The 54,993-nt window shown below is 43.5% G+C and carries 64 protein-coding genes, 1 tRNA gene, 2 pseudogenes and 2 riboswitches (1 of these 69 only partly in view); of the genes and pseudogenes, 26 read left to right on the top strand and 41 right to left on the bottom strand.

The features are described from left to right. A protein-coding gene (locus RAC86_RS01120; RefSeq protein WP_061187254.1) for a uroporphyrinogen-III synthase crosses the window boundary here: on the bottom strand, window positions 1–21 show its beginning. Its footprint begins 792 nt before the window's first position; only the first 21 of its 813 coding nucleotides appear in the window; its start codon is at window positions 19–21; the stop codon falls past the left edge of the window. 173 nt (window positions 22–194) lie between these two features. Between RAC86_RS01120 and RAC86_RS01115 the strand changes: the two genes are divergently transcribed. Beyond that, window positions 195–383, top strand: a complete 189-nt coding sequence (locus RAC86_RS01115) for a DUF8096 family protein (protein WP_014113438.1) — start codon at window positions 195–197, stop codon at window positions 381–383. Between the two features lie 41 nt (window positions 384–424). Here the strand turns inward: RAC86_RS01115 and RAC86_RS01110 are convergent, their stop codons facing one another. Beyond that, a complete protein-coding gene (locus RAC86_RS01110; RefSeq protein ID WP_014113437.1) occupies window positions 425–1,603 on the bottom strand; it encodes a glycosyltransferase in 1,179 nt (392 codons plus the stop codon). A gap of 22 nt (window positions 1,604–1,625) precedes the next feature. Then, window positions 1,626–2,816, bottom strand: a complete 1,191-nt coding sequence (gene yjiB / locus RAC86_RS01105) for a monooxygenase YjiB (RefSeq protein ID WP_014113436.1) — start codon at window positions 2,814–2,816, stop codon at window positions 1,626–1,628. Window positions 2,817–3,208: 392 nt separating this feature from the next. On the opposite strand from yjiB, the gene RAC86_RS01100 reads away from it, so the two are divergent. Next, window positions 3,209–3,487: a hypothetical protein gene (locus RAC86_RS01100; RefSeq protein WP_061187251.1), complete on the top strand. Its 279-nt coding sequence runs from the start codon at window positions 3,209–3,211 to the stop codon at window positions 3,485–3,487. Between the two features lie 32 nt (window positions 3,488–3,519). Here the strand turns inward: RAC86_RS01100 and RAC86_RS01095 are convergent, their stop codons facing one another. The 4 genes from RAC86_RS01095 to fdhF form a co-directional block, all read right to left on the bottom strand. Continuing rightward, complete coding sequence (locus tag RAC86_RS01095) at window positions 3,520–4,137, bottom strand: NUDIX hydrolase (protein WP_072182425.1); 618 nt, start codon at window positions 4,135–4,137, stop codon at window positions 3,520–3,522. A gap of 93 nt (window positions 4,138–4,230) precedes the next feature. Beyond that, window positions 4,231–4,818, bottom strand: a complete 588-nt coding sequence (locus tag RAC86_RS01090; protein WP_072566122.1) for a DUF4352 domain-containing protein — start codon at window positions 4,816–4,818, stop codon at window positions 4,231–4,233. 290 nt (window positions 4,819–5,108) lie between these two features. After that, complete coding sequence (locus RAC86_RS01085) at window positions 5,109–5,669, bottom strand: helical membrane plugin domain-containing protein (RefSeq protein ID WP_014113432.1); 561 nt, start codon at window positions 5,667–5,669, stop codon at window positions 5,109–5,111. Further along, window positions 5,662–8,619: a formate dehydrogenase subunit alpha gene (gene fdhF, locus RAC86_RS01080; protein WP_072566121.1), complete on the bottom strand. Its 2,958-nt coding sequence runs from the start codon at window positions 8,617–8,619 to the stop codon at window positions 5,662–5,664. Before fdhF ends, RAC86_RS01085 begins: the two co-directional genes overlap by 8 nt. Before the next feature lie 149 nt (window positions 8,620–8,768). Between fdhF and RAC86_RS01075 the strand changes: the two genes are divergently transcribed. After that, window positions 8,769–9,344, top strand: coding sequence for a YjgB family protein (locus tag RAC86_RS01075; protein WP_072566120.1), 576 nt, complete (start codon window positions 8,769–8,771; stop codon window positions 9,342–9,344). Window positions 9,345–9,445: 101 nt separating this feature from the next. After that, the gene (locus RAC86_RS01070; protein ID WP_072566833.1) at window positions 9,446–9,844 is read left to right on the top strand and encodes a ribosomal maturation YjgA family protein; all 399 of its coding nucleotides are present in this window, start codon (window positions 9,446–9,448) and stop codon (window positions 9,842–9,844) included. 8 nt (window positions 9,845–9,852) lie between these two features. Here the strand turns inward: RAC86_RS01070 and RAC86_RS01065 are convergent, their stop codons facing one another. Further along, on the bottom strand, window positions 9,853–10,752 hold the full coding sequence (locus RAC86_RS01065) for a DUF2268 domain-containing putative Zn-dependent protease (RefSeq protein ID WP_072566119.1): 900 nt from the start codon (window positions 10,750–10,752) through the stop codon (window positions 9,853–9,855). Window positions 10,753–10,878: 126 nt separating this feature from the next. Between RAC86_RS01065 and RAC86_RS01060 the strand changes: the two genes are divergently transcribed. Together RAC86_RS01060 and RAC86_RS01055 are read left to right on the top strand one after the other, a co-directional pair. Continuing rightward, window positions 10,879–11,046 carry a YjfB family protein gene (locus RAC86_RS01060; RefSeq protein ID WP_014113427.1) on the top strand — a complete coding sequence of 56 codons (168 nt, stop codon included), beginning with the start codon at window positions 10,879–10,881 and terminating at the stop codon, window positions 11,044–11,046. 129 nt (window positions 11,047–11,175) lie between these two features. Beyond that, entirely contained in the window at window positions 11,176–11,649 is a 474-nt protein-coding gene (locus RAC86_RS01055) for a YjfA family protein (protein WP_014113426.1), read from the top strand. A gap of 46 nt (window positions 11,650–11,695) precedes the next feature. Here RAC86_RS01055 and pdaC read toward each other — a convergent pair whose 3' ends face one another. After that, entirely contained in the window at window positions 11,696–13,096 is a 1,401-nt protein-coding gene (gene pdaC, locus RAC86_RS01050) for a peptidoglycan-N-acetylmuramic acid deacetylase PdaC (protein ID WP_061187247.1), read from the bottom strand. 252 nt (window positions 13,097–13,348) lie between these two features. On the opposite strand from pdaC, the gene cotT reads away from it, so the two are divergent. From cotT to RAC86_RS01035, 3 genes are all read left to right on the top strand, one after another. Beyond that, entirely contained in the window at window positions 13,349–13,588 is a 240-nt protein-coding gene (gene cotT / locus RAC86_RS01045) for a spore coat protein CotT (RefSeq protein WP_061187246.1), read from the top strand. Window positions 13,589–13,711: 123 nt separating this feature from the next. Next, on the top strand, window positions 13,712–14,701 hold the full coding sequence (gene cyoE, locus RAC86_RS01040; protein ID WP_072566118.1) for a heme o synthase: 990 nt from the start codon (window positions 13,712–13,714) through the stop codon (window positions 14,699–14,701). Between the two features lie 1,006 nt (window positions 14,702–15,707). Beyond that, entirely contained in the window at window positions 15,708–15,902 is a 195-nt protein-coding gene (locus RAC86_RS01035; RefSeq protein WP_014113421.1) for a DUF4177 domain-containing protein, read from the top strand. Window positions 15,903–15,946: 44 nt separating this feature from the next. Here RAC86_RS01035 and ybaK read toward each other — a convergent pair whose 3' ends face one another. Beyond that, window positions 15,947–16,429: a Cys-tRNA(Pro) deacylase gene (gene ybaK, locus RAC86_RS01030; protein WP_072566116.1), complete on the bottom strand. Its 483-nt coding sequence runs from the start codon at window positions 16,427–16,429 to the stop codon at window positions 15,947–15,949. 201 nt (window positions 16,430–16,630) lie between these two features. Here ybaK and RAC86_RS01025 point away from each other — a divergent pair, with 201 nt between their 5' ends. Together RAC86_RS01025 and RAC86_RS01020 are read left to right on the top strand one after the other, a co-directional pair. Continuing rightward, on the top strand, window positions 16,631–17,026 hold the full coding sequence (locus tag RAC86_RS01025; protein WP_072182415.1) for a hypothetical protein: 396 nt from the start codon (window positions 16,631–16,633) through the stop codon (window positions 17,024–17,026). 264 nt (window positions 17,027–17,290) lie between these two features. After that, the gene (locus tag RAC86_RS01020; protein ID WP_014113418.1) at window positions 17,291–17,794 is read left to right on the top strand and encodes a GNAT family N-acetyltransferase; all 504 of its coding nucleotides are present in this window, start codon (window positions 17,291–17,293) and stop codon (window positions 17,792–17,794) included. Between the two features lie 77 nt (window positions 17,795–17,871). On the opposite strand, the gene RAC86_RS01015 is transcribed toward RAC86_RS01020, so the two are convergent. The 9 genes and pseudogenes from RAC86_RS01015 to RAC86_RS00975 all read right to left on the bottom strand — a co-directional run bounded on the left by RAC86_RS01015 (window position 17,872) and on the right by RAC86_RS00975 (window position 27,523). Next, entirely contained in the window at window positions 17,872–18,156 is a 285-nt protein-coding gene (locus RAC86_RS01015) for a hypothetical protein (protein ID WP_014113417.1), read from the bottom strand. Between the two features lie 473 nt (window positions 18,157–18,629). Beyond that, complete coding sequence (manA, locus tag RAC86_RS01010; protein WP_072566115.1) at window positions 18,630–19,577, bottom strand: mannose-6-phosphate isomerase, class I; 948 nt, start codon at window positions 19,575–19,577, stop codon at window positions 18,630–18,632. Window positions 19,578–19,592: 15 nt separating this feature from the next. Further along, window positions 19,593–21,545: a PTS mannose transporter subunit IIABC gene (gene manP, locus RAC86_RS01005; protein WP_072566114.1), complete on the bottom strand. Its 1,953-nt coding sequence runs from the start codon at window positions 21,543–21,545 to the stop codon at window positions 19,593–19,595. A 150-nt stretch (window positions 21,546–21,695) separates the two neighbouring features. Next, complete coding sequence (manR, locus tag RAC86_RS01000) at window positions 21,696–23,642, bottom strand: mannose transport/utilization transcriptional regulator ManR (RefSeq protein ID WP_072566113.1); 1,947 nt, start codon at window positions 23,640–23,642, stop codon at window positions 21,696–21,698. A 527-nt stretch (window positions 23,643–24,169) separates the two neighbouring features. Continuing rightward, window positions 24,170–24,451, bottom strand: coding sequence for a putative quinol monooxygenase (locus RAC86_RS00995; protein ID WP_014113413.1), 282 nt, complete (start codon window positions 24,449–24,451; stop codon window positions 24,170–24,172). Window positions 24,452–24,829: 378 nt separating this feature from the next. Beyond that, window positions 24,830–25,365: pseudogene (locus RAC86_RS00990) on the bottom strand (SMI1/KNR4 family protein). Window positions 25,366–25,379: 14 nt separating this feature from the next. After that, on the bottom strand, window positions 25,380–25,568 hold the full coding sequence (locus RAC86_RS00985) for an HNH endonuclease signature motif containing protein (RefSeq protein ID WP_072566112.1): 189 nt from the start codon (window positions 25,566–25,568) through the stop codon (window positions 25,380–25,382). A 1,386-nt stretch (window positions 25,569–26,954) separates the two neighbouring features. Next, on the bottom strand, window positions 26,955–27,242 hold the full coding sequence (locus tag RAC86_RS00980; RefSeq protein WP_236827484.1) for a hypothetical protein: 288 nt from the start codon (window positions 27,240–27,242) through the stop codon (window positions 26,955–26,957). Then, window positions 27,239–27,523: a hypothetical protein gene (locus RAC86_RS00975; RefSeq protein WP_236827482.1), complete on the bottom strand. Its 285-nt coding sequence runs from the start codon at window positions 27,521–27,523 to the stop codon at window positions 27,239–27,241. The genes RAC86_RS00980 and RAC86_RS00975 overlap by 4 nt, the downstream gene beginning before the upstream one ends. A 307-nt stretch (window positions 27,524–27,830) precedes the next feature. On the opposite strand from RAC86_RS00975, the gene RAC86_RS00970 reads away from it, so the two are divergent. The 3 genes and pseudogenes from RAC86_RS00970 (at window position 27,831) to RAC86_RS00960 (ending at window position 28,798) form a co-directional block, all read left to right on the top strand. Continuing rightward, window positions 27,831–28,022: an EndoU domain-containing protein gene (locus RAC86_RS00970; RefSeq protein WP_377885336.1), complete on the top strand. Its 192-nt coding sequence runs from the start codon at window positions 27,831–27,833 to the stop codon at window positions 28,020–28,022. Window positions 28,023–28,137: 115 nt separating this feature from the next. Continuing rightward, window positions 28,138–28,446 (top strand): hypothetical protein, encoded by a 309-nt coding sequence (locus tag RAC86_RS00965; RefSeq protein WP_072566109.1) that lies wholly within the window; start codon window positions 28,138–28,140, stop codon window positions 28,444–28,446. Between the two features lie 53 nt (window positions 28,447–28,499). Beyond that, window positions 28,500–28,798, top strand: a pseudogene (locus tag RAC86_RS00960) (contact-dependent growth inhibition system immunity protein). Between the two features lie 158 nt (window positions 28,799–28,956). On the opposite strand, the gene RAC86_RS00955 reads toward RAC86_RS00960, so the two are convergent. After that, window positions 28,957–29,029 (bottom strand) — tRNA-Val (locus RAC86_RS00955). Between the two features lie 173 nt (window positions 29,030–29,202). Here RAC86_RS00955 and RAC86_RS00950 point away from each other — a divergent pair. Together RAC86_RS00950 and RAC86_RS00945 are read left to right on the top strand one after the other, a co-directional pair. Further along, complete coding sequence (locus tag RAC86_RS00950) at window positions 29,203–30,393, top strand: DUF819 family protein (protein WP_072566108.1); 1,191 nt, start codon at window positions 29,203–29,205, stop codon at window positions 30,391–30,393. Window positions 30,394–30,463: 70 nt separating this feature from the next. Further along, window positions 30,464–31,009 carry a GNAT family N-acetyltransferase gene (locus RAC86_RS00945; protein ID WP_072566107.1) on the top strand — a complete coding sequence of 182 codons (546 nt, stop codon included), beginning with the start codon at window positions 30,464–30,466 and terminating at the stop codon, window positions 31,007–31,009. A 29-nt stretch (window positions 31,010–31,038) separates the two neighbouring features. On the opposite strand, the gene metC is transcribed toward RAC86_RS00945, so the two are convergent. Together metC and metI are read right to left on the bottom strand one after the other, a co-directional pair. Next, window positions 31,039–32,211, bottom strand: coding sequence for a cystathionine beta-lyase (metC, locus tag RAC86_RS00940; RefSeq protein WP_061188379.1), 1,173 nt, complete (start codon window positions 32,209–32,211; stop codon window positions 31,039–31,041). Continuing rightward, window positions 32,204–33,325: a cystathionine gamma-synthase/O-acetylhomoserine thiolyase gene (gene metI / locus RAC86_RS00935; protein WP_072566832.1), complete on the bottom strand. Its 1,122-nt coding sequence runs from the start codon at window positions 33,323–33,325 to the stop codon at window positions 32,204–32,206. The genes metC and metI overlap by 8 nt, the downstream gene beginning before the upstream one ends. 68 nt (window positions 33,326–33,393) lie before the next feature. Further along, a riboswitch (SAM riboswitch) is annotated at window positions 33,394–33,517 on the bottom strand. Between the two features lie 167 nt (window positions 33,518–33,684). On the opposite strand from metI, the gene RAC86_RS00930 reads away from it, so the two are divergent. The 3 genes from RAC86_RS00930 to RAC86_RS00920 are packed head-to-tail and all read left to right on the top strand — an operon-like array spanning window position 33,685 to window position 35,386. Continuing rightward, the gene (locus RAC86_RS00930; RefSeq protein WP_014113408.1) at window positions 33,685–34,407 is read left to right on the top strand and encodes an esterase family protein; all 723 of its coding nucleotides are present in this window, start codon (window positions 33,685–33,687) and stop codon (window positions 34,405–34,407) included. A gap of 36 nt (window positions 34,408–34,443) precedes the next feature. Continuing rightward, a complete protein-coding gene (locus tag RAC86_RS00925; protein ID WP_014113407.1) occupies window positions 34,444–34,959 on the top strand; it encodes a YjcG family protein in 516 nt (171 codons plus the stop codon). A gap of 4 nt (window positions 34,960–34,963) precedes the next feature. After that, window positions 34,964–35,386: a GNAT family N-acetyltransferase gene (locus tag RAC86_RS00920; protein WP_072566106.1), complete on the top strand. Its 423-nt coding sequence runs from the start codon at window positions 34,964–34,966 to the stop codon at window positions 35,384–35,386. A gap of 73 nt (window positions 35,387–35,459) precedes the next feature. On the opposite strand, the gene RAC86_RS00915 is transcribed toward RAC86_RS00920, so the two are convergent. Continuing rightward, complete coding sequence (locus tag RAC86_RS00915) at window positions 35,460–35,714, bottom strand: hypothetical protein (protein WP_003224670.1); 255 nt, start codon at window positions 35,712–35,714, stop codon at window positions 35,460–35,462. 119 nt (window positions 35,715–35,833) lie between these two features. Here RAC86_RS00915 and RAC86_RS00910 point away from each other — a divergent pair, with 119 nt between their 5' ends. Then, window positions 35,834–38,113 (top strand): ATP-dependent helicase, encoded by a 2,280-nt coding sequence (locus RAC86_RS00910; protein ID WP_152024361.1) that lies wholly within the window; start codon window positions 35,834–35,836, stop codon window positions 38,111–38,113. 72 nt (window positions 38,114–38,185) lie between these two features. Here RAC86_RS00910 and spoVIF read toward each other — a convergent pair whose 3' ends face one another. From spoVIF to yjcA, 4 genes are all read right to left on the bottom strand, one after another. Continuing rightward, window positions 38,186–38,440, bottom strand: coding sequence for a sporulation-specific transcription regulator SpoVIF (spoVIF, locus tag RAC86_RS00905; RefSeq protein WP_014113403.1), 255 nt, complete (start codon window positions 38,438–38,440; stop codon window positions 38,186–38,188). A 132-nt stretch (window positions 38,441–38,572) separates the two neighbouring features. Further along, window positions 38,573–38,731, bottom strand: coding sequence for a YjcZ family sporulation protein (locus tag RAC86_RS00900; protein ID WP_014113402.1), 159 nt, complete (start codon window positions 38,729–38,731; stop codon window positions 38,573–38,575). Between the two features lie 81 nt (window positions 38,732–38,812). Beyond that, window positions 38,813–39,019: a hypothetical protein gene (locus RAC86_RS00895; protein ID WP_072566105.1), complete on the bottom strand. Its 207-nt coding sequence runs from the start codon at window positions 39,017–39,019 to the stop codon at window positions 38,813–38,815. 279 nt (window positions 39,020–39,298) lie between these two features. Next, window positions 39,299–39,655 (bottom strand): sporulation protein YjcA, encoded by a 357-nt coding sequence (gene yjcA, locus RAC86_RS00890; RefSeq protein WP_061188377.1) that lies wholly within the window; start codon window positions 39,653–39,655, stop codon window positions 39,299–39,301. 155 nt (window positions 39,656–39,810) lie between these two features. Between yjcA and cotV the strand changes: the two genes are divergently transcribed. The 5 genes from cotV (at window position 39,811) to cotZ (ending at window position 42,389) form a co-directional block, all read left to right on the top strand. Next, on the top strand, window positions 39,811–40,197 hold the full coding sequence (gene cotV / locus RAC86_RS00885) for a spore coat protein CotV (protein WP_014113398.1): 387 nt from the start codon (window positions 39,811–39,813) through the stop codon (window positions 40,195–40,197). Window positions 40,198–40,238: 41 nt separating this feature from the next. Further along, entirely contained in the window at window positions 40,239–40,559 is a 321-nt protein-coding gene (gene cotW, locus RAC86_RS00880) for a spore coat protein CotW (protein WP_014113397.1), read from the top strand. Between the two features lie 94 nt (window positions 40,560–40,653). Then, window positions 40,654–41,172, top strand: coding sequence for a spore coat protein CotX (cotX, locus tag RAC86_RS00875; protein WP_014113396.1), 519 nt, complete (start codon window positions 40,654–40,656; stop codon window positions 41,170–41,172). A gap of 151 nt (window positions 41,173–41,323) precedes the next feature. Next, entirely contained in the window at window positions 41,324–41,812 is a 489-nt protein-coding gene (gene cotY, locus RAC86_RS00870) for a spore coat protein CotY (protein ID WP_014113395.1), read from the top strand. A gap of 127 nt (window positions 41,813–41,939) precedes the next feature. After that, window positions 41,940–42,389, top strand: a complete 450-nt coding sequence (gene cotZ / locus RAC86_RS00865; protein ID WP_014113394.1) for a spore coat protein CotZ — start codon at window positions 41,940–41,942, stop codon at window positions 42,387–42,389. A 91-nt stretch (window positions 42,390–42,480) separates the two neighbouring features. Here cotZ and cotO read toward each other — a convergent pair whose 3' ends face one another. The 10 genes from cotO to RAC86_RS00815 form a co-directional block, all read right to left on the bottom strand. Next, window positions 42,481–43,161 (bottom strand): spore coat protein CotO, encoded by a 681-nt coding sequence (gene cotO / locus RAC86_RS00860; protein WP_072566104.1) that lies wholly within the window; start codon window positions 43,159–43,161, stop codon window positions 42,481–42,483. Window positions 43,162–43,261: 100 nt separating this feature from the next. After that, window positions 43,262–44,038, bottom strand: coding sequence for an enoyl-ACP reductase FabI (fabI, locus tag RAC86_RS00855; protein ID WP_014113392.1), 777 nt, complete (start codon window positions 44,036–44,038; stop codon window positions 43,262–43,264). Window positions 44,039–44,174: 136 nt separating this feature from the next. After that, window positions 44,175–44,990, bottom strand: coding sequence for a bifunctional hydroxymethylpyrimidine kinase/phosphomethylpyrimidine kinase (thiD, locus tag RAC86_RS00850; protein ID WP_061188372.1), 816 nt, complete (start codon window positions 44,988–44,990; stop codon window positions 44,175–44,177). 17 nt (window positions 44,991–45,007) lie between these two features. Continuing rightward, a complete protein-coding gene (gene thiF, locus RAC86_RS00845) occupies window positions 45,008–46,018 on the bottom strand; it encodes a thiazole biosynthesis adenylyltransferase ThiF (protein WP_072566103.1) in 1,011 nt (336 codons plus the stop codon). Then, window positions 46,015–46,785 (bottom strand): thiazole synthase, encoded by a 771-nt coding sequence (gene thiG / locus RAC86_RS00840; protein ID WP_072566102.1) that lies wholly within the window; start codon window positions 46,783–46,785, stop codon window positions 46,015–46,017. The genes thiF and thiG overlap by 4 nt, the downstream gene beginning before the upstream one ends. After that, the gene (thiS, locus tag RAC86_RS00835; RefSeq protein WP_072182824.1) at window positions 46,782–46,982 is read right to left on the bottom strand and encodes a sulfur carrier protein ThiS; all 201 of its coding nucleotides are present in this window, start codon (window positions 46,980–46,982) and stop codon (window positions 46,782–46,784) included. Before thiS ends, thiG begins: the two co-directional genes overlap by 4 nt. Beyond that, on the bottom strand, window positions 46,982–48,091 hold the full coding sequence (thiO, locus tag RAC86_RS00830) for a glycine oxidase ThiO (protein ID WP_072566101.1): 1,110 nt from the start codon (window positions 48,089–48,091) through the stop codon (window positions 46,982–46,984). The genes thiS and thiO overlap by 1 nt, the downstream gene beginning before the upstream one ends. Beyond that, window positions 48,075–48,692 carry a thiazole tautomerase TenI gene (gene tenI, locus RAC86_RS00825; protein ID WP_072182825.1) on the bottom strand — a complete coding sequence of 206 codons (618 nt, stop codon included), beginning with the start codon at window positions 48,690–48,692 and terminating at the stop codon, window positions 48,075–48,077. The genes thiO and tenI overlap by 17 nt, the downstream gene beginning before the upstream one ends. After that, window positions 48,670–49,377: a thiaminase II gene (gene tenA, locus RAC86_RS00820; RefSeq protein ID WP_019713986.1), complete on the bottom strand. Its 708-nt coding sequence runs from the start codon at window positions 49,375–49,377 to the stop codon at window positions 48,670–48,672. The genes tenI and tenA overlap by 23 nt, the downstream gene beginning before the upstream one ends. 81 nt (window positions 49,378–49,458) lie before the next feature. Continuing rightward, window positions 49,459–49,567: riboswitch (TPP riboswitch) on the bottom strand. Between the two features lie 61 nt (window positions 49,568–49,628). Next, window positions 49,629–51,473, bottom strand: a complete 1,845-nt coding sequence (locus RAC86_RS00815) for a monovalent cation:proton antiporter family protein (RefSeq protein WP_014113385.1) — start codon at window positions 51,471–51,473, stop codon at window positions 49,629–49,631. Window positions 51,474–51,706: 233 nt separating this feature from the next. On the opposite strand from RAC86_RS00815, the gene prpE reads away from it, so the two are divergent. Further along, window positions 51,707–52,441 carry a bis(5'-nucleosyl)-tetraphosphatase PrpE gene (gene prpE, locus RAC86_RS00810; RefSeq protein ID WP_072566100.1) on the top strand — a complete coding sequence of 245 codons (735 nt, stop codon included), beginning with the start codon at window positions 51,707–51,709 and terminating at the stop codon, window positions 52,439–52,441. Between the two features lie 12 nt (window positions 52,442–52,453). On the opposite strand, the gene RAC86_RS00805 is transcribed toward prpE, so the two are convergent. The 4 genes from RAC86_RS00805 to RAC86_RS00790 all read right to left on the bottom strand — a co-directional run. Next, a complete protein-coding gene (locus RAC86_RS00805; RefSeq protein ID WP_193427793.1) occupies window positions 52,454–53,353 on the bottom strand; it encodes an RluA family pseudouridine synthase in 900 nt (299 codons plus the stop codon). 14 nt (window positions 53,354–53,367) lie between these two features. Then, window positions 53,368–54,168 (bottom strand): NAD kinase, encoded by an 801-nt coding sequence (locus RAC86_RS00800; protein WP_003224622.1) that lies wholly within the window; start codon window positions 54,166–54,168, stop codon window positions 53,368–53,370. 18 nt (window positions 54,169–54,186) lie between these two features. Further along, on the bottom strand, window positions 54,187–54,822 hold the full coding sequence (gene yjbM, locus RAC86_RS00795) for a GTP diphosphokinase (protein ID WP_019713982.1): 636 nt from the start codon (window positions 54,820–54,822) through the stop codon (window positions 54,187–54,189). A 28-nt stretch (window positions 54,823–54,850) separates the two neighbouring features. Continuing rightward, window positions 54,851–54,993 (bottom strand): UPF0738 family protein (locus tag RAC86_RS00790; RefSeq protein ID WP_483861758.1); only part of this gene is annotated, 143 nt, incomplete at its 5' end.

Raw genomic sequence — 54,993 nt, 5'->3', positions numbered from 1 at the left:
TCCATGTAACCCTTTTCCCATACCCGTTTCTCTCCTCTTTGCATAGGCTTTTTATGTATACAAGTTTAATAAAGCTATTGTGGCGCAAACCAAGGGAGAAATCAAGATAAACCCAAGCCTCTAAAATCCATTTGAATACACCTGAAGCTTGCTGTAATATAGACAGCAGATACGTTTGCTAACGGGGGATCGCCATGGAAACAAAAAAAGAAGAATATGAAACAAAAGGCTACGATACATCGATCGTTTACGAATTCAATGAATATCCGGACGTCCGCAGCGGGCGCTGCGATAACTGTGATTACACACTGTTCAAAAGCTCTGTAAAAGGCGGAAAATTTCTTAGAGAATGCCGGAGATGCGGGATGAAAAAAAATATTTAACAAAAAACCGAAATCTAATTTTTGATTTCGGTTTTTGTGATTTATTGCGGTACAGCGGATTTTTTCATAAACGCTTCAATCTCAGCTGCTGCACGCTCCGCTCCGCCTGCTTCTTTTACATCCTTTTGCATATTCTTGACGCGGCTGAGCACCTCTTGATCATTGGATACGGCCTGCACTGCTTCCTGTAGCTTGGAAACACTAACGTCCTCTTTCGGCAAATAAACACCAAGGCCTAATTCATCGACACGCTTAGCAGTGAGCTCCTGCTCATACATTTGCGGAATGACGACAAGCGGCACACCGGCATTCATCGCTTCCATCGTACTGTTCATTCCGCCATGAGAAATAAACAAATCGGCTTTCGCCAATACCTCAAGCTGGGGCACACTTTGGCGAATGGTAAAGTTAGCAGGGATATCATCCAAGCCTTCAGGATCAATCGTTTTCCCGACGGACATGATCACTTGCCATGAAGAACCTCGAAATGCCTCGATGCACATCTTGTAAAATTCCGGCCAGGCGTTAAACGCCGTTCCCAATGAAATCAGCATAAGCGGGTGATCACCCTTTTCAATTTTCAAACTATCTTGTTCCGTTCGTTTTCCAAGGGAAGGGCCGACAAAACAGAAACGGTCATCGAACGTCTCATGCTGAATCTGAAAGGATTTCGGCATAAAGACAATATTTAATGCTTCCGGCACAGCTAATTGTTCAAATGAAACAGCCGGCAATTGCTCTTGCTCCAAGTAAGCTTTAAATTCAGCCTCTGCTTCTCTTATTTTTTTCAGCATGTCTTCATTTCCGAGCTGAAAGGATTCATTTTGGGCATATGACGAACAGAGCTTAATGACCGGCACATTAAGCTTGTCAGCAAACAATTTTCCAGCCAGCGCGACAAAATCATAAATGATCAGATCAGGCTGATCATCCTTATATAAATCCTCAAGCTGCGGCAGAATGCTGAGTGATTCTTTCAAAAGACTGAGCGTCGCGTCATTCTTTTCCATCATCTCCCTGATTTGCTTAGGATCAATATTCAAGGATGTATGATAGATCAATGCTTCTCCACCGGCTTGCTGAACAGCGGGCGCAAACTCCTCAGTCGTCGCATACGTGACACGATGCCCTTTCTCACAAAGCTTTTCCACTAATGCAAGCGTAGGATTGACATGCCCGTACGCCGGGATATTGATCATCGAAATATGGTGCTTTTTCATGAATCTCCAGTCTCCTTATCTATTAAATTTTCACACGGAAGCTCTTTAATCCGTATATCACGCTGTTTTCAATCGGAGTGATACTGACGCTTTCCATATGAGGAAAAGCAGAAATCAAAGACGTTAACGCGATCTTTGCTTCAAGACGGGCAAGCGGTGCCCCAAGACAAAAATGGATGCCGTGTCCAAACGCGATATGCGGATTAGGATGGCGGTGAATATCAAACAGGTGTGCCCTGTCAAACTTCGTTTCATCACGATTTGCAGATGCCACAAAAGCCAGAACCATATCACCTTCTTTAATGAGGTGTCCCCCGATCTCCGTATCCCGTTTGGCAATTCGCCTCAAAACCGGTGCAGGCGCCCTGAAACGCAGGGCCTCCTCAACAGCCTGAGGCACTAGTTCAGGATGGCTGCGAAGTTCATCATACACATCCGGAGTTTCTAATATGCTGTACATCGCATTTGAAATCAGGTTTGTCGTGGTTTCATTCCCAGCCACCAGCAGCAGCGTGCAAAACGGAACCAGCTCTTCTCCGGACAGCTTCTCGCCTGTTTCTTCCGCTTCCACTAAAATTGAAATGATGTCCTGTGCCGGTTTGTTCCGCTTTTCTTCAATGATGTTGGCAAAAAACACGGCCAGTTCTTCCTCGCACTTGTTTCGTTCTTCTAAAAAAGCTTTTTCAGCTTCTTCACTTTTATCCTTCGGCGTGCTGACCAGAAGATCAGACCATGTTTTAAACTGATCCATATGCTCCGAAGGCACTCCGAGCAGCTCAGATATCACGATAACCGGTAACGGATATGAAAAATCGTGAACAATGTCAAACTCCCTTCGCCCCTGAAATTTTTGAATCAGTTCATCTGTGATTTCCTGAATTCTCGGTTCCCATTGTTTCATCACACGCGGCGTGAAGGCTTTATTCACTACAGAACGGATTTGCGTATGCCTCGGTGGGTCCATGTTAATGATGGAATTTCCAATAGAACTCGACTGCTGCGGCATATAACTGGAAAACAGCTCTTTATCCCCAATGACTTTTTTGACATCATCATAAAGAAAAACGCTCCACACTTGGTTTTCTTCATCAAAGGAAACAGGCGCATCCTTTCTCATCGATTCGTACCATGGAAACGGATGATAAGCATCCTGTTTGTTTTTTCCATTGAGCAACGCTCGCTGCAAGGCTTGCCGGCGGTTTAACACATTCATGCATTGTCACTCCCCTTGAAAGAATTCAGCAATTGACGGTTCCATTTCACCTCCCGCTTTCGAAAAAGAGAGGGACTACCAAATATAATCAAATTGATAACAGCAGGCAGGCGATCACGATGTTCGATGCAGGCATCATATATTCCCCCTCGAATTTCGTTCATCTTACCATAATCTTTCAATTTTTTTCTATTCTGCACTGCTGTTTTGGCTCACAACGTGACCTTAGGCATAAGCACGCAAATCCAATATGCATTCAATTGCACCGCTCCAATCAGAAAATACCCCTATTTCCAACCAATAGCACTAACCTAAAAAAATGACTTTTCCATTATATAAAGCAAGCTGATTCTATGATTAAATAAAAGGTAAAAGGTGAAGGAGAGAACAACATGGCAGCACAGACTGATTTCAAAAAACAAGTTGTCGGCATCCTACTTTCACTTGCATTTGTATTGTTTGTGTTCTCTTTTTCTGAGAGACATGAAAAACCGCTTGTTGAGGGAAAAAAGCAGGAAAACTGGCATACTGTCGTTGACAAAGCCTCTGTCGAGATTTACGGCAGCCGATTAGTTGAAGAAAACAAATTAAAGCAAAAACTCGGCCATAAACAAGCCGATTCTATTTTGACCCTTCTGAAACTCGCCAATGAAAAACATATTGCGCTATAAAAAAGAAAGAGCCTTCCGGGCTCTTTCTTTGTTTAGTCACATATCGTATTCTTTTCTGGATGGCGCAAAAAGTCAAACAGCATGCTGAGCTGTGAAGGTGTGTTTCGTTTTGGAGAAAGCGGCGGGAGCCTGTCTTCCGGAAAAAAAGCGGTATGGTTCGTCTCAATTCCTGTTTCCCCCTGCCCGCCTGTTATGCTGCATTCAATGAATATCTTATAGTAATGATATGGCTGAGGCGGATGAGGGTGCTTATGGCTGTCTAGCACGGCCAGCAATCGGGACGGTTCAGTATCGTAACCCGACTCTTCTTTGATTTCTTTGATCACGTTTTCAGCCGGTGATAAACCAATCTCGCAAAACCCGCCCGGCAGTGACCACAGCTCATCATGCTTCTCCCGAACAAGCAAAATCTGATTCTCTCGAAATACTGCTCCGCGAACATCCGCTTTCGGTGTCGGATAGCCTATCTCGCCCTTCCATAAATCAGTGATAACTTCAATTTCCGTCTGAGAGTAATCCGCCATCATCTCTACGCTGAGCTTCATCAGCTCTTCGTACCTTTCCCTGTCATACACATCCTTGGAAAAAGCCAGCCCCGCTTGTGCGATTGCCCGAATCCGCTGTGCACGTTCTAGCCATTTGGTTTGCATAATTGATCACCTCACTACCATTTTATACTATCAATCTCTTTTAAAATAAAAGAAGCATGCTCCGATTTTCCGGTGACATGCTCAAAAGATACCTTAATTCAGTTTTACAAAATATGTAATATCCTCTGTTTCAAAATTTAAAAATGATGGATTATATGACAGATTAAGGTTTTTTTCTCCTTTTGGAATCACGAAACTGACTGTGCCTGTTACCTTTTTACCCGAGGCTAACTTTCCTGATTTAAGGCTTGTTTTCAGGTCAGCAGTAGATACTATGTTGGCTCTGATCGATTGATCTTTGCTGTCTTTCAATTCAAAACCGCCACTCGTATAATTGAAAGACTTGTCGCTTGTATTTTCGATCGTTACCTCAGCTATTAAAAATTCTTCATTATTATTTATTGTTTTTTCTTTGTCGCCAATTTTTGTCTTATACTCGCCTTGTTCTGCCGTCGTATATACTTTATTGACCGAGAAATTTGTGCTGGAAGCTTTAAAAGTTTCGCCTACTTTATGCACTTTTTCATCCGTTTTGATTTCTTTTTCCTCTGTTTTCTTTTCCATTGCTGTTGCTTCTTTCTTTTCTGTCTTTTGCTCAGCTGACGCATCACTGGACTGGCTGCACGCAGAAAGCGCAAATCCAATCGTTAGCACAAACAAAATGAATAATGCTTTTTTCATTGCTGTTCCTCCATCTAAAGTAATCGTTTTCTATTATAATCACGCTTTTCCTTTTCTTAACAGGGAACAAAGTAACAAATTACTCTATCATATCCATTCATAGTATAGGTCAGCCAATGACATAGATATTTATCCTTTACTGGAAAAAATACTGGACAGGCCGGTGATGGCATATCATTTTCCAAAACAAAAGCTTCTTTGTCTAGTTTCTAATTTGGGTATTTATACCCGGTTCACGAGGCTCATCTCACAAAAAACCCGAGCTGGCAGCAGCCGGCTCGGGCAGGTGATCAATCTCGCTTATTCATTTCCCTTTTCTCTCGGGGTTCCTGATGATGTTTTTGGTGCTCGGGAGGCTGAGTCGTGCGTTCCAGCTCCTTTGTATCTTGTCCCATTCCTTTTAAAAAGGAGAAAAGCAGTGTAACTGCTTTGTTGATTTCCGGGTCTTTGAGCGAGCGGATGATATCAAAATAACCTGTTTTCTCTTCGCTGTCCTTCTGTTCCACCGCGTTTGCCACACCCGCATTCACTTTCAAAATGAGGGGCTCCAGCTGTTTCACATCCAGCATGCCTAGCGTTCCAAACAGAAGAAGCAAATTTTTCAACGTATTGGCTGTTTCCTCTGTATCTGCCTTTTTCACTAAGATGTCAAGGACTTTATCTCCTTGGCCAAAAAGGCCGCGGAGTAATGGCAAAACACCACGCTCGTTCATGTGGCCAATCATATGCAGCGTTTCAAGAATGGCTTCCTTATTCTCGACTAATGCATCTTCAATTTCTTTCATATCACGCTTTCTCTGATCCTCTTCGGTTATCTCGATTTTCTGAATTCGTTTAATCGCTTTAGCCATTATGCCCAATCCCCCTTTTCACAGCGTCGCCAGGGAAAATATAATCCTTCCGCGCCCATTTCTTTTGTACCTGCACACCGATTTGCGGCTGCGGATTGCCGTTGCGGTGATTGATCTTAGGCAGCGGATTGCTTCCGTCGTACTTCAAAATTTCCATCTTGGCTGATGTTTCTTTATAAGCAGGCGTATCGGTATCCTTATCGGCATGGCTGCCTGTTAACAGGTTGATCGCTGCTTCCCCTGAATCGTTCATTGGCAGGTATACTTCCTTCCCTTTGACACGATCAGTGATCAAGCACTTCACTTTGACATTTCCGAAAGGCGATGTGAGTCTGACAAGGGTTCCGTCCTGAATCCCCCGTTCTGCCGCGAGTTCAGGAGAAATTTCTAAGAACACTTCCGGTGTTTTCTTCGAAATGCCTTTTGATTTGTAGGTCAGGTTCCCTTCGTGGAAATGCTCCAAGAGCCGCCCATTGTTGACGTGGATATCATATTCCTCACCGAACTCTTCAGGTTCTGTCCACTGAACAGGATAGAGAATGGCTTTGCCGTCTGGGAAAGGGAAGCGCTCAGTAAAAAGTAAAGGCGAATCCTTTCCATCAGCGCTTACAGGCCATTGCAGGGAGTTGTAGCCTTCAAGGCGCTCATAGGTAACGCCGGCATAAATCGGCGACAGCATGGCTGCTTCCTCCATAATGTCTCCAGGGTGCTCATAGTGCCAGTCAGCACCGAGCTTATTGGCAACCTCCATAATAATCTGCCAGTCAGGCTTTGATTCGCCCAGCGGTTCAAACACCTGATACAGCCGCTGAATACGGCGTTCAGTGTTTGTAAAGGTTCCCTCTTTTTCAAGGCTTGGGCTCGCAGGAAGAACAACATCAGCAAACTCGGCTGTACGTGAAAGGAAAATATCCTGCACCACAAAGAAATCAAGCTTTTCATATGCAGCATGTACATGATTGATATTGGAATCGACCAGACCCATTTCTTCACCTTTTACATACATCGCTTTCAGCTGACCGGAATGGATTTTTTCGATCATCTCGTGGTTGGTCATGCCCGGCTCCTTCGGCAGCGGTACACCCCACGCCTGCTCGTATTTTTGGCGGACTTGTTCGTCCGTCACTTTTTCATACCCCGGCATTCTGTCAGGCATGCTTCCGAAGTCACTTGCTCCCTGCACGTTGTTATGGCCGCGCAGTGGGTAAGAGCCTGCTCCCGGTTTTCCGTAGTTTCCTGTCACAAGCAGCAGATTTGAGATTGCCGTGCTTGTGTCACTTCCGCCAATATGCTGTGTCACGCCCATTGCCCACAAGGCGCACACACTGTCAGCCTGACCAATCATCTCTGCCATTTGGATGAGGGTTTCTTGATCAATTCCGGTTTTCTCCTCGGCATATTCAAGGGTATACGGTGCCAGGCTTTTCACATATTCATCCCGTCCGTTCACTCTTTCCTGTAAAAAGCGTTCATCGGCCTTGCCGTTTTCAATCAAAAATTTGGCGATGGCATTCAGCCAGACGATATCTGATCCGGCACGCGGCTGGACAAATAAATCTGAACGCTCTGCCATTTCGTGTTTTCTGATATCCGCTACGATCACTTTCTGCCCTCTCAGCTTATGAGCCCGTTTAATGCGAGTGGACAAGACCGGATGCGACTCAGACGTGTTCGAACCGATAATCAACACAAGGTCCGCTTGCGCGATATCTGTAATCGACCCTGAGTCACCGCCATAGCCGACTGTCCGGAACAGGCCGGCAGTCGCAGGAGATTGGCAATAGCGCGAGCAGTTGTCCACATTATTTGTGCCAATGATCCCTCTCGCCAGCTTTTGCATGAGGTAGGATTCTTCGTTTGTACATTTAGATGATGTAATAAAGGCAAGTGAATCCGGGCCAAACTCTTCTTTTAAATCCGTGAACTTGCTGGCGATCAGTGATAACGCCTCCTCCCACTCCGCTTCACGGAAATGGTCGCCTTCGCGGATCAGCGGCTTTGTCAGGCGTTCCTCACTATTCACGAAATCCCAGCCGAACTTTCCTTTCACACAAGTAGAAATGCCGTTGGCCGGCGCTTCCTCCTGCGGCTCTACTTTTAGAATGTCTCTTCCCTTTGTCCAGACATCAAAGCTGCAGCCGACACCGCAATAGGTGCAGACGGTTTTCGTTTTTTTGATTCGCTCATCACGCATGGCGGATTCCATATCAGAAATGGCGAGAATCGAGCCGTAACCTGTCTCTACGCCTTTCGTGATCTCAATCATCGGACGCAGTGTTTTGTCATTGATGCCTGTTAAATACCCGGTTTCCCCTTCCATTCCTTTTTCCATCATCGCGTTACACGGACAGACGGTAGAACAGTGGCCGCATGATACACAAGATGACTCATTGATCGGCACATCATTATCCCAAATGACGCGGGGGCGTTTCCGCTCCCAGTCAATGGTCAGTGTTTCAGTTACCTGAACGTCCTGGCACGCTTCGACACAGCGTCCGCACAAAATACATTGATCTGGATCATACCGGTAAAACGGATGAGATTCATCCTTATGGTAAGGCTTCTGGTCAAACGGGATGCTTTGGTGATTGATTTTCATTTCCTTCACCGTATTATGTATTTCGCATCCCCCGTTGTTGTAATCGCAAACTGTACAATAAAGCTCATGATTATATAAAATCTTGTCCATCCCGATGACCTGCGCTTTTTTCACATCAGGCGAAAGCGTATCAATGACATCGCCATCCTTTAATTCAGCGGAGCACGACCTCTTCAGCTCGCCATTGATGCTGACGATGCACGTATCGCATGTTTCAATCGGCCCTAAGCTTGGATGATAGCAAACTTGCGGCACTTCAATCGAACTGTTATTCAAAAGCTGAAGCACCGTCTGTTCTTCGGATGCTTCCATTTCAACGCCGTTTATTGTGATTTTTTTCTGTTCAGCCATCTCCATTCCCCTTTCTTGCTTGTGTATATACCGAATTACCCAGTTCTCTTCCCTTGCAAGGGATCAATAAAACATACAAAGCGCACTCACATGTTTTAGTGCATCATCACCGGGAAACGAGAGGATAGAATGAAAAAGGAGGGATCAGCATGAAAAAAACAATGTCTGTTCTAACCGCGGCAGCAGCACTGACAGGCTCTCTTTCCGGCTTTGGGGCGGCGTCCTTTTCAACACCGGCAAACGCCGTAACTCAAACAACCTCGCTCTCTGAAAACACAAACCAATCAGCCGCCGAGCTTGTCAAAAATCTTTACAACTCCGCCTACACAGGGGAAATGCCTCAGCAGGTGCAAGGCCTTACCATTAACAAAAGCACGAAAGGCGATGTCCATGCTACATTAGGGGAACCCGAACGACCGTCCGGAGGAGACAATCGGTTTGATTTATATCACTGGAATATGGGGAACCCGGGCTACGGATTTTCCTATCATAAAGACATGACAATTTCAGAAATCCGCTACTTTGGAACCGGTGTGGAACGGCAGCTGAATTTAGGCGGAGTTACCCCGGAAATGCTGCGGAATGAAATAGGCCCCGCGAATCGAGTGTTAACCGTCCCGTTTACCGATGAAATCGACTATGTATATGACACAGGCCGATATGAACTTCATTTTGTAATTGGCAAGGACCAGACCGCTGACCATGTAAACCTTAAAGCAAAATAAACCCATCATGCGGCTGTTCAGCCGCTTTTTTATTGGACAAATAGAAGATATATTCCTTACAATACATGGGAGATGAAGCAGAGACGGGGTATCAATTTTCAATGAAGCGAAATCGATGGATATATGCAGCTGTCACCATTCTGATCATGGTGCTGGGGCTGGGATCAAGAGCGTTCTCCAATGTTCTGCCCAATACCATCAATACTTATCTGGGAGACTCGCTGTGGGCTGCCATGATCTTTACGGGATGCGGGTTTCTATTTCAGAAAATGAAGACAATGTTGACGGGCATTATCAGTCTTTCTTTCTGTTTTATCATTGAAATCAGCCAGTTATATCACGCCGAGTGGATCGACCGGATCAGAGACACTTCTCTTGGCGGACTTGTACTGGGGTACGGATTTTTATGGAGCGATATCGAAGCGTATACGATTGGAATTGCCTTTTGTGCCGCCATAGAACGGCTGGTTCTGGGAATCAAAAAGTGCCGCTATATGTGACGCTTTTTTCATTTGGAAAACAGCCCGCACTGAGACAGAATGGTCTCCGCATCCAAGAGCGTGGCCTCGCTTATCGTCACTTGATGCTTATCCATAAATGACTGAACGGCGTGATACCCAACGGCATAACCCGCAAAAGCCGATAATCCGGCAGGCTCAAAGCCTTGGACTTTCGCAATTGGATCACCAAACATATAACGGCTTACTTCCGAAAAGCCTTTCACATCCAGCACCTCATTGATGACTTCAATGGAATACTGCAAATCTTCTTGATCAAAGCGTGTTACCCAAGGACCCAATTGAGCCTCGCCAAACAGCTCTCTGGCAAATGATTCAGCCAACCCTTCAATCACAAGATAATCTCCGACACTCACAGAGCCATGATGAAAATCAACATACGAAAACCGCAAATTATGATGAAACTCATGAGCAATAATTGAAGGTATCCTTGGCAGGTTATAGCTGTTCGGATTCATCCATACATGTATAAAGCCCGGTATCCCGCCAAATCCGCAGTAACCTTTTTGCAGCTGAAGCTTATTTGGATCGGCGATGTAAAGGCCGAATTTGATCTCGTCTGCATTCACCCGCAACTGTTCGCGCTCTGCAAAATAGATACATTGCCGGAGCGCAGATTCAGCTGTCTCTGCAGCATGTGATTCTTTCAGTATCCTTAATGCTTGCTGCCCGGCTTCAGCATCACGGACATCCAAATAACCAAGCATTTTCACAGCCATGATTACATCATAGCCGTTCGGCTCCTTCGCTCTCAGGGGAACTTGGATGGCGCTCCACATCTTTTCAAACGGCCTCATCATCATATACCGAAATTCATCCTCTCTTTTCTCTTCTACCATCGAAAACAGCTTTTCATATTGCTCAAAGGTCTTTTCCATTGCAAGATTCATCCTGATTCCCCCCTTGTCAAAAACATACGGTATGCCGCAGCGTAAGGGTCAACAGGGAAAATTAAGCCATTTTTCACTGTAAAAACATCCAAAGCCGCCGATAGGTAAGGCATAGGAGGTGGAACGATGGATATTCCTGCTTTATCAGTTGCGATGCACCAAGCATCCCTTGCCCAAAATGTTGATATCGCCTTAACGAAAAAAATGCTGGACACCGCCCAGCAAAATGCCGATCAAACCTTAAAGATGATTCAGCATCCGACGCTCGGACAAACCATTGATATAAAAGGTTAACCCCCACACCAAAGGCGGCCAAGAACTCCATCCTCCCGGCCGCCTTTATTGTTCACAAAAAAGCATGCATGTTTTGATTGTTCCTCCGTATGATTTATTGTTTGCCATATTAAGGAGGTCATAAAGGACATGAAAAAACTGTTTACGAAGGCTTCATTGGTGTTATTCGCAGTTGTATTTGTTTTTGCCGTCAAAGGAGCGCCCGCCAATGCGGAAACCCATGCCTATGATGGAAAAAGCCCTTATTACAATGATTGTGCGTCCAGCGGCTCTACAAAAAAATCCTCAAACTTAGTGAATGCCAACAATCAAGTCATCGGAGTAGTCGAGCTTAAATTCAGCAGTACATGTAAAACGGCTTGGGCAAAAATCACGATGAATCATACATTGACGTCAGGCTTTGAAGCAAATGCGGAGATTACCCGGAACACGGACGGAAAGAGATATAATTGTGATTCTGCAGGCGGCAATGGAAAAGCGGTGGCCGGGCAAAAATCTTGTTATACTCCGATGGTATATGATTTAGATCCAAGGACTTCTTACGCTTTCGGCAAGTATTCAGGACCCAACCTGAATGTTTGGGCCACCACAGGCTCTTATTAAAAAGAAAAAAGGCTGTCCGGGCAATATCCGCGGCAGCCTTTACGTATTAATTTGCTTCTCTTTGTTTTTTAACCTCTTCAAGCTGAGAGACCGTCACCAATTGATAGCCTTGATCAGTGAGCTTTTTGATAATTTCATCGGCAGCATCAGCAGAGGTGCGGTAAATGTCGTGAATCAAGATGGTTCTTCCATCTCCCGCCTGACTCATGACACGGTCAACGATTGTTTTTTTGTTTCGGTCTTTCCAATCTTCCGGATCAACATCCCATAACGCGACATCCATTTTCAATTGACTCCGCAGCTCATCATTAATGCCGCCGTATGGAGGTCTTACAAGCGTCGGGCGGTATCCGCTTATTTTTTCAATGATATCTTGCGTGTCATTGATTTGCTTTAACGCCTCTTTCACTGAAAGCCTTGTGAGAAGCGGATGGCTCCACGAATGGTTCCCCACCTCATTTCCTTCCTTTAGCATTCTTTTTAGCGTTTCCGGATAATATTGCACCCTGCTCCCGAGAACAAAAAACGTGGCATGTCCCTTATATTTCTTCAAGGAGTCCAGAATCTGATTTGTTGTCGCAGGATTCGGGCCGTCGTCGAAAGTAAGCGCAATGACTTTTTGATTTGGATCAACCGCTTCTTCTTTGGGCAAAGAAATCACTTCATGCTTCGGCTTTTTCTCTTTGATTTTATTTTTGTTTTTTGCTTTATCAATATATTGTTCTTTCACGATGTCTTTCAAAAGGCTTTTCTTAATGGCAATCGATTGCTCTCCAAGATAACCTGCTGCGACCTGATATGTATCAAAATAAAATTCGATATAATCTTCCTTGATGGCAAAGCGGCTGAAATTATCTGTTTTCGGTGCCGTTCCTTCCTTTAACAGCGCATCGTCTGCAGCAATGTCCTTATCCTTTTTCAGCTCATGATAAGCGATTAACGAGAGCTTATGTAAATAGTCAGCGTCCTCTTTGAAAATATCATCGATTGAAAGAAAAGCTTGTTTACTAAAATCATAGTTGAACGTTTTTTTCACAGTTTGCCCGTGTGCACCGCCGATATATTTATATTCATTAAATACAATCGCTACAGTCTGCTTGGCATAATGGACAATTTTATAATCAACATTTAATTCGTTGCGCTTTGTCGTATGTTCCTGGTCAACGTCTTTTGTTTCCTTCTGAAATTGGCGAACCTCTTTCTCTGCGAAACTCTTTAATACCGAATCCATTTTTTTATTTTTGAAAACGGGATAGTTGACCGCGTAATTGAAGGTTTTCCCGTCATTCACAAGCGTTGCGATCTCCACATTCCCATACTGAGAATCAGTTTTTACTTTATTCATAACCGTTTCTTTTTTTAATGAATTATGAAAAAAGCCGATAAGGCCCGCCACACATACGACTGCTATTAATACATGAAACCATTTGATTCTTTTTGCCAACAACCCAAATTCCTTCTTTCATAACCGTTTCGATTTATTTTTCATCAGTTAGAACTGTATCTATTTAGAAATACTTTTGTAACATTAGAGTAACATTTATTTCACATTTGTAATACTATGAGATTTAGAAGTTCTTGTCAATCCTTTTTCAGGGATTTCATCATAAAAAAAATCCGATTTCTCGAATGTACATACACCCAACCTAAACATCAAGAATATGGTAAAAGGAATAAAAAAACTAGGGAGGTTTTCCTCTTGGATTATCCTTTGAATGAACAGACATTTGAACAAATTACACCTTATGATGAAAGACAGCCTTATTATTATCAGCGCCCGAGACCGCCATTTTATCCGCCTTATTATTACCCAAGACCGTTCTATCCGTTTTATCCGCGTCCGCCTTACTATTACCCGCGCCCACGCCCGCCTTACTACCCTTGGTACGGTTACGGCGGAGGATATGGTGGAGGATACGGCGGAGGATACGGATACTAAACGCCGTTTACCAAAATGGGGGCAGTCCAGCTCCCCATTTTTTTGTTTTAAAAAATGACAATATCATGACAAATATAGGAAATAATTGTGATTCCATAGCCCTCTTGTTACGATAACAAAAGCATGCAGTTTTGGGGGAGGCGTCTGTTTTTGGAGAATACAAGAGATTCTGCAGCTCTATCTGAAACGAAATACATAAAAGCTTCGAACCGGGTAACAGTTTACGATTTTATCAAACTTGCAAAACCCGGCATTATCATATCAAACTCGATAGCAGCCTTCGGCGGATTTTGGATCGCGTTTGCAAGCGCAGAAAAACCATTAACCGGAATGGCTTTTTTGATGACAATGGTGACAGCAATGCTTGGAACTGCGTTTGTAATGGCTTCTGGCACTGTTTATAACAACTTTTTTGATCGGCATATGGACGCAAAAATGGCACGCACCCGCAGCAGGGCCTCCGTCACAGGAAAAATGCCGCCTGCCATGATCTTAACGTATGGCTCCGTCTTAGGAATCGCAGGCCTTGCAATGCTGTATTCCCTCAATCCATTAACTGCCCTTCTCGGACTGGCTGCCTTTATTTTTTATGCAATAATCTATACAGTATGGGTGAAACGAACCTCTGTGTGGAGCACATTTGTCGGGAGCTTCCCGGGAGCTGCGCCGCCGTTGATGGGGTATTGTGCGGTAACCGGAGACATCAGTATGACTGCAGTGCTGTTGTACGCGATTATGTTTCTGTGGCAGCCCCCGCATTTTTGGGCGATTGGGATCAGACGCAAAGAGGAATATCGGGCAGCAGGCGTTCCGCTCTTGCCGGTTGTAAAAGGAAATCATGTAACAAAAATAAAAATGATTCAATATATTGCAGTTCTGGTGCCGGTCACGCTATTATTTCCTTTTTCTCTCGGCACCGGCCATATCAGCCCATTTTATTTCTTAGCTGCCCTGGTTCTCGGAGGCATATGGATCAAAAAAAGCATTCAGGGATTCAAAACGGAAGATGACGTCAAGTGGGCAAAGGATATGTTTGTCTACTCGCTCATTTATTTTTGCTTGCTGTTTTTGATCATGATGGTTGATTCATTTGTGATGTTTTTGATCAGATGATGTTATGCAAAAAGAGCCACACATTAATGTGACTCTTTTTTATTTGGAAAAACTGCATCTAATAGAAATGTCACGATCAAAAACACAGCCATGCAAATCAAAAATCGGACGATTTCACTCAAAATCCAGCTATGGGCAATACGCATACCATCGGTTTCTCGGAGGGTTGCGCATATTGAAAAAATCATGAGTATGTTTTTTAAAGTTTCTTTGTTCATGAAATACCATCGCCTTCTTAAAATATTACTGAAATGCAAAATAAATGATGAGGTAAAGTCCAGTCGGATACAAAACATGTCTGCATCGTTGCATGTTTTAATTGAATGATATCCTTGTTTTTTTCAGCCAGCCATTTTGCAAAGTTCAGGCAAACAGATGAAAACTGCTTCAGAGAAAAAGCAGATCTTTTGCGATAAACTAAGCAGCGGAAAGCTCGAACCGTCTGCTGCTGTACTCTCGCCTAATGAAAATAAGAACATTAGAATAAGTCAATCGGGAAATGCACTTTTTTCTTAAAGCCGATACAAGAAAAAATAAACCCATAAACGAAAAGACAGCACGTCCCCCAGCTTACTATCGGGTGTTCGCTCTATAAACTCGAACTTTTTTTCCATCATCAGGTATTATAAGCCAAAAACAAACAAAAAAAGAATTTTTCTTTATCTGCATGCAAGAACAGTAAGAGAAATTGTACCGATTATCCATATGATAGTTTGCCTATGTTCATAGATTTGGAAGTCTAGAAAATTGAAACGGAACCCGCTGCCAAAGTTAGTGGAAGCGAGCTTGTTGCAGACCTATTTCATTGAAAACTTACGCTTGTTATTGTTGGGGTCATTGCAGATGCGGAAAAGAATTTCATGTGTTGCCATTTATAAAGAAGACATTGAGAAAGTGGACACTCGTAAGGCCTTATTTCTATTACAAATTTTACTTTTGCCCTACACCCATGTTTTCGGAACATCCCTCTCACTCTTACGTATACCTTAATAGGAGGGATCAAACGATGAAAGAGTATGAATTCGTAAGAGTTGAACTGAGTACGATGAGAAGAAGGCCTAAAGAAGACTACCAGCAAATCATCCATGACTATGCGAAAAGAGGCTGGACATTCATTCAGATTTTCGCTCCCAGTATAGATGGGTATGGAGCAGCTGCTTATTTTGAGATCATATTTGAAAGAGATGTGGAAAAAGCTTAGTCCATATGACTAAGCTTTTTCGGTTTATCTTCATTGCGTGCCATCTATACAATTTCTGCAAATGCGGCATCGCATGCTTTCGCTAAATCTTGAGGCGCCACCTTTAGCTGCATACCGATTTTCCCTGCACTGACAATGATAAAATCAAGTGTTTCAGCGGCTGCATCAATATAGGTCGGGAACGATTTTTTCATGCCAATTGGTGAACAGCCGCCGCGAACATAGCCAGTTACCCCTAATAATTCCTTCATCGCAATCATTTCTATTTTCTTTTCTCCTATTACTTTTGCTGCCTTTTTTACATCTAATTCTTCTGCAACGGGTACAACAAAGACGTAATAATCTTTTGCTCCTGCTGTTGCCACCAATGTTTTATATACATATTCTGAAGGATAACCGATTTTTTCCGAAACAGAGATGCCATCTACCGGTTGGCCGCCTTCTGTTTTATACCCTAATAACTCATAGGAGATGTTCTGCTGTTCTATCAAACGAACCGCATTTGTTTTTGCCATTTTTTTCGCCATACTTTTCCCCCACTATCGAAAAAAACCTAAATATACTGTGATTAATATATAAATACTATCATCGAAAACAGACATATGCTATTAACCTGCATGTTCAAAAGAGAGAAAAACCTCTAGAAAGCCAAAATACGAAACAAAAAGGAATGAACGACATGTAATAACATACAATTTGTATGAATGTAAAATTAAGGAGTGGTTGCTTTGTATCATTACTATTATGGTCCCGCGTTAATTCCTTACTTTACACATACTCATAACACTCAAAGAAATCCAGACTTTTCAGAAAGACAGCGAAGAAGAGAAATCACACTGAATGTAGATGGCATTATACCGCCATCTTCCTCTGAGGATCTCGGAGACGGCTTTTATTCCTTCGCATGGACTGGCCAACAGGTAATAGATCCTGGTGAATATCTTGTTTGTCATCTTGAAGGAAGAGATATACAAGTGATTAATGGCGGGTTTACCCCACGCGATACTGCTCCATTGTATGCAATCGCAAGCTTTCCAAGGAGAAGAAACCAATGGGTCATAATCATTCATAACCCTGTTCAAACCCAAAGAGCGATATCGCTTTACTTGATTGCGAAAAGGTAGTACAAAATGTTTTCAGCAGAAACAGAAAAACGGGTAGGAACGCTTTGATATCAGCGCTTTCCTACCCGTTTTGGATTTATGACACTTCCGATCTTTCCCCGTCAAGACAGTGCGAAAGGAAGTTGGTGCCCGTAGAAATTTGGTTTCAATAAAACAATTCATTTCAAATTCAGCTCATGTTCTTCATGTCCAAGAATTTTTGCACCGATAAATATTTCAATATGTTATCATGATTACCAGTTAAAAGAAAAGAGGATTAGATATATGGTTCTTGAAACAAATCGGCTGCTTTTAAAAACGATTGATATTCCCCTTCTTAACGCTGCATCTAAACGAGATCATCAGGCCATTAAAGACCTAGGTTATGAAACAAATGGTGAATGGCCAAATCCTGATTTTTTTGAAGCCATCCCTTATTTCCGCGAGAAATTAGTTAAAAACAATGGAACAAAAGGATTTGATTCATGGATTATTGTAAAGAAGGACAATCATGAAATTGTAGGAGGAACCGGATTTTTAGGTGACCCGGATACGAATGGCATGATTGAAATCGGCTTTGCAACAAATAAAAGCCAACGCCGCAAAGGGTATTGTGTTGAGGCTGCCCAAAAAATAATAAACTGGGCCTTAAGCCAAGATACGGTGAACCATATCACAGCTAGATGTGAACATAACAATTTTGGTTCACAACATATTTTAGAGACCTTAGGGTTTGAATTGGAGCATAAGTCAGAAGATTTTATGCATTGGAGATACGTTACCATGTAAAACAATAAAACAAAGAGATAAACCCTCCCTCTAAACTGAGAGCGGGTTTTTCTTCAAACAATATTTGTACAGTTTCCTTACTCGTCTTTTCTATCTTTATCGGTATCTTCAGGATCCTCAACTGGATCTTCAGGATCAGGATCATTATCTTTTTCATCATCTTTATTGATGGTATCATCCTCATCGACACCTGGAGCGTTGTTATTGTCAGTATCTTGGTTGTTGCCGTTATTATCTTGATCGTTCTCCTCAACATCCGGAGCATTGTTATTATTATCATTATTATCTTGACCATTATTACAGCCCATTAATACAAAACTCGATAGAAACAACGCACTAACGATTTGCAGCCATTTTTTCATTTCCATCCTCCTTTCTTCTTTTTAATCCCTATAAGTTTGTCCAGCATGTTTACTTTAATTCGTTGCATTCTTATATATTCTTTCTTGAATTCCATCTTTATCATTCCAGCATATCAATTCCTCTTTTTGCGAAAACTAAGTATCAAAAATTATGATAGAAAGTTGCTCTAAAATGAATCATTTCCGGTGAATAACCGCCGAAACAGAGGGATGATGTGGGTGTCTCTTTTAGGTTGAGGAGCTAGTATAGCTGCAATTGTTTTAAGAAAAAATAACAGCAGAAAAAATGTGTTATAGCCGATTCAAGGTTTAATTAACAACGTTAAACAAAATAATGTAAAACCACGAACTTAAAGAACGTCAGGCTTTAAATCGTGAATGCGGGTGGGACTAAAATAAAGGACATAAAAACCCTCCAATTTAAGAAGGGTTTTTCCACATTCAGCAACACTTTAGTCTGCTACATTAAACAATTATAGATGAGAGACAATGCACTCTGCCTGTCCCTCCAGTTTAAATTCTCCAAAACCGTAGGGCAGCAACATATGATCTCCTTTTTTGAAGGTATTGACATACCCACTGGATATCATTCGGCCTTCCCCTTCAATAACACTGATAAGAAGGAATGGTTTTTGTTGTTGTAGGCTTGCTGATCCTGATAAATTCCACTTTTTTACCGAAAAGTAAGCGCATTCAATCAATGTTGTTGTAAATAACTCCTCTATTTGTTCATGATGAACTGTTTGCCGATCTAGAATAGATGGAACCTCTATCACTTCTATGCCCTTCTCCAGATGAAGCTCGCGCAGCTTACCTTCTGCATCTTTTCGTTCATAATCATATAATCTGTAGGTTGTATCTGAATTCTGCTGCGTCTCTAAAACGAGAATGCCTTTTCCAATCGCATGAACGGTACCGCTTGGCACATAGAAGAAATCCCCCGGCTTTACCTTTACCCGGCGCAAAAGTTCGTCCCATTCTCCAAGTTCAATCATCGAGATCAGTTCTTCCTTTGTTTTTGCGTTGTGTCCGTAAATGATCTCAGCATCTTTTTCGCAATCAATGATGTACCAGCATTCGGTTTTTCCGAGTTCCCCGTTTTCATGTATTTTGGCGAACTCATCATTCGGATGCACCTGAACGGATAAATCTTGGTCTGCATCTAACATTTTTGTAAGAAGAGGGAAACGGTCCCCTTCAAGATGTCCGAATAAATATCTGTGTTGCTCCCATAATTCGCAGAGCGTAAACCCTTTATACATTCCGTTTAGAACAACGCTTTGTCCATTTTGATGAGCAGCAAAAGCCCAGCACTCCCCTGTTCGTTCTGACGGAATGTTATAGCCGAAAGCAGATAAAGCGGTGCCGCCCCAAATCCTCTCTTTGAAAACAGGCTTGAAAAATAACGGTTCAGCCGTCATGAAAATCCCCCCGCATTACACGATTTCATCCAGTAGCTTGTATACTTCTTCTTTTGTTTGCACGGAGAGCAGCTGCTTCCTATAGCTATCATCCATTAGTTTTCGGGATAACATCTGCAATATTTTCAGATGCTGGTTCCCTCCGCTCTCTTTCGGTACAGCAATCATAAAGATTAATTTTGCATCTGATCCATCCAGGCTGTTCCAGTCAACACCTGATCGTTTGATTCCAAAGGCAACACTCGGCTTCCTGACCGCCTCAGATTTCCCGTGCGGAATTGCGATATTCATGCCAATCGCCGTTGTTCCCTGTTGTTCACGATTCAAAATGGCTTGTTTAAACCCGCTCTCGGACAGCAGCATACCTTTGCGGGACAATGTTTGAATCATTTCATCAATAATGTCATCCCTGGTTTTCCCTGATAAATGTGGTTCAATCAGCTCGGGGCTGATGATGTCTGTCAGTTTTTTGATTTCCGTCATCTCAGCTTTTTGGCTTTCGGCTTGAATCGGCTGCGGTATTTCTTTTGCTGCAGCAGCTTCACTTGGGGGTGCCGCTTCGCTGAGCACAGGGGACGCCGCCGTAATATCCTTTTTTAGTACATTGACGAACAGAGCAGTGACCAGAGATCCCGCCAATACAGCAATAAAAAACATCAAGACATGATCAACTGCACCAAGCACTGCAACGATAGGCCCGCCGTGCGCTACTCTGTCTCCCACATTGCCAATCATCGCTATCACAGAACCCGTCATAGAACCTGCCATAATACTGGGAATGACTCGAAGAGGATCCTGTGCCGCAAATGGAATGGCTCCTTCAGTGATGCCAAAGAGCCCCATCGTAAATGCCGCTTTCCCCATTTCTCTTTGTGACGCCTCAAATTTTCTTTTTCCAAAAAACGTTGCAATCCCAAGGCCAATCGGCGGAATACAAATGGAGACGGCAATTGGCCCCATAATTTCATAATTTCCTTCTCCAATCATTGCCGAGCCAAACAGAAATGCCACCTTGTTTACGGGACCGCCCATATCAAATGAGATCATCGCGCCTAAAATCAGTGCCAGAAGGATCGAGCTCGATCCTTTCATCCCCGCCAGCCAAACCGTTAAAGATGTGAAAATTTGAGCTACAGGTGCGCCGATCAAAAACACAAACGCTAAACCTACAATCAGTGATGCAAACACCGGAATGATAATAATTGGCATGATCGGTTGGATTGCTTTTGGCACTTTTAATTTTTTTATCCCAAGTGCAGCATAGCCAGCCAAAAATCCGGCAATGATTCCACCGAGGAAACCGGCGCCGCTTGCGCTGTCATAAAAACTTCCAGTCGCTGCAATATATCCGCCGATCATCCCTGGCACAAGCCCCGGCTTATCAGCGATGCTATATGCGATATAGCCGGCTAAAATCGGAATCATAAATGAAAATGAAGCACTGCCGATCTGTTCAATCGTTTTCCAGAAGGAATCATCCGGAATAACTAAGCCTTTAGGTGTTTTCTCACCCCCAAGCGTTAATGCAACCGCTATCAATAATCCGCCGACAACAATAAAAGGAACCATAAATGAAACGCCGTTCATTAAATGACGGTAAATCGGATTTTGTTTCTTCTCCTGATGATTACCGGATTCCGATTTTGAAGCGGAACGATAGACCGGTATATCCCCGCTAAGTGCTTTTTGAATCAATTCTTCCGGTTTACGAATGCCATCCTGAACCCCGACAGACAGCAGTTTTTTGCCTATAAATCGATCTTTGTTTACCGAGCGGTCTGCCGCAATAATGATCGCGTCCGCTTCCCGAATCTCCTCTTTGGTTAGCTCATTTTCTACCCCGACTCCGCCCTGGGTCTCAACCATGATGCTAACGCCTAATCTGTCAGCTGCTTTTTGCAGATTTTCCGCTGCCATATACGTATGGGCAATTCCGTTCGGACAAGATGTAATCGCTAACAGTTTCATACGAAACCTCCTTTAAAGTGTGAATAACAAGATCTTGTCTCAACTGTATACCGAAATCATGCCGTTAAAATCGCTTTTTTTTACCATAAGTTCCGGAAATAACGGCATTTTTCCCTATAAACAAAAAAAGCAAGGAATGCCTCCCTGCTTTTAATAATCCAAATAAGATAAAAATGTCATGACGTTTGTTTCTTTCGTCAGCTTCTGCACGAAGGCCGGCTGCTCACTCAGGTATGAAAGCTCACGAAACAGCTGCTTTGTCATATTTTGATCCTCGTGTTTGACAGCCAGCATAAAAACAAGCGATACTTTCTCATTTCCCCAATCAAGCGGCTCTTTTAATGTGGCAATTGCGATTGCTGATTGTTTGATATATTTAGCGTTCGCATGAGGAATGGCTATGCCTGCCCCAATGTTTGTCGCCGCCATTTTTTCCCTCATAACCGCATGAACCGCGTATTCCTTTTCAACATAGCCTTTCTCAAACAAAGCTGTCGCCAGCTGTTCAATTACCTTATAGCGGTGCTCTGCCTCTTGCTGTAAAAAAACCAAAAAAGGAGTCGTATTGTTCAGCATCTGAAAGGTTTTTTGTTTTTGGCGCTGTGGTTTATCAAGCTGATGCACAAATGCAAGTAATTCCTTCTCATCTGAAGGCTCCAAAAGCGGAGATACAACAATATATGGGATCGTTATATTTTCCAGAGCTATGGTTGAAATGACAAGATCGATATCCTCATGCTGTTTTATGAAGTCCTTTAAATCGGCTTTTGCGATACAGGCCATTACAGCGATTTGATGACATTTCCGTTCAATTTTTGTCCGCAGCAATTGTGACATCCCAATACCCATGTGACAAACGATGATCGCCTTTTTATGTGTATCACTGCTGTGATGCAGCCGTTCGATTGCTGCCTGAAAATGCAGCGTTAAATATGCTGCCTCTTCCTCAGGGATATGAAGATCAAACGTTTGATTGATGTCTTCCAGAACGTCAATGATCAGATGAAACAAATAAGGGTACATCTTTTTGATGTCATTAAGCATGGGATTTGATACAGAAAGATCGTAGCTCAGCCGCTGTAACACTGTATTGAGATGAATATTCAATCCGTTGATCAAATCCTGATCTTTATGAAAATCCAGCATTTTCAGCTCTGAAACACGGTTGATTAAATGGCTTACAACCTTTGGAAGTACTGCATTTTCAAGGTTTTCTTCTTTCTGTAATGGATATCGAACTTTCCCGCCCAATATATGTAATGTCAAATACACGGCCTCTTCTTCAGGAAAGCGGATTGCAAAAACCGGTTCAAGCCGTTGTAAACAAGCAAATGTCCATTGATATTCTTTCTTCTTTTTTACTGCTTCCAGTTCTCTTGGAGATATCGAGATCGGCTGCTTCATTTTGATTCGGCGGATCATGAACAATGTATGCAACAGCAAACTCTCAAACGTCTCATCTGTGAAATAAAGCGAATGCTCTTTTTGTAATGATTTGATTTCTTTCGCTACAAAATCTACTTCGTGACTTAAGAACTTACTTTTAATAAATTGGCTAGTAAACTCCGTGTTATCAATCAAATCAGATATTCTTGCCAATGCTTTTCTTTTATTTTTTTCGTTCCCATCAACCTTCAAACCAAGCCGCTGCCTCGAAACCAGCGTGAGGTCAAATCGCTTCAGCCACTCCTCTACCGCACATAAATCCTTTTTAATGGAAGATCGATTGACAAAATGCCGAGCGGCAATTTCTTTTGCGGAAACAGGCTTCGGATTCATTAATAAGTCATAAGCAATGTGCAGCATTCTTTCTTCATCGCTCCGCTGCCTAGAAGAAAAATGTTCAGTATGTAATTGTTGGCTTAGCCAGGTCCTTTCCTGTTCATCTATATGTAAAAAGACGCCTAACCCTGGTTTTCGAATGAGCTGAGCATGAGAATGTTCATTCAGATAATCCTCGATCGCTTTCAAATCATTCCTGATCGTTTTTTCAGAACACTGTACCCTGTCTGCGAAATCTTGCACAACTAAATAGTCATCAGGTTCAGATAACAACAGATACAAAATCTCTTTTTGCCTTGTATTCATGTATTTCATCTGTTTTTCTATCCTTCCTGTCAATATCCACTTGAACAAATAGATAGTATAAGTATACTATGAATGTAACCGTTTACATTATAACGTAAAATCATAGATTCAAAAGTTTCGTTTTTTACCGAAGGTTCCGGAAAAAAGGTTTTTTTATGTTATTAGAGTGTTCTATGATCAAGTACGCTACCCGCTTCCCATTCCCATTTAATAGAATAAGAAACGCTCAGACACGGTAATGGTCCACCGCTATTCTCCGCCTTAATACGACTAAGTCAACGCAATAAAAAACGGCTAGATACGTGATAACGCTTCTAACCGCCGTGTATGATTCCGACTGGGCTCGAACTAGCGACCTCTCCCCTGTCAAGTTAGTTGATGCCTTTTGAACAAGTATATTCGATTCTGACCAGCCCTATAACTATAACTTCAAGGCCTATTGAATTGTACATCTGATGACTTCTGAATGAAAAGGATGATTGTTGATAGAGTTGGACAACAAACTGCCAACTTTATCTCTCTTTTTAAGAAGCCTTTTAATCATTCACATTGCTTTTCATTAACCATTCTACTTCCGTTAATTCTTGTTGTTGAACGTCTTTTGTGTGTTTTTTCGTGAAATGGGTTTTCACCGCTTCTTCGTTTTCCCAAATCTCCCAAAGCATTATTTTACGTTCTGATGGATCAAGCGGATAAGCATGGAATTTGATACACCCTTCTTCTTTGTTCGTTTCTTCCTCAAGTTTTTTGAATTCCTTCATTATTTCATTAAGGTCTTTATCACTGATGATTTTTAAGCATGCCGTTATGTAATGCATCGAAATTCCTCCTCTTCATATCATTTTATGGCTTTTCATTATAACATTTTCTTGAAAAATAAAAACACCTACGAAATTAAGACAGTAATTGATTGATGGGGTTTAATGATGGAGTTAATGATGCGATTGACGGTACGATATTTAGCGTTAAAGATTTGGCTGTGGGCACCTGGAAATACTCACAACTTCCTACCGAATTAAATACTTACAAAACAATTTCAACAGTATTAAGCATCCCCTCTTATTCAAAAATTGTGAGATTTCTCCTCTTGTCACACTAAATATTTACGATAGTCAATAGGTTTCCTAAAAAAGAGCAGGTATTACACCTGCTCTCTCTAACGATCTTAATAGACTGCTATTGACTGTAGGAAATGATTAGTCATCATCTTGGTGAGTTCTGTAATAATTCTCAGCGGTATAGATATTCCACTTCCAAAAATTTGACCCTTGGGATAAAATATACCGATCTAAGAATATCTCAAAATTAAGTTGCATTGGTTCATACACAATTAATCCGTGGAACCATAAATAGTTGGGATCTGTCGAAATATTGGTTTTGTCAATTAACAAATAACATCCGTCTAACAGATGTGCGACAGGAATAAACTGAGGCTCTAAAAAACCATTTTGCATATACTTTTCAATCTCCTCTAAATTAAGAATATGCAAACCTCCACCTACATTCTCACCGTAAACCAACGATTCAAATATTCTGGCTCCGTTATGCATTTTCAAAAAAAGCTTTATAATCATTAGGGAGCGAAACATGCAACCTCTTGCTCTGTGGCACCTTTAGAAAAGGTACACTCCACTTCAGCCAAATCTCCTTCACTTCGTAAAATTTTTAATCGTCCTTTTTCATCAATTAATTCTTTTAAGCCATTTAATGTTTTTTCAATAAAAACTGCCATTAAGCCACCTCTTTTTAATACTTCATCCACCAAGGGTTTAAAATTTGTTGATGCATATCTCTCGGCAGCGGGAACAAGTTGTTAAAGCTGTTATCTCCCCCATACTCTCTCGGAAGAACATGGTGAACATCTAATTCTGACCAATTCCACCTTGGATTACCATAGGTTTCGATATATTTCTTTATATACTTATCTCTATCCATCGAGCTGTCCCATTTTTCTCTATCTTCTTTGGGGATTATAGGGAAATTCGTTTTAGAAGACCTAATAGACCTATTTTAGTAGAGATTCAAGCTTCGCTTTCGCTTTCAATCCATAAAATTCCATGAATTTTCAATCCTTTCATCAGTTGGAACCATCTAGTTGCACCGCTGTTTTTGATCCGTAAATCATTATTTTATTCGATTCGTTTTTGTCTGTTTATTTAACACACAAATAAAAACCCTCTTATTTAGAAGGGCTTTCCAGAAAGTGGTGGTGTGACAAAATGCCATTCATCCCAAGCCTTTGTGATTTTGCTATAGGAAATAACTTTCTTCAGCTTTGGTCTACTTACTTTGATACGGTAGCTTAAGTTTATTCCTCCAGTATTTCAGTAGATTTTAAAGGTTTGTTGTACCTACAGAAACAGTGTATGTCTCCATAGTGCTGAATTCACCTTCAGTTTTTTCTGGAATTATATCCATAGTTCCAATTCATGTCAAATGCTACTTCTTTCTCAGGTAAAACCGGTTAGTGTGGTATTTCCGCAGCCTTTGATGTGTTTTCAAATGTTGTTGACAAAGCTAAAACCACGGCAATACCGACTGTCACAAACTTTTTCATGCTACTCCTCCTATCAAACTCTTTGCAACAACGCCACAATCTATATTTAGTCTCTGGAAAAAAACATGAATAATGACACTTGAAATCTACATCTGCTTATAGATTACACTAGGAGAAAGCCTAAAAAAAAGAAAGGTTGATGGGTTTGAACTTATATTTAGTAACAGCCCTTGTCATATCAGTATTATTAAACGTAATTTTATGTATTCAGCTAGGAAAATTCAGAACAAGTCGATTTTCCAAATGGAAAGAAGGCATGGGAATTAACACTCCATTCGCTGCGGTAGTCTGGGCTTTCCTTGCTATAACAATTGTTTTGAGTCTTATAGGTTTATTGGCTGGTGTAAGTGATTTATAAAAGAAGGAAATATTTCTAACTTTGGTTAAATTGTAAATAGATATCAAAAAAAAATTCTCTTTCTTTTGGTATAAAGCCCGCCTTATATGAGACGGGCTTTTTTGGGCGAGGTTATTACTTTTACCCTTTCTTAATGCCTCCGTAAATACTTCCTTGTGCAGTAGACCCTACAAACGCTTCAACGAGAGCTGAGTTTAAAACGATGCCGGCCCATTTAAAACCTACAATGGATTCAACATATATACGTGAATAAACCTCTCTATAGGCATATCCCCCATGGCTGGCGTCCCGGTCTTGTCCTATTGCCCTAGGAGAGATTGACAAAGCTGTACCCGCCGGATGGCGCTTATAGTCGCCATCTTTATAAGTAGCCCAAACTTTTTTGCCGTCATATTTAAATCTTCCCTCAGCCCATAATGTGAAGAGCTTCGGTCCCTCCTAGCCCATAAGCAATACCAGTGGTCCTTTCGGTTTTTGTAGTACCTTGGACGCTTGCATCTGAGTCCGGGGAATCAGCTAAAGTTTTTTGCTCAAGTATCTGGATATCACCCAAGTCACCTAGATAAACCTTAACCGTACTGTTTTGTGTTTCAAAAGTAAGCACATCCCCATAGGATTTACTTTTTTCTTGTTCAATCATAAAACTGTTCATATTGAACGCTTTACCTTTGAATTTTTTTAATTCTGCTTTCATTTCTGGGAAAACATCGTAAAGTGATATGTCTGGATTAATAACGCTTCTGGTGCTGGATTGTTTTTGTAGTGATTCGAGATTGTTTTTTCGATTTTTTCTAAAGAAGAGTTTTTGGGTAGATTATCTAGGCTGGATTTCAATAAAGGAACTGTTTTTTCAACGTAATTTCTAATGTCAGTAATATCTTGCTGTGACTTTTGTTTAGGTGCTGCGCTCGCTGCTCCTCCGAAGATACTAAATACCAACGAAAAAGTCAGGCAGAAAAGCCATATTTTTTTCACAATAATCTCCTCCTGTTTATTTTTCACCTCGCCCTCATATATATATTTGTTTACAATTTTACTTTTTTCTTCCTCTAACTTTTTGGGTATAATGATATATCAGATAAGCAATCAAAAAGACTAATGCAGCTATGGCAATATAGTATAACGGCATCGCCAAGAACGGTGCAAAATTCGCTATGACCACCAATATAATGATGACTATTCCGTACAAACTTATAAAGCGTAGTAAAGCCATATTATCCCCCCTTGCTGTTTCCACCATTTTAACAAAAAAAGTCAGCTACTAAAGGGCTATTTTTGATACGTGATTTCACAATTAGCAAGGGAAGACTTTAATGGTGTTAGAGTAGGTAATGTTCCTGGACACAAGGTGAAAGCAAAAAGATCAGGCTCCAATCAATCTTGGTTTCCCGAAAGTTGGACAGAGTCTGAATTGCAGATGCGGGTGCAAAGATTGCTGAATTACCCGAATTTGCTAATGCAGAAAATGGTGTGACTATATTCGGAGAGTATAAAGGTGTTAGGGTTGGAGTTATTAAAACGAATGCAGAAATAGGAACCATATTCCCAGACGCCACTAATCAACCATAGACAAAGTATGGAGGATCAATATGAACTTAGAGAAAAAAATGGAGGCTATATTAATTAAAAGAAAAAAACTTAATCTTAATGATGACTATGGAATTCAAAAAAGTTGGGATGAAATAAATGAAGTACTCTCAGAAAATGAGGAAAATACAATTAGCTATCTAGAAAATTGTAATAAAGAAGATTTATATTGGATCAGTGAAGTATTTGAAGATTTAGCTGAAAGTTTGCAAAGTAAAGAACTTATTAATTGTTTAAGAAAATTAGATGAAAAATACCCTGACTTAGAAATGACAAATGATATTGATATAGCAGAAAGTTATATAGAATAGGATACGTACCATTTCTCAGATTTGAAGTTAACATTTCTTGGTGGTGATAAGCAATGATTGAAATCGAAGTTTCTGATCCTGTGTTTAGATTCCTTGGTGGTTATTTCCATCAGGATATTGATTCTCCATAGTCAGCACTTGATGAATACTTAGAGGAGATACCAAAAGAAGAGCAAGAAAATGATGTAGCAACACTTAAAAAATTTATAAACAGCGATTATTCGGATGAAGAAAAGAATGATTTTATCGATGAAGCTGCTGCGGAGTGGACATTCTTAGTTACGGCGTATCTCCAATCATATGGCTCGAACAAGTTATTCAAAAAATCGAAAAGAATATTGAAACCTTATAATCCATTAAACCTAGCATAGAAACAGAGCTGATTTTGAATTCACTTCAAAATCAGCTTAATAAAACTTCCGCCCTCAATTCGCCCCCAACTTGATGAATGATGACAAAATCAATAAATAAGCAAAGTAAAAAACCCTTGCTGTGCAAGGGTTTAAGCTATGATTCCGACTGGGCTCGAACCAGCGACCTCTACCCTGTCAAGGTAGCGCTCTCCCAGCTGAGCTACGGAATCATGATATGTATGTGTTGCTGGGTATGTTGTTGTCTTTCTGACAAGTTCTATTATATAACCTTCCCTTCTATTCGTCAACTGCTTTTTTAGAAAAACTTTTTTTCGGACTTGCTGTTCCGTTCCCCGGCTATTATAATATGTCTTAATTTTCTAACAATAGGAGTGATGGGGTTTTGCATTCTTTGATTTCTTCTGATGATGTTTGGGTATTGTGGGGGTTTATTGCGGTGTGGGCGGCAGTGAGCATCGGGCTGGAGCAGCGCTTTAAGTGGGCGTCCGCTGTGTCGGGTGCTATCATTGCGCTTTTAGGTGCTATGGTGTTTACAAATATAGGAGTGCTTCCTGTTGAGTCGCCTGTATATGATACTGTGTGGTCTTATGTGGTGCCGCTGGCGATTCCCCTTTTGCTGTTTCAGATCAATGTGCAGCAGATTTTTAAGGAAAGCAGGCGTTTGTTGTTTATTTTTCTGATTAGCTCTGCTGGCACTGTGCTTGGGAGCATTCTCTCTTTTTTTCTTTTCAAACAGCATATTCCTTATCTCGATAAAATCGGCGGGATGATCAGCGCCTCATATATCGGCGGCGGGATCAACTTTGCGGCGATGGCGGCAAAATTTGAGACACCGGGGGAATATGTGTCGGCTACCGTTGTGGCTGATAATGTTATGATGGCGCTTTTGTTTTTTATATTAATCAGTATTCCTGCAGTTAAATGGTTTCAGCGGCATTATGCTATGCCGTTTGAAGAAAAAGTAAAAGCCGATGGAAAGAGCGGAAACAGTGCAGAAAGCTATTGGAAACGGAAGGACATTTCCTTAAAGGATATCACTTTTAATGCCGGTGCTGCTTTTGCGCTTGTTGCAGTTAGTGTGAAGATTTCCGGCTTTTTTAAAAGCCTTTTTTCTCATCCCCTTTTGACCGGAACGCTTGGCGATCAGTATCTGATGCTCACGTCTTTAACTGTTCTTATCATTTTTCTATTCCCTCGTTTTTTTGAAAGGCTTAATGGATCTCAAGAGCTTGGAACCTTTTTGATATATTTGTTTTTTGTGGTGATCGGCATTCCTGCAGATCTGCGCTTAATCGTTACCAATGCGCCTTTTATTCTATTATTTGTGTTTATCATTGCGATTAGCAATTTAACTGTTTCCTTAGCCGTCGGAAAATTGTTCCGCGTGCGGCTTGAAGAAATTCTGCTCGCTGTCAACGCTGCTGTCGGGGGGCCTACGACCGCAGCTGCGATGGCAATTGCCAAGGGATGGCGGGAACTTGTCGCCCCGATCATGCTTGTTGGTACGCTCGGCTACTTAATTGGGAACTATGTCGGCACCTTTATGGGAAACTGGTTTTCTTCTTTCTTATAAAAAGGATTTTTACAGTTTCCTCAGAATAATGTAAGAGGAATGCTGACATGAGAACGGAGAGATCACTGATATGTTAAAAGGAAAAAACATCTATGTAAGACCTTTAGAAGTAAAGGATGCGGAAGAAAATCTGCGACTGCAAAGCGAAAATCAGGATTTCTTTGAACAGTTCTCCATGATACGCGCAGACGATTACTATACGGTTGAGGGGCAAAGAAAAAGAATAGCAGAGTATCAGCAAAGACTGGAGGAAGATGAAGAGTATCATTTCGGCATTTTCGCTGCGTCAGACAATACATTAATCGGGACGGTTTCGCTCTTTCAAATCATCCGCGGGGCGCTGCAAACTGCGTTCATCGGGTATTTTTTAGACAAAGCCCATAATGGAAAGGGCCTTATGACAGAGACCGTCAAATTGATTGTTGATTTTGCGTTTCACCAATTGAAACTGCACCGTATTGAAGCCGGTGTGATGCCCCGCAACCTCGGGTCCATGCGTGTATTGGAAAAAGCGGGATTTCATAAAGAGGGCATCGCCCGAAAAAATGTGAAAATCAACGGCGTTTGGGAGGATCATCAAGTCCTCGCGATTCTGAATCCTGATGATGAACAATAAAAGAAGCCGGGGCCATCCCCGGCTTCTTTTTATCGAACCGCCACTGGCGCAATTTCTTTCAGCGCTTGTGCGAAATCACGTTCTAAATCGTCTGCATGTTCGACTCCCACGCTAAGACGGAGCAGGCCGTCTGTGATGCCGCGTTTTTCACGCTCTTCCTTAGGCATTGCCGCGTGAGACATCGTTGCCGGATAAGACAAAATCGATTCCACGGCGCCGAGGCTTACAGCAAAGACCGGAAGTGATACATTCTCTACTAATTTCTTAACGGCCTCTTTGCTTTCAAGCTCAAAAGATAGCACGGCGCCCGCTCCCGTTGACTGGCTTTTATGGATTTCAGCGCCCGGATGATCAGCCAGCCCCGGATAATACACGCGCTTCACCGCCGGATGCTTCTGGAAAAATTCCGCAAGCCGCTCAGCTGTTTGACTTGCTTTTTCTAAACGGACCTGCAATGTTTTTAATCCGCGCAGCACAAGCCAGCAATCTTGCACGCCAAGGACGGCGCCGAACGAGTTTTGCAGCTTATACAGCTGCTTCCCAAGCTCTTCATCCTTTACAGCAGCCAGGCCTGAAAGCACATCACTGTGTCCGCTCAAGAACTTTGTTGCACTGTGAAGCACAATATCCACACCGAGATCAAGCGGACGCTGCAGTGCAGGTGTCATGAATGTATTGTCCAGAAAGGTCAAACAGCCGTTTTCTTTTGCAAGCTGAACAACCGCTTTAATATCAGTAATCCCAAGTGTCGGATTTGACGGTGTCTCCATATAAATGACCTTTGTATTCGGCTTGATATTCCGCGCCACTTCGTTACTATCCGTCATATCAACAAACGTGTGCTCAATGCCAAACCGGGTCAGCACCTCTGTTACCATGCGGAAGGTTCCGCCATATACATCTTCTGTCACAAGAACGTGGTCACCCTGTGACAGCAATAAAAATGCTGTTGAGATCGCAGCCATGCCTGAACTGAAAGCAAATCCTCTCGTTCCGCCTTCCAGTGCGGCAATTGTTTCTTCGAGCGCTGTTCTTGTCGGCGTTCCTGAGCGGCTGTAATCATACGCGCCAAACTCTTCAAATGAAGATTGGTGAAAAGTTGATGCGTGCTGAATCGGTACACTAACCGCTCCTGTTGTGCCATCTGTTTTAAATGGATTGTGCACGAGCTGGGTTTCCAGCGTCCAATTGTGATTACTCAAATGAAACAGCTCCCTCTTTGACCTGACATAACGCCTGTTTTAAGTCTTCTTTTAAATCTTCTGCATGTTCAATTCCGACTGAAAAACGCAGCAGACGATTGCAGACTCCGTTTGCGATGCGGATTTCTTCAGGAATATCCATGTGTGTCTGTGTGGCAGGGTATGTAATAAAGCTCTCCACCCCGCCGAGGCTTTCTGCAAAACAAATGGTCTTCAGCGCTTTTAAAAATGGGTTGACCCACTCTTCTTTCTGTAGACGGAAGGACAGCATGCCGCCTTTTCCGGGATATAGTACATCAGAAATTTCTTCCTGCTCTTCTAAAAACGCCGCAAGCTCCTGCGCGTTTGCCTGATGCTGGCGCATTCTGAGGCTCAGCGTCTTCATTCCTCTCATCAGAAGCCACGAATCAAACGGAGGCAGGACGGCGCCGATCGCATTTTGGTGTTGAAACATTTCCTCACCAAGCTGCTCATCCTTTACAACGACAAGTCCCGCAAGCAGGTCGTTATGCCCGCCTAAATACTTGGTTGCACTGTGAATCACAATGTCGGCTCCCAGCTCAAGCGGCCTTTGCAAGACCGGTGTATAAAATGTATTATCAACGATCAGCAGAAGACCGTACTCTTTTGTGATCCGGGCGATCTTTTCAATGTCCGCCTCCTGCATGAGCGGATTTGTCGGTGTTTCCACAAACACCGCTTTTGTATTCGGCGTAATCTTAGAGCGTAAACAGTCCTCATCGCTGAAATCATCGTAATGAAAGGTCAATCCATATTTTTTCCATTCGTTTTCAAACAGACGATATGTGCCGCCATATAGGTCCGATGAAACGATCAGTTCATCTCCGCTTTTAAACAGCGCCATAATCGTTTGGATGGCAGCCATTCCCGAACTGAAGGCAAGCCCTCTCGCTCCGTTTTCTAAGCTGGCGATCGCGTCCTCAACAAGCTGGCGTGTCGGATTTTTTGTGCGGACATAATCAAATCCGGTAGATTCTCCGATTCCTCTGTGGCGGTATGCTGTTGATAAATAAATAGGAGGACTCACTGTTCCCGTTACTTCGTCGCTTCGGTTTCCAATTTGGGCTAATTTCGTTTCAACGTGCTGTGACATATAGCTGACACCTTCCCTTTTCAAAATAAAAAACCCCTTCCTCATAAGAAGAAGGGGTTTAACGCTTCTTCTTATCTTCCAAGCATAAAAAACGCTTGCTGGATTTAGCACCTTGGCGTTTTGCACATAATGCAAAACAAGCCGGTTGCTGAGGTTTCTAAGGGCCAGTCCCTCCACCTCTCACGATAAGAAATATCGATTTCAATTTTCTGATTGTTTTATATTAGCGCAATTTGCAGTTTATTTCAACACTTTTTTCTTCGAGTTCCGAACAGTTTAAAGAGAGAAATTTCTAATAATTCATGGTACAATAATGGAAAACAGCAAGAAAGTCTAGTGATGTCCTGGAGGAATGCATTATGGCACCGAAAAACGGCACAGTGCAAGAAAAGAAATTCTTTTCAAAAGAGCTTAACGAGGAAATGACATTGCTCGTTTATCTGCCGTCCAACTACTCCCCGCTTTATAAATACCATGTCATTATCGCGCAGGACGGCCACGATTATTTCAGGCTGGGGAGAATCGGCAGACAGGTCGAAGAATTGCTGTCCAAGCGAGAAATAGACCGGAGCATTATTATCGGTGTTCCTTATAAGGATGTAAAAGAGCGCAGAAAAACCTATCATCCGGAAGGCTCAAAATTTTCGGCGTATAAACGGTTCATCGCCCATGAGCTCGTTCCGTTTGCGGATGACGAGTATCCAACCTATCAAGTCGGCTACGGTCGGACGCTGATCGGTGATTCTCTCGGAGCGACCGTTTCTCTTATGACAGCGCTTGATTATCCGAATATGTTCGGAAACATCATCATGCAGTCTCCCTATGTTGACAAACATGTATTGGGAGCTGTGAAACAGTCAGACGATATCAAACACCTCTCTATTTATCACCAAATCGGAACAAAAGAAACTGACGTCCACACGACAGACGGAAACATTCTGGACTTTACAGAACCGAATCAGGAGCTGAAACAGCTGCTGGAGGAGAAGCTTTCCGATTATTATTTTGAATCATTTGACGGAGATCACAAATGGACATACTGGCAGCCGCTCATCACGCCGGCGCTGAAAAAAATGCTTTGATATTCTATCATACTTTATTTCCAGGAGGGACATAATATGAAATACGGAATCGTTTTATTTCCATCAAAAAAACTCCAAGACCTTGCGAACTCTTACAGAAAGCGCTATGATCCGAGCTATTCCCTGATCCCGCCCCATTTGACGCTGAGAGCATCGTTTGAATGTAAAGAGGAGAAAGCGGATCAGCTTGTATCACATCTGAGAAACATCGCAAAGGAGTCCCATCCGATCGTTCTCAAAATGACAAAATACAGCTCATTTGCGCCTGTCAATAATGTCATTTACATCAAAGCAGAGCCGACGGAAGAATTAAAAACACTCAATGAAAAGTTATACACCGGTGTGTTGGCTGGTGAACAGGAATATAATTTCGTTCCGCATGTGACGGTCGGCCAAAATCTTTCCGACGATGAGCATTCAGATGTGCTGGGACAATTAAAAATGCAGGAAGTGTCGCATGAAGAAATCGTTGATCGTTTCCACTTGCTTTACCAGCTAGAAAACGGATCGTGGACAGTATATGAAACCTTCTTGCTAGGCGGAGGAGAATAATCGTTTGGAAGCAGTTATCGCAAAAAATGAAGAACAAATGAAAGATGCATTTTATGTAAGAAAAGAAGTCTTTGTCAAAGAACAAAACGTACCTGCTGAAGAAGAAATTGACGAACTTGAAAATGAGTCGGAGCATATCGTCGTGTATGACGGCGGAAAGCCTGTCGGCGCCGGAAGATGGCGTATGAAGGACGGCTACGGCAAGTTAGAGCGGATTTGCGTATTGAAAAGCCACCGCTCCGCCGGTGTCGGCGGCATCATTATGAAGGCACTCGAAAAAGCGGCGGCAGACGGCGGCGCTTCCGGTTTCATTTTAAACGCGCAAACGCAGGCTGTGCCGTTTTACAAGAAACACGGGTATCGCGTGCTTTCTGAAAAAGAATTTCTCGATGCCGGCATTCCCCACTTACAAATGATTAAAGACTAAACAGCATCCAGGTCTATTGAGATCCGGATTTTTTCCGCACATAAAAAACCGTTCTCTTGATGTGAACGGTTTTTTATACATATCGATTAATATAAGTGCCCATTCCTTTTTCTCGCAATCTCTTATAAAGAGAGCGCTTACGTTTTGTCTCGTTTACTTTTCTTTCAGCGGCCGTTTGATTCTCCTGCTGCTTTTCAAGTTCCTTGTATACCCGCTGAAACGAGACATAGTTGATTTTTTCGGTTCCGGCGTAATCCTGCTTATGTCCAATCGTTCTATTTGCATATTGAGCGTATTGCTGGTTCTGAATTTGACCTGCATATATCATACGATACCCACCCTTCTGCTGTCTCTTTTCCCTTAAACTTACTTTTTGAAACACGTTTCTTTTGATATGATAGTCTTTGTCTGTAATGAACACCTTTTTTTGATTGGGAGGATCCCTGTTTGAAATGCGCCCGACTGAATGATCGAACTATACATTTACATACATATTCGAGAGAACATTACCAATTCCTCTTTGAAGAAGGAATAAAAGGACATTTATTTTGTTCTCATTGCGGAAAACCCGTTTTGTTAAGGCTCAATATCGCCGATCCGCCGGAGTTTATCCACCGCCAGCCAGGCCATTTTCCGGCATGTGAGGAGGCCTGCGAAACGAAACCCGCTAAAGAGGAGAAAAAAGAAGACGATCAGGAATCCGGTGTCTTTCGTTTGCCCAAGGGAAAAGCGATCGCTGCTGAATCGTCTTCAGCTGTCACTGAATGGAAGCGGCCGAGAAGCATTAAACCCGGAACACCATTTGTTCAAAAAACAATAGAACCTGATACGAATCTATTTCCGTCTGTCGGCTTGAACACGGATCAGCTGAAAGCTGTCACGGAAACGGAAGGCCCACTGCTAGTGCTTGCAGGTGCGGGAAGCGGGAAAACACGGGTGCTAACGGCTCGCGCCGCCCACATGATTGAACACTTAGACATACCTCCGGAAAACATGCTGCTTGTCACCTTTACGACAAAAGCCGTCGCCGAAATGAAAGAGCGTATGGCGAAGCAGTACGGTTTACAGCCTGCAAAAGTGAGAAGACTTGTCACCGGAACATTCCACAGCTTGTTTTATAAGATTTTGTATCACTATGATTCTGCTAAATGGAACGGCGAGCATCTGCTGAAAATGGAGTGGCAGCGGGAACAATATATCAAAAAAGCACTCTATGAAGAAGGTATAGATGAGAAGGAGTTCCCTGTTGATCAGGCCCTGCAGCAGATTGGTTTCTGGAAAAACACTTATGTGCCGAATGAACGCATCCCTTTACAAGATGAGTGGGAAAAACAAGTCTATCGATTATATGAACATTATGAACGCCAGAAAAAAGAGCACAACCAATTTGATTTTGATGACATGGCTTCAGCCTGCTATGAATTGTTTATCGATCGGCCGGATCTTCTGGAACAATATCAATCTCGGTTTACTTATATCTTAATTGATGAGTTTCAGGACATTAACCCGGTTCAATATAAAATCATGCAAATGCTGGCAAGCCCGGAGCAAAACCTGTGCTGCGTCGGTGACGATGACCAGTCTATCTACGCATTCCGCGGAAGCAATCCGTCTTTTATTCTTGATTTTCAAAAGGATTACCCTGGAGCGAAGACGATCTATTTAACCGCGAACTACAGGTCTACGCACCCGATCGTCTCCAGTGCTGATATCGTCGTGAAAAAGAACAAAAACAGGTATGCCAAAATGCTTGAAGCGGCGCGAGATGACGTCCAGGTCCCTGTGCTGTTTTATCCTTATGACGAAGAGGAAGAAGCAACAATGGTCGTTTCCGATATCAAAGAAAAAATTCAAAACGGGGCAAGACCTGAAGACTTTGCAGTTCTCTACCGCACAAACAGCGGAGGCCGTGCTATATACGAAAGACTTCATCATTCGTCAATTCCATATACAGCAGACCGCGGCGTCCAATCGTTTTACAGCAGACGGATCGTCCGCCAGATTCTCGCATACTTGTACGCCAGCCAAAATGAGGATGACACTGAGGCGATTAAGCACTTGCTGCCAGCCTTGTTCTTAAAACAGTCCGCTTTGAACACGCTGAAGGCGCTCTCGATTACCGAGGACTGCTCCATGATTAAAGCGCTGGCCAAACTGTCTGATCTAAAGCCATTCCAGCTGGACAAAATCAAGAAGATCGTACCGTTTTTCGCAAGCCTCCGCACAATGAAGCCGGTGGAAGCGATCACCTTTGCAGAAGGAAAAATGGGCTTCTCCGAGTATTTAAAAAAACGGGGCAATGAGAGCAACAAGCTGGAAAAAGGATCCGATGACCTGCGTGACATCAAGGTCGTCGCCAAGAAGTTCAAAACGATTCCTGATTTTCTCGCCCACGTAGACCATATGAGAGCCGCTGAGAAAAACAGAACGGATGAAAATGGCGTTCAGCTGATGACCATTCACCGGTCAAAAGGGCTTGAATTCAAAACCGTCTACGTGTTAGGCACGGTAGATGGCTCGATTCCGCACGATTTCTCATTAGAAACAGCGAGAAAAGGAGATGAAGCTCCTCTTGAGGAAGAAAGACGCCTTTTATATGTCGCCATGACCCGGGCCAAACAGCATTTATATTTGTCTTGTCCCGCAAACAGGCGCGGCAAAACGGCCCACCGTTCAAGATTTTTATATCCTCTTTTACAGCAAGCAAGACATCCCTTGCATAACTAACAGTCCGGCAGTGATCTGCCGGGTTTTTTCTATAAAAAAGGCCCGCTGAAATGAGTCAGCCAGGCCCTCTGCTTATTTATTATCCAACATTTTAGAAATCGTACCAAAATCAAGCTTTTCTTTTCCGCTTGTAATGGACTGAACAATCTTATCTTCTAATTCTTTCGGCACGCGTCTGTTTGCCAGCTGCGCTACGCGCTTAATGACACTGCGGACTGTGTTTTCGTCTTTAAAATTGGCGTTTTGAAGGGAGCCGGCAAGATTCATGACATCCTGCATATTGACACCTGTTTTCTTTTCGATGTTCTTAAAAAATTGATTATCCATAATACGCCTCCTTTTGGCGGAGTGATACGGTATTGTATGAATACCCATTGTTCAATGTGCTTTTTCCAAAAATAAAAAATGAACACAAGGCAAGGAAGTACGGGACATCACCCGTACTTCCCTCAATAAACCTTAGAAGTTATAAAAAGATGCACCCACGATGATAAGGAGAATGAACAATACGACTAAAAGAACAAATGTTGAACCATAGCCGCCGCCGTAACCGCCAGCATAACCGCCGCCATAGCCGCAGCCGCCGTAGCCTCCTCCGAATCCGTATCCAAAGCCCATAGATAAGCACCTCCTTTACTCTCTATACACTATGTGTGCAGCCTTAATCGGCTTGGATATTCGCATAGGGCGTTTGCGGATTTATGATTGTTCGTACTGAGCCTTGTGTTTTTTGAGCAAGGCTTCAGTTTTTTCAGCCAGTTCTTCAATCTCCTCTTCAAACGCCAAACCGGCTCCATCAAATGCATCCAAGTCTTTTCTGATACTGCTCATAGTGTCTTCATGCTCTTTTTGCTTTTGTTCGTGAGCTTCATATCTCCCGTCAATCCATTTTTCAAACTCATTCACTGGCATCCCCCCACTCATGATATATGCTGAGTGAGACCGCTCCGTTAAAAAACAAAAAACCGGAAATCTCCGGTTTCTTTGCCAGGTTATTGAGGTTTTTTCTTTTTCTTTCCGCACCCGCAGCCTTTCTTTTTGATCTTTTTTGATTGAGACGACGAATCCGTATATGGAGTTTTTTGGGAAGGTTTATTGATTTGATTCATTATGGTCCCTTCCTTTCCTTATGTCATATATGCTACTTTATGCGGATGCTAGTGAAAAGTTGCTGGTGGGAACGCCTCATTCCTGCAGCCATTTTGATACAAGTGTTTCAATAATACCGGCAAGACCGGCGATCGCCAGAAGCAAAATCAGCCACTGGGCAATTTGCGGGATTAATGCCTGGCATAAAATCAAAAAGCCGGCGCACCACACGCCTGTGCACCAATAGCAGCTCAGCAATTCACCAATAAACGCCCTTACCCCCGTTCCCTTAATCACGATATACGTTTCAATGTTCCCGTCTGCATCCTTTTCCTCCTTCTCTTCATGAAACAGGCTGCGAAGCGGCGCCATAATCGTGTCAAACACCAGCAGCCGAGCGAGCCGAAAGACCGCAAGCGAAAGAAGGAAAAGAGACAGCCAATTGATAACCACTTGTTCACTCCTTTCGTCATCCCCTTCACATATATGCAGAAACCCTAGCTTTCATGAATTTGTATCTTGTCCGGCGGAAAATTGGTTATTTTTATTATTCCGCTCTGCACCCCATTTGCATTATATAGAGTATGGATAAGAAAGGAGTGAAGGTTATGTCGTTTGAAGAAGAAGTTGAATCCCTGCACCCTGCAATATTTGAGCAATTATCAAGCGAATTCGAACAGCAGATCGAAGTCATTGATTGCGAAAATATCACAATAGATACATCACATATAACATCTGCCCTTTCTATACAAGCCTTTGTGACAACCATGATTATCCTGGCGACTCAGCTCGTCATCGCCGACGAGGATTTGGCTGACGCAGTGGCAAGTGAAATTCTTATTCTGGATAACTCCCAAATCAAAAAAAGAACCATTATTAAAATTATCAACAGCCGAAACATTACAATTACTTTGTCTGCCGACGAGATAATAACCTTTGTACAAATCTTGCTTCAGGTGTTAAACAGCATTCTCAATGAACTTGACGTCCTTTAACCCTTTCTTTTTCACAAACTTAAAAGTCGAGGTGAAAACAAATGTCAGACAACGATAAAATCAAAGAAGAGCTTGCTAAGCTTCCGGAAGTTGATCCGATGACGAAAATGCTGGTCCAAAATATATTTCTTAAACATGGTGTTACGAAAGACAAAATGAAAGAAGTATCAGACGAAGAAAAAGAAATGCTCTTGAATCTGGTAAAGGATTTGCAGGCTAAATCAGAAGCATTAATTGAAAACCAAAAGAAGAAGAAAGAAGAATCGGTGCAAGAGCAAAAGAACGCAAAACCGCTAAGCCGCAGAGAGCAGCTAATTGAACAGCTCAGACAAAGACGGCAAAATAATAACAATTCAAATTAATCATAAAAAATAGGGCGCTTCATCAAGATATATGACTCAGTCAAAGTAAGAGGCTCGCTCATTTAATAACAGTAAAAGAAAAGGAGGAATAGATATGGAAAGCAGACCATATTCTTGGGTTGCACTTGATCCTGACTGTGACCATCCGTTAGATGACAAAGAGAAAGAGAAAGAAAAACACGAAAGAAAATGTCATTGCGATGTTTGCTGTAATGGCAATGGGTTTTTTGGCAACGACAACGCCTTCATCGACCAAGATCTAGCTCAGGCAAATCTCAACAAACAAGTCTCCGATGAGACGATTATTATCAGAGATTCTTGTGACATTAACGTTACATCTACAGACGTTCAAGCAGTAACATCAGTTGTAACAGCGCTTAATGCCGCTGTAGTTACAGCTACTCTGACATCCATTGCAGACGGAGTAATTGCCGAATTAGTCGCACAAGATTTATTGCAGCTTACAGCTAACAAACAAGTAAACCGCCAAAAAGTTCTCATCGAATGCTCCCGCGGCGTAAACGTCTCAACAGTAGATGCCGATATCGCAACACTTATCTCTACAGCAACAAATACCCTCGTAGCTATCCTAGTTATTACTCTTGTCCTCTAGGACTTAAAAGCAGAGCTAAAAACGCTCTGCTTTTTCTTATTTTCCAAGCATATGATGAATATATAGACGTTCACCCACACCAAGTGGGGCACGGGTACATATGTTGTTAAGGACTAAAGTCAAATACCCTATAAAGAAGGAGCTGAAATCAATGAGCTGCGGAAAAACCCATGGCCGGCATGAGAACTGTGTATGCGATGCAGTGGAAAAGATTTTAGCAGAGCAGGAGGCAGTTGAAGAACAGTGTCCGACTGGCTGCTATACCAACCTTTTAAACCCTACGATTGCTGGAAAAGACACAATTCCGTTTCTCGTTTTTGATAAAAAAGGCGGATTGTTCTCCACATTCGGAAACGTGGGGGGATTTGTGGATGATATGCAATGCTTTGAATCCATTTTCTTCCGCGTCGAAAAATTATGCGATTGCTGTGCAACACTGTCTATTTTACGCCCGGTCGATGTCAAAGGCGATACCTTAAGTGTTTGCCACCCTTGCGACCCGGATTTCTTCGGGCTTGAAAAAACAGATTTCTGCATTGAAGTGGATCTTGGATGCTTCTGTGCCATTCAGTGCCTGTCGCCAGAGTTAGTTGACAGAACATCCCCTAACAGAGATAAAAAGCATCATCACAATGGATAAACACTTGTAAAGAGGAATCCCCTTCCAAACTCTATTACAGGTGCAAATTATTCAGCTGCTTCCAGCGTGAGGCAGCTGACTCTCCATCATTTCGCCAGTCTCAAATTTATAAGGCAGGAGGGATAATATGAGCCAGAAAACATCATGCTGCGTGCGTGAAGCTGTAGAAAATATTGAAGAACTGCAACACGCTGTTGAAGAGGACTGCCCGACAAGCTGCCATTCAAAGCTTTTGTCACCAACCCATTCGCTAGGCGATACGGTGCCTTTTGCAATATTTACATCAAAATCAAAGCCCTTAGTGGCCTTCGGAAATGTCGGCGAACTCGATAACGGCCCTTGCTTTAATACAGTATTTTTCAGAGTGGAAAAAGTTCATGACAGCTGCGCAACACTGTCATTATTAATCGCATTTGACGAACACAAACACATTTTGGACTTCACCGATACAGATACGGTTTGTGAAGTGTTCCGACTTGAAAAAACGAACTACTGCATTGAAGTGGACTTAGACTGCTTTTGCGCAATCAACTGCTTAAATCCACGATTAATCAATCGCACGCATCATCACCATTAATCATAAGCTGGAAAAGCTTGCAGGCCTGCAGGCTTTTCTCTATGTAAAAAAGCTGTCCGGGAAGATCTGCCGGGCAGCTTTTTTCATTTTATTAAAAACCGAGCGGATGTAAAGAGGTGATTTCATCAATCGACAGTTCAGTCGGCGCACCGTTTCCAGTCGTCCGGAGCAGGACGGAATCATTTCTTCTTCCGACAATCACGCCCCTGTACGTTCTTCCATTGGCTTCAATCAAACAAAGCGCTCTCGGCATGTTATGAGGCAGCTTTGTTAAAAAATCAATTTTTTCATGAATCGTCATCTTGCTCATCGGCTTTTTCACTTTTCGTGCCGGCGGTGCTTTTTCCTCCGCTTTATCAGCACTGTGGACAGCTTCCGGTTCTTTTTCAGGCTTCCGGGCCTCAAGCGCAGGCTCTTCCTTTTTTTCTGCTTTCGGAGGCTCGTGTTCGACGGTTTCTTCAATGGCCTGCGGCTCTGCTTCCTGCTCCTGCTGGTTCTTTGTGTTCTCTGGCTCTCTCACCTCTTGTGTTTGCTGACTCACTGGCTCAGCTGCAGGCTTTTGGTCTGCTTGCTGGACCTCCTTTGCCACGGCTTCCTCCTGCTGTTTCTCATGGTAGGCCGGCTTTTCCTCTGCTTTTGGCGGAGCGGGTTTAGCCTTTTTTTTGATGACAATCTCCTGCATGGATGATCTTGCTGTTTCTGCATAATCCGGCTGAACAATATACATGAGCGGTTTTTTATCCGCGTTTCTTTTCTTATTAGACATCTTCATCCCTCCGATTGTGTCATATTCTATCTATATGACAGAAAGCTGAAAATCAGAAGAAATAAAAAAGCAATCCCTGTTCGGGATTGCTTGACATAGATCCTGCTTAGCGGGCAGTGATATGGAAACCTGAATCAACGTGAAGATTTTCACCTGTAATGCCTCGGGACATATCGCTGAATAAGAACGCAGCTGTATCGCCCACTTCTTCAGGTGTTGTCGTGCGGCGAAGCGGCGCACGCTCTTCAATGTCTTTTAAGATGGAGTTGAAATCGCTGATGCCTTTAGCAGATAATGTTCTGATCGGGCCGGCAGAAATGCTGTTAACGCGGATATTTTCTTTTCCTAAGTCAGCAGCTAAGTATTTCACACTTGCATCAAGAGAAGCTTTCGCTACACCCATGACGTTGTAGTTCGGCATCACAAGCTCTCCGCCAAGGTAAGTCAAAGTGACAATGCTTCCGCCTTCAGTCATCATCGGACGTGCAGCTTTCACAACAGCTGTCAGAGAATATGAACTGATGTTATGGGCCAAAAGGAAACCGTCACGAGTTGTGTTTAAGTATTCGCCGACGAGCTCTTCTTTATTGGCAAACGCGATACAATGCGCGATACCGTGGATCACACCGACCTGCTCCTTAATGCTTGCGAAGCAAGTTTCGATTTCCGCGTCGTTTGTTACGTCGCAAGGAAGGATAATGGAATCATTGCGTTCTAGCGTACCGGCAAGCTCGTGAACAGATTTCTCAAGGCGTTCTCCTGCGTATGTGAAAATCAAACGTGCACCCGCTTCGTGTAAAGAGCGCGCAATTCCCCACGCGATACTGCGTTTGTTGGCTACCCCCATCACAACAATGTTGCGGCCTTCAAGTGAAAAATTCATATGTATAAAGCCTCCTATATTTTATAAAGACATAGTATTAGTACCTGATCTTAATTCCTATCATATCATAACCTTGTCCAGATGAAAAGCGCATACGATAGACAAACGTGAAAGAGATCACCATCCGCTGGTGATCTCATTGGCTTGTTTTTAAGCTGTTTCGTTTAAAGGCGAAATGGTTTGTCGGCCCGTGGCCCGATCCGATGCCGAGCGTATTTTCCACCGCTTCGCGGACAAAGTTGGCCGCAACCTCGAATGCCTGATGGATGCTGTCTCCTTTAGCTGTTTGAGCCGTTAAAGCCGCAGCAAAGGTACAGCCCGTGCCATGCGTATGCTCCGTATCGATATAAGGATGGCTGATTTGCATAAACATGTTTCCATCAAAAAGAAGGTCAGTAATGTGATTGTCCTCAGGCTGGTGCCCGCCTTTGATAATCACATGCTGAGCTCCCATCTTTACGAGTTGCTCCGCTGCTTTTTTTCGGTCATCCAGCGAGCGGATTGTCATTCCTGTCAGCGTTTCTGCTTCCGGAACATTCGGCGTAATCGCGTAGCTCCTCGGTATGAGCAGCTCTTTTAAGGTAGCAACTGATTCATCGTGCAGCAAGGATGCACCGCCCTTTGCGATCATAACCGGATCAACAATCACACGGTTAAACCCGTACTCGTCAATTTTTCTCGCCACTTCTTCAATCATTTCGGCATTCCAGAGCATTCCCGTTTTTACGGCGTCCGGTTTCAAATCCTCGGCAACAGCGTCAATTTGCTGTCTCAGTGCCTCTACAGTCAGCGGATACACCCCATGGACGCCAAGCGTATTTTGGGCGGTTACCGCCGTAATCGCAGACATTCCGAATACATCAAGCTCCTGAAAGGTTTTAATATCGGCCTGTATCCCTGCGCCGCCGCCTGAATCAGAGCCGGCGATTGTCAATGCTTTATATATACTCATACATTACACTCCTTTTATTACCCAATCCATTTATGATAAATAGATTTTGCCCGGGCAATATCATTTGTTCCATGGATCAATGCTCTGCCGTCCCGGAACAGCACCATTTTCATATCATCCGAGCGGCAGGAAATTAAATACGGGTTCGCGGCTACTTCAAGCCCTGCTTGCTTCAGCTGACCGGCAAGCCCTTCAAGATCCGCTTCTTTTGTAAAGGATGATCTGATTTGCACCGTGTTCCTGCCGCACAATACAGCCGCTTTTGTTTGGTTTTCATATGACAAAAACGGAAAATCCTTTGTGCCGCAGCTTGGGCATGCGTCATGTTTGAGACCCGCCGCTCTCACCTCTGACCGTTCGTTTTTCCACAAGTCAAAGGAGCGCAGCACTGGCTCGCACCCCTCTCCCGTCAGCAGCTTCAGCGCGTCTGTCACCTGAAAGACCGCTACCTGCAAAACAGCCGGACTGATGATGCCGGCTGTGTCACATGTCGCTCCTCCAATCGGAAGTGTATCGAGCAAGCAATGCAGGCAGGGGGTGGATCCCGGCACTACGGTAAAGGTGAGGCCGTAGCTCCCTACACAGGCGCCGTAGAGAAAAGGAATCCCTTCTTTGACCGCAGCATCATTTACGATCAGGCGGGTTTCAAAATTATCAGTCGCATCCACAATGATCGAAGCGCCCTTAATCAGCTCGAAGATATTTTCCGCTGTCACATCCATGACAAGGCCAGTCACATCGACATCGCTGTTAATCGAACGGAGACGATGCTCAGCAGCGGCCGCTTTCGGCATTTCTTTTTTGACATCATCTTCTGTATACAGCTGCTGGCGCTGGAGGTTGCTCCATTCAACGTAATCTCTGTCGGCAATTTTCACAGAGCCGACTCCTGCTCTGACCAGCATTTCAGCACTCGCTGTTCCAAGCGCGCCGGCGCCGATGATCACGGCGCGCGCTTCTTTCAATTTCTTCTGGCCGGCTGGGCCGATCGGAGCAAACAGCTCCTGTCTGGAGTACCTGTCCGTCATACAGGAAGACCTTCTCCCGGACTGCTTGCCGTTCCGTATTGCTTAAGCGGAATGCGCCCCGCCTCATAAGAAAGGCGCCCTGCTTCCACTGCGAGCTTCATGGCACGCGCCATTTTCACAGGATCATTCGCGCCTGATACAGCCGTATTGAGAAGTACGCCGTCCGCTCCAAGCTCCATTGCGTATGCCGCGTCTTTAGGCGATCCAATGCCGGCGTCCACGATAACCGGCACTTTCGCCTGTTCAATAATAAATGACAGATTCAAAGGATTTAAGATCCCTTGCCCCGATCCGATCGGAGATGCCCCCGGCATGATGGCATGCACGCCAAGCTCTTCCAGTTTTCTTGCCAGTACAACGTCATCCGACGTGTACGGGAGCACAATAAAGCCTTCTTCAAGAAGCTGTTCGGACGCTTTTAATGTCTCAACAGGATCAGGCAGCAAAGAACGGCTGCATCCGATGACTTCGACTTTAATCATGTCACAAAGCCCTGACGCTTTTGCCAATCTTGCAATCCGGACCGCTTCTTCAGCGGTGCTGGCGCCCGCTGTATTCGGCAGAAGCGTATATTTGGATAAATCAAGCTGTTCCAGAAAATTAGGCTGAGACGCTTCAAAGATGTTCATTCTCCGCACAGCAAATGTTAAAATATCAGACTCGGAAACGGCCACCGCTTCCTTTTGAATTTCAAACGATGGGTATTTCCCCGTGCCCAGCAACAATCTTGATTGAAATGATTTCCCGCCAATTGTTAACATGCTCATCCGCCTCCTACAAAATGGACAATTTCAATAACATCGCGATCACAAAGTTCAACCTCGTGATAATGTTCTTTGCCGATAATTTCTTTATTTCTTTCAACGATAACAATTTTATTTTCAAGCTGATAAGACGCCAGCAGGTCTTGAATTGTACCTGTGTCTTTTTCCCACTTCACGTCTTTACCGTTCAGCTGTAGCATCATATCTGAACCGCCTCCTTGCGATCAATTCGGAATGCGTGCAGCCAGTCTTGATTGACCTCTTTATTCATCATGAGATCACCGATCAAAGCGCCCGTTGCCGGAGCGAGCAGAATCCCATTTCTGAAATGGCCCGCCGCAAATAAAATACGGCTGTCCTCAGGGTGTCTGCCGATGTACGGTTTCCCATCCTTTGTTCCCGGCCGCAGTCCTGCCCAAAAACGATCCACCTTCATATTCTGAATGGCCGGCAGCATCGTTTTTGCTTTTTTCATTACCAATTCCAATCCGCCAAGATCCGGTGTTTCACTCCAGTCACCTGGCTTCATTGTCGCGCCGACAACCAGTCTGCCGCTTTTTCTCGGTACGATATAGCAATGGTCATGGTAAAGTGTTTTTGTCAGCGGTATATCATCATTCCAAACAGACAGGCACTCCCCTTTTACAGGGAAAAATGAATTGTTCAGCCCAAGCTGTTTAAAAAACATTCCGCTCCACACCCCGCTGGCAACCGCGACATGATCCGCCCATACGTTACCATTCGGCGTCTCGATGGACAGCGCTTCACCGTCACGGTCGACATGCAGGACAGGAGTATGCTCAAAAATCTCCGCCCCAAGCGCTTTCGCTGCTTTCGCATATGCCTTACAAACAAAATAAGGCTCAACATGCACATCATCTTGAATAAAGGCTGCCCCGAAAATGTCACCAGACGTATACGGCTCTTTTTCTAAAACTTCTTCTTTTGTATGCCAGCTGACAGAACCTAAGTCATCCATCTTCCTCAGCCGCTGCACGTCTTCTTCAGAAAACGCAAGCTTAAACATACCGCCGTTATGCTGTCTGATATCAATACCGGATAATGTGTAAAGCTCTTCTCCAAGACCTTTGTACAGACGCTGGCTGTGCATGGCAAAGTCAAAAAACGCGTCACGTTCCTCGCACTCGGCATGGGCGCCCAGCATTCCGGCAGCAGCACTTGTTGTTCTGCCGCCCATTGTTCCACTTTCAAACAATGCGATGTTTTTGTTTTCCTTTGCTAAATGATAAGCAATCGCGGAACCGATAATTCCGCCTCCAATGACAACTGCATCATAATGCCTTTTCATAGCGCATCTCCTTTAGCTTGCGGGAATATCGTCTGGCAGCTTCCAAAGGGTCAGCGGAAGAAAAAATTCCCGACATGACTGCAATACCGTCTGCTCCTGCTCGTTTTACGTCTCTTAATCTGTCCGGCGTCATTCCGCCGATCGCAATAACCGGGACGGAAATCCGCTGTTTGATATCTGACAGCAATGACACACCTCTGCCTTCAAGACCCTTTTTACAATCCGTTTCAAACACATGGCCGAACAACACGTAGTCAGCGTCTTCCTTTTCTGCTTGAACCGCTTCCTCAAGCGAATGCACCGACCGACCGATATGAAGGTGAGGAAATCTGGCTCTGACCTGCTTCGGCGAAAAGCTGCTGCTCGGCAGCTGCACGCGATGAATCGTAGAAAAAAGCGCAATATCCACCCGCCCATTCATGACCAGTTTTCGCTTATCAACACCGCCTTCGGAAATAAGCCCGAGCAGTTTCAAAATGTCGGCCGCCGATTTTGACCGTTCCCGAATGTGTATAAAATCAACTTCATTCCGAATAGCTATGATGGCTCTCGCTAACTCTTCAACCGGCTTGCAGTCATCAGTTATGGCGTGAAGCTCCAAATTCCTCCACCTCTTTTATGCCGCGGTCGGACCAGCCTTCTTTTCGATAGGCCATTCCCCAAAATTGATATTCATAGAAGCTGGAAATAACAAAATTCTCTTTCATCTTGGCGCGCACTTCATCCGTGCTGTTTTCCGCCAGCTCATCAAACCGATTGATTTGCTCTTCGACCTGCTGTCTGAACCAGTCACCGCCGTATGTGCCGATCCACTTCTGATAAATCGGATGCCCCGGATCACAATGCAGCAATTTCTCACCTACCTCGTAATAAAGCCAGTAGCATGGCAGCAGGGCAGCTAAGATCTCAGCAAAATTCCCGCTCAAAACCGAACGGTACATATGGGATGTATAAGAGTATGCCGTAGGAGACGGCTTAAACGCCTTACGCTCTTCCTCACTGATTTCCAACAGCTCCGCAAACTCGCGATGAAGCGCCATTTCCGCCTCATATGTACCTTGGGCGTGGCTTGCCATCCGTCCCGTTGTATAAAGGTCCTTCGCATAAGCGGCGCCAAACGATTGCACCTTCGCAAAATGCGTTAAATAATAAGAATCCTGAAGCACGTAGTATTTAAAACGGTCAATCGGAAGCGTTCCATCACCGATTCCCTGAACGAACGGATGGACAAAACTCCCCTCCCACCATTCTGCGGCTGCACTGCGGCATTCTTCTGAAAACTTCACACGTCATTCCCCCTGTCTGATAAATAAAAAAACCACTTTCCCGCAAGGAAAAGTGGTTTGGAATTGGCATAGTAAAATAACACAAATACCGCTCCACTTCCCTACGCAGGTCTGAACCTGTTCAAGTTATGAGGGTCTAAAAGTCACACTTTTATCTCAGCCCTTATGAAGGACACCCCTAGTGGTTATACGAATACATATTGAATTGTTCTGCACCTCTATATTAACACGAATCCCTATTTGGTCAAGGTTTATCCTTCTAATGTTTTCTTAAGCTCCGTTACGTACCCGCGAGATCCGGTAACAATTAAGCGGTCTCCCAGTTTCAGCCTTGTGTCCCCATGTGGAACGATGCTATCCACACCTCTGAAAATCCTGACAAAGATGACGTCGCCTGTTAAAGGGAATTCCCGCAAAATCACACCGTCGTAAGTGCTGTTTTCCATATTAATTTGATACAGCGAAGACTCCTGGTTCGTGAGAAGCCTCATGACTCCAGGCGCTTCTATCAGAGCGCGAAGCAGTGTTTTTGTTGACAACAAAATAGAAAAGATGCTGATTCCCTGCTCCTTCAGAGCTGCTTCATTCTCCGGTGATCCTACGCTGGCAATGATTCTTTCTGTGCCTTTTTCTTTTGCAAGTAATGCAATGTCCGCATTCATGTCTTCATTCCCTGTCGCAACAACGAGGATATCCGTATCAAAAATGCCGAGTGACTCAAGCGTCTCGTGTTCATAGTCAGAAATCGTTTCGACAGTAAATACTGATTCTGACAGCTTTTCCTCCGCATTCTCTTGGTATACGTGTACAACACGCACATCATACTCTTCCTCCGGCAGTTCAAGAGTAACAGGCAATGTCATTTGGTTTGCACCGATAAACGTAATCGTCTTTTTCTCCTCCGGCTGCTCCTCCCGTTTGTACAATTTTTTAAAGAAGACCGGCGAAAAAATACTGGCAATGACGGCTACTAACGTCAGCGCTCCTGACATATTTGCGCTGATCACGTGAAGCTGCTGACCGATTGTCGCAGCGGCAATCACGAGCGAAAGCGTTGATGTCAGCAGGAAACCAGATGCCAAAACAGTTCGGTTATCATACCACTTCTTCAAGTACAGGACAGGAATGATTTTGCTGACTAACAACGCCAGAAGCAGAAGCGGAATCATGATTAATATTTTCGGATCTTGGAAAAGGGTCCATATATCCAGCTTCACACCGACCATCACAAAGAAAATCGGAATTAAGAACCCGTAGCCGAATGAATCCAGCTGCTGAACAAGTTCTTTGTTTGGTGAAAGAAGGGAAACGAGAACCCCTGCTAAGAAAGCGCCGAGAATATTTTCTGCCCCAAGTGATTCAGACAGGGCAACGAGTACGATAATTAACGTAAAAATCGCGCGCGTTCCGATCTGGATCGTCCCTTTTGACATGGATTGAACAAAAGAGCGATGTTTGAAGACCCGGCCGAAAAAGTAAAGCACCACTCCGGCTGCAAACAGGATCATCAGAAGCCACATGTTTCCGCTGTCCTCTCCGTATAAAGAGGAAAAAACAGCAAGAAGAATCATCGTAGCCAAATCAGCAATAACAGCAACGAGCAAAATAATCTGCCCGATATTTGAATTCATGATTCGTTCTTCTTTTAACGTTGGAACGACAACGCCTAATGAAATCGTTGAAATAATAAGCGTCATTAAGAATGCATTTTCGATAAATCCTGCCAAGACGAACCCATAAGACAGCAGCAATGATAAAATAAAAATACCGCCAAAGATAATAGATGCCGCAGCAAACGTATTAGGCGCTTCTTTGCCGTTCGGCATAAGCTGCTTTTTCTTTCCTTTCTCAAACGATGAAAAATCAATTTCAAGCCCGCTTAAAAACATTAAAAAGATAAATCCGAGCATAGAAAGCGTCTGGAGCCATGTGTCACCCTCCACAACTAAATTAAGGCCGCTTTTTCCTATGATCAATCCCATAATGATTTCAGCAACAACAACCGGGATGCTGAGTTTAAACCGATGCAAAAGGATGGGTGTCAAAAATGCAACGATAAGTACAACAACTAAAGATGCGACAGATGTATGCGCCATAATCAGAACCTCCTTTTTAGATCAGGGTTATGCCAGTTCTTAATCAAAGAACAAAACCTCAATTTTTAAAAAAACATAACGCGATTTTAACAAGGGTGATGATAAAAAATAAAGTAATATGGTCTAAATCCTGTTTAGAAAATGATTCTTCTATAATTTGCACATAAAAGCTTGTGATGACTCACAACACTTTGCATCATAATAAATAAAATCATTGGTAAGGAGGATGCCGAATGGCTTACGACATAATCAGCGATATTCATGGCTGCTATGACGAAATGACTGCATTAATCCAAAAGCTTGGCTATACGATCAAAAATGGAGTACCTGTCCACGAGGAAGGCAGGATGCTTGTTTTTGCCGGAGATTTAACCGACAGAGGACCCAAATCGATAGAGGTCATCCGCTTTGTAGCGGGCGCTTACGAAAAAGGCGCTGTACGTTATGTCCCGGGAAATCATTGCAATAAGCTGTTCCGCTACTTAAAAGGAAATCCGGTGAAAGTGATGCATGGTCTCGAAACAACAGCGGCAGAGCTTGAAGAACTTTCTAAAGAAGAAAGAACAGCAGTAAGCGAACAGTTTATGAAGCTGTACGAAACAGCGCCGCTTTACGACATCTTACATAACGGAGAATTAGTTGTCGCCCATGCTGGCATAAAGGCTGACGATATCGGCAAATATACCCGCAGAGTGAAAGACTTTGTGCTTTACGGTGATGTGACGGGTGAAACGTATCCGGACGGCAGACCCGTCAGACGTGATTGGGCGGCAGCCTATAACGGCAAGGCTTGGGTCGTATACGGCCATACACCTGTGAAAGAGCCTCGGAAGGTCAATCGCACCATCAACATTGATACAGGCTGCGTGTTCGGAAATAAACTGACAGGCTTTCGCTTTCCAGAAATAAAAACCGTCTCTGTTCCAAGTTCCCTGCCTTATGACGAATCAAGATTTCGCCCCATATAAAAAAGGAGAGAATCATTGATTCTCTCCTTTTATCAGTTCTTTCATATCTTGAGGCAGTGAAGCATGAAACGTCATGTTCTCCTGTGTCAGCGGATGGATAAATGAAAGCTGCTCGCTGTGCAGGGCCTGGCGGCCAATTTCCCGCCTCGTTCCGCCGTACAGTGTATCGCCGCACAGCGGGTGCCCGAGATAGCTCATATGAACACGAATTTGGTGGGTACGTCCAGTCTCAAGCTGCAATGTCACCGAGGTCAAGTCGTCATTTGCGCATGTGACATAAAAATGAGTAACAGCCTTCTGGCCGTCCGGTGTCACCGTCCGTTCAATAATACTGTCAGGATGTCTGCCAATCGGAGCATCGACTGTTCCCTCCGCCTGTGTCAACCGCCCGTGGACCACTGCCGCATACCGGCGTTTCACAAGCCCGTTTTTTTGCGCTGACGATAAAATGGAGTGGGCAAAGCGATGCTTGGCAACAAGCATGACACCAGATGTATCCCGGTCAAGCCGGGTTACAAGGTGAACCGTCGCCCGCACTCCGTTTTTTTGATAATGATGGATAATTCCATTGGCAATGCTGCCGGATGGGTGCTCTCTCGAAGGGATAGATGACACATACGGCTGCTTGTTTATCACAAGTACATGTTCATCCTCATACAGGATATCGAGCGGAACAGGCTCTGCCAATAGCGTCTCGCTTACCTGTTCCTCAGGAAACTTGACGACAAGAAGATCTCCCTCTCTCAAAACGTATTTGACCGTCACATGCTCACCGTTGATAAGCAGGTCTCCACCGCCAAACTTGATATCGGTCAGCAGACGTTTCGAAATTCCCAGTTCAGCGGCATATTCTTTTAGAGTTATCCCGTTTTCAGCGGAAGTAATGTTCTTTCTGATAAAAAAATAATCCACGATACGTCCTCTTTCTATTCACCTTTTCCGATAAACGAATCCTGGACTCTTTTCCAAAATGGAAACGGACGGAATCTCGCAAACCTCACATTTTCGGATGCAACTTGGCAGCGGATCGACTTTACATCCTTATGAAGAAGGGTTAAATGGTCAATCGTCACTTGAAAGTCAACTTCGTTTCTCGGCTTAATCATGCAATCATGATGGGAAGGGAGAAGCAGCGGCGATCCGACCGTCCGGAATACGCGGTTATTAATAGAAGCCATTTCCGCAAGCTGGATCGCTCTAATAGACGGATGGATAATCGCTCCGCCCAGCGCCTTATTGTAGGCGGTGCTGCCGGATGGCGTTGACAGGCAGAGGCCGTCGCCCCGGAAGGTTTCAAAGAGCTGTCCCTTGATTTCCACATCAGCCACAAGGCTTCCTTCTATGCTTTTAATCGTGCATTCATTCAATGCTAAATATCTTTCTTCCCGCTCGTTTTCGTGATAGGTCACAATCACTTCGAGAAGCGGATATTCGACGGTATGATACGGCGTTTTCGCAATCGCGAGAACAAGTTTTTCAATTTCATGAGGAACCCAGTCGGCATAAAACCCCAGATGACCCGTGTGAACGCCGACAAATGCTGTTTTGTCCAAGCGGTCGCTGTATCTGTGAAAAGCGTACAAAAGCGTTCCATCGCCCCCAACTGAAATGACGATTTCCGGTTCATTTTCATCCAGTTCCATATCAAAATCCAACAAATACGCCTGTATTTTGCTTTTCAGCGTATCAGAAACTTGATCACCTTTTGATGATACGGCAAATTTCATGCTTTTCTTCCCCTTTACCTATTGTTGCTCGCTTCCTTTTTTCTTTCTTGAAAAGGCAGCTTGAGCTTCCTGTACTTCACCCCTGATCTCCGACATCTCTTCATCAAGCCGGGAAGCCGCTTCAGAAGCACGCTGAAGCCTTAATTTTACTTTTTCAGGAATGTTTCCGCTGTATTTATAATTCAATGAATGCTCAATGGTCGCCCAAAAATTCATCGCCAGCGTACGGATCTGTATTTCCACAAGAACATGCTTTTCTCCGGACACCGTCTGTAAAGGATATAGCACAACAAGATGATATGACCGGTACCCGCTCTCTTTATGTTCCGCAATATAATCCCTCTGATCCACAACGGTGAAATCTTTTCTGGCAAACAGCATGTCTTTTACGATTTGGATGTCATCGACAAATTGGCACATGATTCTAAGGCCTGCGATATCCTGAATGGTTTCAATTTCATGTAACGGTATGCTTTTCCGTCTCGCTTTTTCAAGTATGCTCGCCACAGGTTTGACGCGCCCGGTCACAAATTCGATCGGAGAATGGTCATCCTCGTATTCATATAATGTGCGGATCCCCTTGAGTTTCACTTTCAACTCTTCGACAGCCTGGCGGTAAGGCACTAAAAAACGCTCCCATTGTTTGTCATCCATCATACATCCCCCAATTCCGAACCAGTTTCTATAAAAACACGCGTTTCACTTTTTCTTCCATTTCTCCGTAGTTTGCATTATCTTTAATATTTTCTAAAAGATACTCCAGTTCCTCATGCAGGCCTGCCAGTTCAATGGTTTTGCCTCCGGCCTCTAAAACAACCGGGATTC

The organism is Bacillus sp. LR_5 (assembly GCF_042709275.1).
The sequence above is the reverse complement of the archived record's forward strand: the minus strand, read 5'-3'. Positions and strand labels throughout refer to the sequence as shown.

What these genes read in the sequence shown, in the direction of transcription:
- RAC86_RS01115 (WP_014113438.1), top strand. Translation starts at nt 195, where the DNA reads ATGGAAACAAAAAAAGAAGAATATGAAACAAAAGGCTACGATACATCG.
- RAC86_RS01110 (WP_014113437.1), bottom strand. Translation starts at nt 1,603, where the DNA reads ATGAAAAAGCACCATATTTCGATGATCAATATCCCGGCGTACGGGCAT.
- yjiB (WP_014113436.1), bottom strand. Translation starts at nt 2,816, where the DNA reads ATGAATGTGTTAAACCGCCGGCAAGCCTTGCAGCGAGCGTTGCTCAAT.
- RAC86_RS01100 (WP_061187251.1), top strand. Translation starts at nt 3,209, where the DNA reads ATGGCAGCACAGACTGATTTCAAAAAACAAGTTGTCGGCATCCTACTT.
- RAC86_RS01095 (WP_072182425.1), bottom strand. Translation starts at nt 4,137, where the DNA reads ATGCAAACCAAATGGCTAGAACGTGCACAGCGGATTCGGGCAATCGCA.
- RAC86_RS01090 (WP_072566122.1), bottom strand. Translation starts at nt 4,818, where the DNA reads ATGAAAAAAGCATTATTCATTTTGTTTGTGCTAACGATTGGATTTGCG.
- RAC86_RS01085 (WP_014113432.1), bottom strand. Translation starts at nt 5,669, where the DNA reads ATGGCTAAAGCGATTAAACGAATTCAGAAAATCGAGATAACCGAAGAG.
- fdhF (WP_072566121.1), bottom strand. Translation starts at nt 8,619, where the DNA reads ATGGCTGAACAGAAAAAAATCACAATAAACGGCGTTGAAATGGAAGCA.
- RAC86_RS01075 (WP_072566120.1), top strand. Translation starts at nt 8,769, where the DNA reads ATGAAAAAAACAATGTCTGTTCTAACCGCGGCAGCAGCACTGACAGGC.
- RAC86_RS01070 (WP_072566833.1), top strand. Translation starts at nt 9,446, where the DNA reads ATGAAGCGAAATCGATGGATATATGCAGCTGTCACCATTCTGATCATG.
- RAC86_RS01065 (WP_072566119.1), bottom strand. Translation starts at nt 10,752, where the DNA reads ATGAATCTTGCAATGGAAAAGACCTTTGAGCAATATGAAAAGCTGTTT.
- RAC86_RS01060 (WP_014113427.1), top strand. Translation starts at nt 10,879, where the DNA reads ATGGATATTCCTGCTTTATCAGTTGCGATGCACCAAGCATCCCTTGCC.
- RAC86_RS01055 (WP_014113426.1), top strand. Translation starts at nt 11,176, where the DNA reads ATGAAAAAACTGTTTACGAAGGCTTCATTGGTGTTATTCGCAGTTGTA.
- cyoE (WP_072566118.1), top strand. Translation starts at nt 13,712, where the DNA reads ATGCAGTTTTGGGGGAGGCGTCTGTTTTTGGAGAATACAAGAGATTCT.
- RAC86_RS01035 (WP_014113421.1), top strand. Translation starts at nt 15,708, where the DNA reads ATGAAAGAGTATGAATTCGTAAGAGTTGAACTGAGTACGATGAGAAGA.
- ybaK (WP_072566116.1), bottom strand. Translation starts at nt 16,429, where the DNA reads ATGGCGAAAAAAATGGCAAAAACAAATGCGGTTCGTTTGATAGAACAG.
- RAC86_RS01020 (WP_014113418.1), top strand. Translation starts at nt 17,291, where the DNA reads ATGGTTCTTGAAACAAATCGGCTGCTTTTAAAAACGATTGATATTCCC.
- RAC86_RS01015 (WP_014113417.1), bottom strand. Translation starts at nt 18,156, where the DNA reads ATGAAAAAATGGCTGCAAATCGTTAGTGCGTTGTTTCTATCGAGTTTT.
- manA (WP_072566115.1), bottom strand. Translation starts at nt 19,577, where the DNA reads ATGACGGCTGAACCGTTATTTTTCAAGCCTGTTTTCAAAGAGAGGATT.
- manP (WP_072566114.1), bottom strand. Translation starts at nt 21,545, where the DNA reads ATGAAACTGTTAGCGATTACATCTTGTCCGAACGGAATTGCCCATACG.
- manR (WP_072566113.1), bottom strand. Translation starts at nt 23,642, where the DNA reads ATGAAATACATGAATACAAGGCAAAAAGAGATTTTGTATCTGTTGTTA.
- RAC86_RS00995 (WP_014113413.1), bottom strand. Translation starts at nt 24,451, where the DNA reads ATGCATTACATAACGGCATGCTTAAAAATCATCAGTGATAAAGACCTT.
- RAC86_RS00985 (WP_072566112.1), bottom strand. Translation starts at nt 25,568, where the DNA reads ATGGATAGAGATAAGTATATAAAGAAATATATCGAAACCTATGGTAAT.
- RAC86_RS00980 (WP_236827484.1), bottom strand. Translation starts at nt 27,242, where the DNA reads ATGAAAGCAGAATTAAAAAAATTCAAAGGTAAAGCGTTCAATATGAAC.
- RAC86_RS00965 (WP_072566109.1), top strand. Translation starts at nt 28,138, where the DNA reads ATGAACTTAGAGAAAAAAATGGAGGCTATATTAATTAAAAGAAAAAAA.
- RAC86_RS00945 (WP_072566107.1), top strand. Translation starts at nt 30,464, where the DNA reads ATGTTAAAAGGAAAAAACATCTATGTAAGACCTTTAGAAGTAAAGGAT.
- metI (WP_072566832.1), bottom strand. Translation starts at nt 33,325, where the DNA reads ATGTCACAGCACGTTGAAACGAAATTAGCCCAAATTGGAAACCGAAGC.
- RAC86_RS00930 (WP_014113408.1), top strand. Translation starts at nt 33,685, where the DNA reads ATGGCACCGAAAAACGGCACAGTGCAAGAAAAGAAATTCTTTTCAAAA.
- RAC86_RS00925 (WP_014113407.1), top strand. Translation starts at nt 34,444, where the DNA reads ATGAAATACGGAATCGTTTTATTTCCATCAAAAAAACTCCAAGACCTT.
- RAC86_RS00915 (WP_003224670.1), bottom strand. Translation starts at nt 35,714, where the DNA reads ATGATATATGCAGGTCAAATTCAGAACCAGCAATACGCTCAATATGCA.
- spoVIF (WP_014113403.1), bottom strand. Translation starts at nt 38,440, where the DNA reads ATGGATAATCAATTTTTTAAGAACATCGAAAAGAAAACAGGTGTCAAT.
- RAC86_RS00900 (WP_014113402.1), bottom strand. Translation starts at nt 38,731, where the DNA reads ATGGGCTTTGGATACGGATTCGGAGGAGGCTACGGCGGCTGCGGCTAT.
- cotV (WP_014113398.1), top strand. Translation starts at nt 39,811, where the DNA reads ATGTCGTTTGAAGAAGAAGTTGAATCCCTGCACCCTGCAATATTTGAG.
- cotW (WP_014113397.1), top strand. Translation starts at nt 40,239, where the DNA reads ATGTCAGACAACGATAAAATCAAAGAAGAGCTTGCTAAGCTTCCGGAA.
- cotX (WP_014113396.1), top strand. Translation starts at nt 40,654, where the DNA reads ATGGAAAGCAGACCATATTCTTGGGTTGCACTTGATCCTGACTGTGAC.
- cotY (WP_014113395.1), top strand. Translation starts at nt 41,324, where the DNA reads ATGAGCTGCGGAAAAACCCATGGCCGGCATGAGAACTGTGTATGCGAT.
- cotZ (WP_014113394.1), top strand. Translation starts at nt 41,940, where the DNA reads ATGAGCCAGAAAACATCATGCTGCGTGCGTGAAGCTGTAGAAAATATT.
- cotO (WP_072566104.1), bottom strand. Translation starts at nt 43,161, where the DNA reads ATGAAGATGTCTAATAAGAAAAGAAACGCGGATAAAAAACCGCTCATG.
- fabI (WP_014113392.1), bottom strand. Translation starts at nt 44,038, where the DNA reads ATGAATTTTTCACTTGAAGGCCGCAACATTGTTGTGATGGGGGTAGCC.
- thiD (WP_061188372.1), bottom strand. Translation starts at nt 44,990, where the DNA reads ATGAGTATATATAAAGCATTGACAATCGCCGGCTCTGATTCAGGCGGC.
- thiF (WP_072566103.1), bottom strand. Translation starts at nt 46,018, where the DNA reads ATGACGGACAGGTACTCCAGACAGGAGCTGTTTGCTCCGATCGGCCCA.
- thiG (WP_072566102.1), bottom strand. Translation starts at nt 46,785, where the DNA reads ATGAGCATGTTAACAATTGGCGGGAAATCATTTCAATCAAGATTGTTG.
- thiS (WP_072182824.1), bottom strand. Translation starts at nt 46,982, where the DNA reads ATGCTACAGCTGAACGGTAAAGACGTGAAGTGGGAAAAAGACACAGGT.
- thiO (WP_072566101.1), bottom strand. Translation starts at nt 48,091, where the DNA reads ATGAAAAGGCATTATGATGCAGTTGTCATTGGAGGCGGAATTATCGGT.
- RAC86_RS00815 (WP_014113385.1), bottom strand. Translation starts at nt 51,473, where the DNA reads ATGGCGCATACATCTGTCGCATCTTTAGTTGTTGTACTTATCGTTGCA.
- prpE (WP_072566100.1), top strand. Translation starts at nt 51,707, where the DNA reads ATGGCTTACGACATAATCAGCGATATTCATGGCTGCTATGACGAAATG.
- RAC86_RS00800 (WP_003224622.1), bottom strand. Translation starts at nt 54,168, where the DNA reads ATGAAATTTGCCGTATCATCAAAAGGTGATCAAGTTTCTGATACGCTG.
- yjbM (WP_019713982.1), bottom strand. Translation starts at nt 54,822, where the DNA reads ATGGATGACAAACAATGGGAGCGTTTTTTAGTGCCTTACCGCCAGGCT.